Below are 42,311 nucleotides of genomic sequence, written 5' to 3'. Positions count from 1 at the left end.
GAAATACCTCGGCCAGCGCCCACACGAATTACTTGGTCAACTTTTTAAAGAGCGTTTGAGCTGTTGCTCAATCAAGGTGGCGTATTCTACATCGTTCCGCTACCTTGTCAACCGTTTATTTTTCGCTGTTTCCGCTTCCGAAAACCGCCGAAAAACTCACCGGCTTACTGCTAATTCGAGGTGCGCATTCTACACTGAACCGCCACCTTGTCAACCGCTTTTTCGAAGAATCTTTGAAACGTTTTCTTCAAGCCTTTCAAGCAGTTATCGCTTAAGTTCTGACCCGTTTCAGCGGGCTGCCCCTCAAGCGAGATGCGCATTCTACAGACCTCAGACCTGGTGTCAACGGCCAATCTGAAAAAAGTTCAAATTGGCAACCCGGCCACCTTATATCAGTCAACAATGACCACACGGGCTATCTTCTTTTTACCCGCCTGGATCACGCAGTCGTCGCCCTTAACCAGCTTACGGTCACCGTCAAATTGCGCACCGTCCAGATACACAGCACCGCGCCCCAGAACATCCCGCGCTGCGGCGCCGTTTTTTACAAGGCCGGCAAGACGAAGAACCGCAGCCATCGGTATCTCGGACTGCCCTTCCAGAGAAACCTCCACCGTAGGCACGTTTTCCGGAATCTCACCCAAGGCCACGCGGTTGCCTGCAGACTTATGGGCACTTTGCGCAGCTTCTTCATCATGGAACCGCGCAATCAGCTCTTCTGCCAGGATCTTCTTGTAGTCCTGCGGATTGGCCCCTGCCTTAACCGCAGCACGGTAGCCTTCAATATCATCCATCGGCCTGAAACTTAGGAGCTCGAAATAGCGCCAAAGAAGCTCGTCGGGCATTGATAATAGCTTCGTGTACATTTCACCGGGTGCGTCGCTGACACCGACATAGTTGCCCAGAGACTTCGACATCTTCTGAACGCCATCCAGCCCCTCCAGAATTGGCACGGTGAGAATAGCTTGCGGCTTTTGGCCATACTGTTTCTGTAGTATACGACCCATCAACAGATTGAACTTCTGGTCGGTTCCGCCCAACTCGATATCCGCCTCGAGCGCCACGGAGTCATAACCCTGAACCAGCGGATAGAGAAACTCATGAATAGCGATGGACTGTTCTGAGCGGAATCGCTTGGTAAAATCATCCCGCTCGAGCATTCGCGCGACAGTATATTGGCCTGCCAGCTTGATCATGTCCGCCGCCGTCATTTTCCCCATCCACTCTGAATTGAATACAACTCGAGTTTTTGCGGGATCAAGAATCTTGAACACCTGCTCTTTATAGGAGACGGCATTCTCACGAACCTGCTCTTCGGTGAGTGGCGGGCGCGTAGCACTCTTGCCGGTCGGGTCACCAATCATTCCAGTGAAATCTCCTATGAGGAAAATTACCTCATGACCGAGATCCTGAAACTGGCGCAGTTTATTAATAAGCACGGTATGGCCAAGGTGAAGATCCGGTGCCGTCGGGTCAAACCCGGCCTTTACACGGAGCGGGCGCCCTTCTTTGAGCTTTTCAATAAGTTCGCCTTCCGGAATCAGCTCGTCAATTCCGCGTTTGATAATAGCCAACGCTTCATCTAATGGTGCCATGAACCCTTTGTCCCCAATTTAGACTGCAAACGGACGCAGCCAGTTACACAGTTCTACAAAAGAAATCTGCGATTTACAGGCGCCCTTGGTAAAGTGTACGCGATCAGTTTTTGACCAACCCGCGCAGATACAGGGCGGAGATTATACCAGCGGTGGCCTGTTTTGTACGACCGCCGGTAGCAGCAACGGTAATGTTGAATACTGTCCTGTTTCATTTATATGCGGTAATCTGTTGGTCTATACTTGATCAGGCGCTTTAATTAGCCGACACAAATACTTGGAATACAGATTAAAATGGGTGAGCAGAGTGCTTAAAACTTTCCCCAAATTACATATCACACTCGCCGCCGCCGCAACGGTTGTTGTCACGGCGGCTGTGCTTATGAGCCCCAGCGCAGACGTTGAAGCCAAGCGCATGTCCTACTCTGTTGATCTTGAGCAGGGAACCGTCTCAGGTGCACCGGTGAAATCACATGCGCTGAGTGAACAAGACTCCAACCAGGCGGACGGACATTCGTCCCATACAGCGGCCTCCGCCAACGAGACAACCCTCGCCGAGGCCGAGCCGGTGACACCTGCAACGCCGGAAATTGATTGGCAGGAATTCAGCATCAAGTCCGGCGACACCTTGTCATCCCTGTTCAAAAAAGCGGGCTTCAATGATGGCGTCATGCTGTCTGTCATTCATGGCGAAGGCGAAGCTAACAAGCTCCAGCGGCTTTACGCAGGCGAAGATATTCGGTTCGGCTTGAATGAACAAAGAGATCTCGTTGCAGTTCAACTACAACGCAGCCTGCTCGAATCCCTGGAGATTGAAAAGACAGAGTCCGGGTACAAGGGGCAGACTGTCATTCGGGAACCCGAGATTCGGCCTGCGTTTGCGTCGGGCGTGATCGACGGCTCACTTTATCTGGCAGCGAGAGACGCTGGCCTCGACGACAGACTTACCATGGAGCTGGCCGGCATTTTCGGCTGGGACATAGACTTCGTCTACGATGTCCGTAAAGGCGACCGGTTCGAGGTCGTTTACGAAGAACTCTATATCGACGGAGAGAAATTCAATACCGGACGCATTCTGTCGGCAAAATTTGTAAATCAGGGCAAAGATAATATTGCCCTGCTCTACACAGACTCTAACGGTGAAAGCGACTACTACTCCCCGGAAGGTCAGAGCATGAGGAAGGCATTCTTGCGGGTACCGATTAATGCGCGCGTATCCTCGCCGTTCAATCTGCAACGCAGACACCCGGTGCTCGACGTAGTCCGCCCCCATCAAGGCACTGATTATGCGGCACCCCCGGGCACGCCCATCAAAGCTGCCGGAAATGGTCGCGTGAAGTTTGCCGGCTGGAAAGGTGGTTACGGTCGTACCGTTGTGCTCCAGCATGGTGACAACATTACAACGCTGTACGCACACATGATTCGTCTTGGCAAAGGGATCAAGAATGGTACTCGCGTCAAGCAGGGTGAGACCATTGGCTACGTCGGTTCTTCAGGCATGGTTACAGGCCCCCACCTGCATTACGAGTTTCGTGTGAACGGTGTTGCCAAGAACTCTCGCACCATAAAACTGCCCGACGCTCAGCCGATCCCGAGTTCCGAAGTGGCGCGCTTCAAGCAATTCACCGGCCAAAGAATCGCTCAGTTTAACGTGTTCCGCGAGAGCAGCCAGCACCTGGCACTCGCTTCGGATAACTGAGCATGCACTACTGGCTTGGCCTGATGTCAGGCACCAGCATGGACGCCGTTGACGCCGTGCTGGTGTCCTTCGAAGCTCAAAGCCTCAGCATACACGGAACCCACTCTCTACCTTACCCGGACGACCTCCGTCATCGCCTGGTCATGGCCACGAGAAATCAGGCTGATCCTGACGAGCTTGGTGAGCTGGACACCCTGACCGGGCAACATTTTGCACGTACGGCATCAGAGCTGATTGAACGCTCCGGCATTTCCTCTAAGGATGTTCAGGGCATAGGCAGTCACGGGCAAACGTTGCGCCACCAACCCTCCGGTTCGGCTCCTTTTTCCATGCAGATTGGTTCTGCTGCCTTTATAGCCGAAGCAACCGGTGTCACAACCGTGTCTGATTTCAGAAGCAGGGATATAGCCGCTGGCGGCCAGGGCGCGCCGCTTGTACCGGCCTTTCATAAATGGTTGTTTGAATCAGAAGAGCAAGACCGCTGCATTTTGAACCTGGGAGGTATAGCCAATATTACCTGGCTGCCGGCAGGTAATCGCAAGCCGATTATCGGCTTTGATACCGGGCCGGCCAACGCCCTGCTCGATGCCTGGTGCCTGGATCAGACCGGTCGCCACTTCGATGACCACGGACACCTGGCCAGTGAGGGGGCAACCAACACTGAACTTCTGGCCAGCATGCTGTCAGACGCCTATTTCACCAAACCGGCACCGAAAAGCACCGGAAAAGAACGTTTCAACATTGATTGGATTCGCACGCACCTTCAGCGGTTTCCTGACCTCGCCCCAGAAGACGTTCAAAGAACCCTCCTGCAACTGACCGTCACAACGGTTCTGCAACAGCTGCCCCAGGAGTCTGCCGACATGACTGTCTATGCCTGTGGTGGCGGAACGTTTAACCCGTTGCTGATGAACGAGTTAAGACTGGGACTAGGCTCAGTGACATTGACCACCACCGGGGCACTGGGACTGGACCCGCAGTGGGTTGAGCCGGTTGCTTTTGCCTGGCTGGCAAAGCAGACCCTTAAAGGCCTGCCTGGAAATGTGCCGGAAGTTACCGGCGCTACCGGGAGGAGAGTTTTGGGAGCGATTTACCCAGCCTGAAGTCAGATCGAGAACGAGCTGCCACAGCCGCAGGTTGAGCTGGCATTCGGATTCTGGACCACAAACTGAGACCCTTGCAAACCTTCCTGATACTCAATAGTGGCGCCCACAAGATACTGATAGCTCATTGAATCTACCAGTAACTTGATGCCGTCTCGCTCAACGACCGTGTCGTCCTCTTCCTGATTTTCGTCAAAAGAAAATCCGTACTGAAAGCCGGAACAGCCGCCGCCGGTCACGAAAACGCGCAGCTTGAGGCCCGGATTTTCCTCTTCCTCAATTAACTCGCGCACCTTGGCAACGGCACTGTCACTGAAAAACAGCGGTGTGGCCATTTGCTGCTGAACTACACTCAAGGTTTGCCTCCGGCATTATTGGATCGTCTTGAGATTATGTTATTCCCGAGTAAAACAGTCAACTATTCGGGCTTTCCCTCATCTCCGGCATCCTCCTCACTAGCAATGTTTGCTTCGTGAGAAAGCAGGCCGCCCGTCTCTTTCTGACGAATCAGGTTACCATTCACTGAGGCCCCAACAGCCATCTCGATCAGCTGATAGTATACGCTTCCGGTGATGCTCGCTTTCTCTGCCAGCTCAAGGTGGGCAGATGAGCGCACATCCCCGTTAACGCTACCGTTAATAATGATATGAGGTGCGATCACATCGCCGGTAATCTCACCCACTTCAGACAGTCGAACCACGGCATCACTGCCTTCTTCCGCAATCACTCGCCCCTTAATTTTGCCATCTACGTGCAAGCCACCGGAAAAGCGCACATCCCCTTCAATCGTGGTGCGCGCTGAGATCAGCGTATCGAAATGGCCGGACGCACGGCGCGGCTTCTGTTTTTTCTTACCCAGCATGTCAATTCTCCGTCAATTGTTGCCAACCGAAGGTACGCTCTGCCTGCGATGCCTTCTGCCCCTCTGCCTGGGCGACTACCTGAATCTCAAGGGGTTCAAACTTATCCGGCAAACTGAGACTGCCCTCGATATCCTGAAAATAGCGAAACCTGAATTTAATGCCGAGATCCTCAATGTCCTCTGACAGATCCCGCAGAGCGATGACCTCTTTTTCACCACCTAAAGTCCCAATCACGTTGACCGCAACAAGTCCTGCAATATATCGATTGTTGTTACCGACCTGCGTCAACACCATTTTAAAGCCGTAGGTGCCATCGCTCCGAGCGGGCACAAGCGTGAAACTGTCCACCTGCAGCCCTTTACTGGTCTCTGAGGGCGCCATGATGTTGCGGTAGAACGTCAGGTCCGCCTCCAGCTCGGAAATCCGCGTTTCGAGACCTACGATGGCATTTCTTGCTTCCCGGAGTGCCTGCTCATCAATCGCCCTGCCCCGATCGAGATTCACCAGATTCTGCCGGGCTTTGCGGTATTGTTCGCGCAGCTCATCTACCTCCTGCACCAACTGGTCATTGGAGGCCTCGGCTGACGAAAAACGGAAGCCACCCTGCGCCATCCCTGCCAGGTAACCCGCCACCGCCGCCACCACCGTGAAGGTGAGCAGAATCAGGGTCCGGCGCAGGCGATAGCCTGGCCTGTGCCGGATAACAACATACTCTTCAGAGGGCTTGCGCGCTTCGCTCACACATCCCCCCTCAGGGCAGTAAGGCCGGAGCGCGCAGCCCCAGGGTTTCGTCCAGTCCGAACATGATGTTCATGTTCTGAACCGCTTGACCGGCCGCGCCTTTCACCAGGTTATCGATCACCGAGGTGATGATCACAACATTGCTCTGTTCCTGACGGTGAAGTGCCATTCGGCAATAATTGGCACCACGAACACTTCGGGTTTCCGGGTGGCTGCCAAAGGGCATAACGTCAACGAACGGCTCGTCCCGATACCGGCTCTCATAGAGAGACTGCAGACGATCAAAGTCTTCGGGATCAGACAGTTCGGCATAGAGTGTCGCCTCGATACCCCGGATCATTGGCACCAGATGGGGCACGAACGTAATACCAACACCACCCGCGGCAGCCTGGCTCAAGCCCTGACGGATCTCGGGCAAGTGGCGGTGACCGGAGGCACCATACGCCTTAAAACTTTCACCGATTTCACCGTGCAGCATACCAATACTGCCCTGCCGGCCAGCACCGCTGGCGCCGGATTTGGCATCGGCAATCAACCGGGACACGTCTACCAGACTGTTTTCAAGCAGTGGCAAGAAGCCCAGCTGGACGGCGGTCGGATAACAACCCGGGTTGGCGACCAACTGTGCCTGTCGGATTTCCGCGCGGGCCACTTCCGGCAAGCCGTAAACGGCTTTCTCTGCCCATTCAGGGCTCTCGTGTGGCATGCCGTACCATTTCGCCCAGACATCCAGATCCTTGAGACGGAAATCGGCTGAAAGATCCACCACCCGCACGCCTGAGTTCATAAGCTCAGGCACCATGCGCGCCGCTACACCGTGGGGGGTCGCAAAGAAAACCAGATCGCACTGAGCCAGTATGGCCGGATCGGGTTCTGAAAAGGCGAGGTCGAAATGCCCGCGCAAATTGGGGTACATATCGGCAACCGGCATACCGGCTTCTGAACGGGAGGTGATGCACTTCACCTCGACTTCCGGGTGAACCGCCAGAATCCTGAGCAGCTCCACACCCGTGTACCCGGTACCACCAACGATGCCTATTTTAATCACTCTGTTCTCCAACGTGTTCTGGTCAGAATTCAGCGGTAGTCTAACATGATAAACCAAGGACTTATTGCAGCCAGCAGGCCCAAGGTTACAATGTTGACCGAAACTCTATGAATGTACCGTTCGACCAACCGGAACCCGGCGCATATGCGTAACATCAGGCAACAGATTACGGAAAACCTGATCCCCGTTTTCCGGCGCAAACTCTCCGGTGTCGATGCCCTGCCCCAGTTAGCCGTACTGGGATTACTGTCCGGAATTTTGACCGGCGCCGTTATTCTCCTGTTCCGGCTTGCGATTGAATGGCCGCTAGAACACTTTTTGCCCGGCGTCGGCTCTGAAGGTTTTGAGCATCTGGACATCATTACCCGTGGCCTGCTGCCTCTTGCCGGAGCTTTGGGGCTCGGCCTTCTTATGCACCGATTGGCCATCCATGATCGCAAAGTGGGCATCGTGCATATCATGGAACGTCTGAACTACCACCAGGGCTACATTTCATTCAAAAGCGCCGTGGTGCAGTTTGTCGCAGGCGTGACGACGGTTGTCAGTGGCCAGTCGGCGGGCCGTGAAGGCCCTGCAGTGCATCTGGGCGCGGCCTTTTCCAGCTTGCTTGGCCAGTGGATGAGGCTACCCAATAACAGCATTCGAACGCTGGTTGCCTGTGGCTGCGCTGCAGCCATTTCAGCTTCGTTTAATACGCCAATCTCGGGCGTGATTTTTGCGATGGAAGTGGTGATGATGGAATACACCATTGCCGGGTTTACACCCATCATTCTCGCAGCCGTCAGCGCCGCCATAGTTACACAACTGGTTTACGGCTCCGAGCCAGCGTTCAGTGTGCCGGCACTGACGATGAACTCCATGCTGGAAATTCCCTGGATATTGGCCATAGCCGTTATCATCGGCATTGCCGCCGCGGCATTTATTCACCTGGTCGACAGCATGGGGCGCTATCACCACCGCCCTGTCCTTCTTCGTATCAGTGTTGCCGGGCTGATCATGGTACCGTTTGCGATATTCATTCCCGAAACCATGGGCATCGGCTACGACACGGTCGACCAGACCATCCATGGTGAACTGGGTTTCTGGCTGCTCATCGGTGCGGCCAGTGCCAAGCTTCTGATCACCGGCATATCCATCGGCCTGGGCATGCCCAGCGGGGTAATAGGCCCAACCGTGTTTATGGGTGCAACCCTGGGCGGCGCCATGGGTCTGGTGGGCGCGTCCATGTTTCCCGACACGGCGTCATCCGTTGGTTTTTACGCAATGCTGGGCATGGGTGCGATGATGGGCGCGGTCTTGCAGGCACCGCTGGCAGCTTTGATGGCGCTGATGGAACTGACCCGCAACCCGAATATCATTCTGCCGGGCATGTTGATTATCACTACGGCGAGCCTGGTCACCAGCGAAGCGTTCGGCAAAAAATCGCTGTTTCTGACCATCCTTAAAAGCCAGGGGCTCAGCTATCAGAACTCACCCGTCATACAGGCGCTCAGGCGAGTTTCTGTTGGCGCCATCATGGATCGCAACATTCTTCGGATAGAACGTGAACTCACGATTGAGGAGGCCCGCAAGGCACTTGCTTCGGAGCCAAAGTGGTTGCTGGTTGACGGCAGCAACGGGCCAACTTCGCTTCTGCCCGCGGTCGACCTTGCCCGGTATCTCGAAGATACCGCAAAACAGCTGACCGAAGAGGGGGTTGAGCCACCAGAGACCCTTGACCTGATGCAGATTCCGGCGAATCGGCGTGACGTGGCACCGGTCCAGTATCAGGCAACACTGGAAGAAGCGTTGAACGAATTCGAGAGCACCCAGGCCGAAGCACTATACGTACAACGCCATGTGGCCCCAATGATCCAGCGGGTTTATGGTGTCGTTCTTCAATCAGACATAGAAAGTTACTACCAATACCGACGGAGCTGACGGATGCTGTGGGTCAAGGCCTTTCATATAATTTCACTGGTATGCTGGTTCGCCGGCATTTTCTACTTACCCAGGCTCTTCGTGTACCACGCCGCGTGTGAGGACAAGCCGGGGCAGGAGCGTTTCAAGATCATGGAACGCAAGCTGTACCGTGGCATCACCACCCCGTCGATGATTGCCACGGTGATATTTGGGGTGTGGCTACTCAGCTACAATGTTTCCGGCTATTTCAGCCAGGGTTGGCTGCACGCCAAACTGGTGCTGGTGGCACTGCTGATTGTCTATCATTTCTATTGTGGTCATCTGGTGAAGGTCTTCCGTGACGACCACAATACCCGCAGCCATGTGTTCTACCGCTGGTTCAACGAACTGCCCGTATTCATTCTGCTGGCCGTGGTTATTCTTGCCGTTGTGAAACCCTTCTGAGGAGGCGAATTATTAACAGCTACACCCGTCCCCGCGTTCTGGTGCTTTCCGGTTTAGACCCTTCTGGTGGCGCCGGCATTCAGGCCGACATTCAGGCCATAACGTCGCTCGGAGGCCATCCTCTACCGGTGCTGACCTGCCTGACGGTGCAAGATACCAACAACGTCTACGGCGCTGAAGCCGTTAACGCTGAGCTGATCCGCCAGCAACTCAGGTGCCTGGCCGGGGACATCCCGGTTCACGCGATCAAGACCGGAGCCATGGGCAATGCCGCCGTCGTGGATGTGTTGATGGAGTTCCTCGAAAGCCGACCAGACGTACCACTGATTGTCGACCCGGTGATCAAAGCCGCCGGCGGAGGTGACCTTGCGGATGACGAACTGGTCCGGGCCATGAAGGAAAAGCTGTTCCCCAGAGCAGAAATGATTACCCCTAACGGCGTTGAACTGGTTCAGCTGGGAAGTAGTGACAACGAAGACCAGGCCGCCGCCAACCTCCTGAAAGCTGGCTGCCGGTCGGTACTCGCTACAGGCGGACACGGCACGGGCATTCACATCATCAATACCTTGTACAATCACTCGCCAGAACCCATGCACTGGGAAGTGGAGCGGGTCGGCCGCAACGAATTCCACGGAACCGGCTGCACACTGGCCGCGGCCATTGCGGCCGGGATGGCTTGCGGCTTGTCGGCCAGGGCGGCCATCTCCCAGGCTCAGAATTACGTACACCGGACGCTGTTGAACGCCCTCACCATTGGCCAGGGACAGCGAATTCCGGACCGGGGCATACAGTGGGAGCGTTGAAGCACAATCTCCGGGCCGGGCTATACGCCATCACCGACAACCGCCTGACCCCGCCAGATCAACTGCTGCAGGCGGTCGAGGCCGCGCTGACCGGTGGCGCGGTACTGGTGCAGTATCGGGACAAGGGCTCCACATCCGCCGAGCGGCTGCGCCAGGCCACAGACCTGACCAGTGTGTGTCGTCACGCGGGCGTACCGTTGCTCATTAACGATGACCCGGAACTGGCCCACCGGGTCGGCGCCCATGGCGTGCATCTGGGCCAGGAGGATTGGGAGCTGAAAAAAGCCAGAGGCCTGCTGGGGCCTGAGGCGATTATTGGCATCACTTGCCACCACCGCCTGGACCTGGCTCGCGCAGCAACAATCAGTGGTGCTGACTACCTGGCCTTCGGCCGCTTTTACACCTCCGACACCAAACCGGGTGCCTCCCAAGCAGAGCCGGGCGTATTGACCGAAGCAAAAGTGTTTTCACTGCCCGTTACTGCAATCGGGGGCATTACAACAGACAACGCAGAGCCGCTGATCCGCGCAGGCGCAGACCTTCTTGCGGTGGTGGGCGGCCTGTTCGGGGGAACCCCGAAAGACATTGAAGCCAGGGCCAGAACCTTTTGCCAACTGTTCGCCCTGCACCACCCGTTACTCACACATTCCAATTAACAGGAGCTAACCATGACTCACTCTGAAGAGCTGTTTGAACAGGCCCAGAAATACATCCCCGGCGGCGTTAACTCTCCGGTGCGGGCATTCCGTGGCGTGGGCGGCACCCCGGTGTTTTTTAACCATGCCGAAGGCGCCTACCTTTACGACGAAGACGGCAAGCGCTACATCGATTACATCGGCTCCTGGGGCCCGATGATCCTCGGTCATTCGGACCCGCGCATCAAAGCGGCACTGCACGCCCAGGTCGACCTTGGTGTGGGTTACGGCGCTCCCACCGCCATCGAAACCGACATGGCCAGGAAAGTGTGCGAACTGGTACCGTCCATTGAGCTGGTGCGCATGGTCAACTCCGGCACCGAAGCCACCATGAGCGCCATTCGACTGGCCCGCGGCTACACCGGCCGCGACAAGATCGTGAAGTTTGAAGGCTGCTACCACGGCCACGTGGACTCGCTGCTGGTGAAAGCCGGCTCCGGCGCCCTGACCCTGGGCGTGCCCAACTCCCCGGGCATCCCGGCCAGTCTGGCCGAGCACACCATTACCCTCACCTACAACGACATCGACAGCGTGCGGGAGACCTTCAAAGACATCGGCGACCAGATCGCCGCGATCATTGTCGAGCCGGTGGCCGGCAACATGAACTGTATCCCGCCGGTTCCCGGCTTCCTGGAAGGTTTGCGGGAAGTGTGTGACGAGCACGGCACCGTACTGATTTTCGACGAAGTGATGACCGGTTTCCGGGTCTCCCTCGGCGGAGCCCAGGGTTACTACGGCATCACCCCGGACCTGACCGCACTGGGCAAGGTAATCGGTGGCGGCCTGCCAGTCGGCGCCTTCGGCGGCAAGCGGGAAATCATGGAGCACATCTCTCCGCTGGGCCCGGTTTACCAGGCAGGCACCCTCAGTGGTAACCCGCTGGCCATGACCGCCGGCCTGACCACCCTGAACGCCATTTCCGAGCCCGGCTTCCACGACAAACTGATCGAGAAGACCAACAAGGTGCGGGACGGCTTCAAAGCTGCAGCAGACGAAGCAGGCATTCAGCTGACCGTGCAGTCCGCCGGCGCCATGTTCGGTTTCTTCTTTACCAAGGAAGACTACGTTACCCGCTTTGACCAGGTCATGGAGTGTGACGTAGAGCGCTTCAAGAAGTTCTTCCAGGGCATGCTGGCCGAAGGTGTGTACCTGGCACCGTCTGCGTTCGAGGCAGGTTTTGTGTGTGCCGCGTTGTCTGAAGAAGACATCGAGTTCACCATCGCCGCTGCGCGCAAGGTGATGGCTACCCTGTAACGGGTAAGCAATCAGTCCCGGCCCGGGTCATCATCGGGCCGGGGCAACCTGTTGCTTTCAGAATACCCCTTCCAGCGAGACCGTCAGCGTATGCCGGTCGTAGTCATACCGGTCAATTCCACTGTCCTGGTTGCGATACAGCCACTGGTTGCGCACCAGCCACTGCCGGTTCAGCCAGTATTCCGCCATCAGCCCCAACTCCAGACGGGTGTCCTTCCGCCTGCGCTCCACCAACACATCCTGTTCCAGCCACTGGTGTGGTGAGTCATAGCGGCTGTGCCGCAGCGCGCTCTCTGCGCCTACCAGCAAATCCGGGTGTAACGGGTATATCGCCTCGATGCCGATTTCATGGTGGCGTGGCGAGACATTCACCACATAGCCTTCCTGGCTGAAATTGTCCCGGTTGTTGGACTCCCAGCGGTAGAAACCCTCAAGCAACCAGCCTGCAAGGGTCCGGTCCGCCCGGGCTTCAAACAGATACCACTGGCCAGCGTAGGCGCTATATCCGGGGCCGCCGTTTACCTGCTCTGCCGCCAGCTCAAAGGAACAACCGTGCAACAGGGCCGCCCCAGCACAGGCATCGGTACGGGCCAGTAACGCCAGCCCGGCCCGGGTTTCCAGTTCGTCGCTGTCGAGCCAGGCCCGGGAGCCGCCCGCCCGTATTCCCAGTTCCCAGACATCGACCACCTGCAAAGCGGTTATCCGAGCCTGCAGTACCGAGGTGTCATAGTCGCTGTCGTGGTGATAGTCCTGGCCATAGAACACGCCATCCCAAACCAGTCGCCAACGCTCCGTCGCCTGGTAGCCAAGGCTGCCAGCCGCCACCAGCTCGGCAAAGGCGCTGCCGCGATTACTGGGTGAATCCTCGGGCACCCCGGCCATGTTGCTGTCGTAGCCCAGACCCGCAGAGATATAGCCCTGTCGGGCCAACATGGACTGCTGCCGGGAAGCGTTGTTCTGAACTGACAGGTCCACAAGCTGGCGCTCCGCAAGCTGCCGCACTTTATCCGGTGCGTCATCGGCTGCCGCCTGGCCAAACCAGTCGTGGGCCTGTCCGGGCTGGCCCTCAGCCAGCGCCACCAATCCGAGGTTATATTGGGCCAGGGCCTGGCTGTCGCCATTCAGTAACGTCGAAAAATGATTACGGGCCGCGGCATAGTCGCCGGTTTTGTAGCAGACCACGCCCAGGTTGTAGCGGAGTGCGGGCGTGTCGGCACCCAGCGCCAGCGAGCGCTCAAAGTGCTCCCGGGCCAGCGGGTAATTGCCTTCGCGGAATTGTTCGATACCGGCGGTCATCGCGTGTCCGGCAGAGGTATCGTCACTGGCACAGGCAGCACCGGACAGTGCCAGCAGGCTCAGAACAAGCAGGAATCTGAACAACAGGAAACCCCGAGGCTAATGATTAGCAGATAAGCCCGGGCAAGGCCGGGCTGTCAGGGTTTCGAGGTTACCATAAGTGAGAAATTACGGACGTGACGATTGTGGCGGCATATCTGGCTTGCGCTCACGGGCATCCAGAGCCGGCTGTGGCAGCCGGTCAATTGCCGGTTCCGGCTTTTTTTCCCGAGCTTCCCTGGCCCGTTCAGATACTGACTGGCCAAAGTCACGGCCACGCTCGCGGGCATCTTTTGACACTTCACGCCCCGGAGCATCCGGACGAGCCTGTCCCTGGTCGCTTGCCTTGCGCTGCAACACCGGCAACTCCGGCAGGCGGATTTCGCGGGTAACCGAGTTGGTCAGGTCTTCGCTGTCTTCCACCATACGCATGGTGACATCCAGGTCATTCGCCGCCGCCAGGGGCGCCACAACCAGCAAACTGGTGGTCAGCAGCCAACCGCCAAACGTTATGTTTTTACGAATGCTCATGTTGCCGGCTCCTCCTGCTCATTGGGCACACTGTTGCCGGGATGCTGGGGTACAACCGCCCGGAACACCTTCTGTCGGCCGTTGGCATCCAGTTCTGCAATCAGCTCACCGGCACCGGGAAACAGGATTTTCAGGGGCAGGGCCAGCACGTTATCGCCCTGTTCAAGGCTGACCTGCCAGCTAACCCGGTGCTGGCCCGGCAATCCGGACAGTTCCACATGGGGCGGCAACGCCAGGGTAAGCGTGACATCATCCAGGGGTTCACCAGCCGTGAAGGCCAGCCGTACCGTTCTGTCTACAGGCTCCGGCATCGGGCCATCACTCAGCTCCGCCGGTGCCGGCTCACTGGCCAGTTGCGGCTCAGGGTCCGGCATTCCACGCCCCAGCATCAGCCCGAGCACCAGGGCGGCAGCTACCGCACCACCCCAGGCCAGGTGAACCTTGCGGCCCTGACCGGAACCGGATGCCGCAGCCAACACCCGGCTTTCGAAATCCGCCGAAGCGGCCGGTACCGCATAGCGACTGGTCAGCTCGTCCTTCAGGACCGCTTCGATCTCTGCCTGCCGGGCACAGGACTGGCAGTGTTCCAGGTGCGCGCGCACCTGCTGCGCCTCCCCGGAAGCCAGCTGATTCCTGACCAAGTCAGACAATTGTGATCGAATTTGCGAACAGGACATAGTCATCACCTCACAGTTCCTGACGCCCGGAACCGGGTTCCGGTTCCATGCATTCCTGAAGAAAGTTTCGCAGGTTGGCCCGGCACCGGTGCAAGCGGGATTTTACCGTTCCCACCGGCACACCCAGCACCTCGGCAACATCTTCCTGGCGCCAGCCATCCACATCGTGCAGCAGCAACAGCGTGCGCTGGTCCGGAGAAAGCTGAGCCAGCGCCTTGTCCAGCATCGGGCCCAGACGGGTCTGATTGAGCTCAAGCTCCGGCGACTGACTGTCTGACTCAAGAGTATCCAGCCACTCCGATTGACTATCGGCCGCCATCAGGTCGCTGACCGGCCGGTCAGCCTGGCGGTTTTTCTTGCGCACAGAATCGATGAACTGGCGGTACAACACCCGGTTCAGCCACGGGCGCAACTGCTCCACCGATTCCAGTTCATCCAGCTTCGGGTAAAGCTTGACCACAACATCCTGTACCAGATCCTCAGCATCCTGATGGCTACCCGTTAGCCGATAGGCAAAGGCATGCATCACCTTTAAGTGCGGTTGCACAAGGCGCTGGAAGCGTTTTTGAGCAGAGGGTCGAAATGGAAGGATGGCCAAGAACAAACTGCCTGATCGTGGGTTTCAGAAGCGGGCAGTCTATATCAGGCTCCCCCGCCGTGCACCTGCCAAACATTATGGCCAAAACATGTGCAAATGTTAATCAGAATCAGGGAACCCACTGCCTTTGCCCGGCGTGAAATGCGTACTGGCGATCTCAGCGCCGGACTGAAATCGGAAAGGATATTCTCTGGAGGATTTATGAAGCGTTCAACAAAAGTATTCGCAATCTCCGCCCTCGCAGGTGCTCTCGCGGCCTGCGGCGGTGACAGCGGCGGAAGCCTGTCAGGACAAACCGGAACGCTGTCTGTAGGGCTGACCGACGCGCCAGCCATGGATTTAAGCAGTGTGAATATTACTTTCAACGCCATTCGACTCAAACCTGCCGACGGCGAATGGCTGGAATACAACCTTGAAGAAACCGGCACAATTGACCTTCTGACACTCCAGGGCGGGGTCACCGAGCCACTGATCAGCAACGAAGAAGTACCGGCGGGTGAGTACAACGAAATCCGTCTGATCATCGATACCGAAAACTCCTGGGTAACCAAAGAGTCAGAAGGCGATGCCCGCTTCACCCTGGCGGTGCCCTCCGGTGAGCAAAGCGGCCTGAAGCTGAAAGGCGACTTTGTGGTCGCAGCAGACAGCAGCACCAGCTTCACCATCGACTTTGACGCCCGCAAGTCCATCGTCGATCCCAAGGGCAATGCCCTGGCAAATTTCATGCTCAAGCCGGTGCTGCGACTGGTGAACAATCTGGAGGTTGGCCAGCTGGAAGGCGTGGTCGACTACGCCCAGATCAACTCAGCCCGGCTGGACGATACCGAGGCAGCGGACTGCAGCCCGGATTATTCGGGTGCTGTGTACGTGTTTGAAGGAGCGGGAGCTGAACCGGTCGACCTGAATGTCAATCGTGACGGCATTAACCCGTTGATGGTGGTTCCGGTCACGGCCCAGGAAACGGGCACGCTCTATGAGTGGACAGCCGCATTCCTCACCGAAGGCCAGTACACCGTCAGTTACAGCTGCCAGCTGGACGACAATGAAACGGATGAGACCATTGAATTCGAAGGCACCCAGTTTGTTGAAGTGGTCTCCGGCGAAACAACCGTGGCTGACCCCATCCCTCTGCAACCCTGATCAGATTGCACGATCACGCAGAGGCCAGGGATGGCCTCTGCACATTCGTCAAAGTGCCCGGGCACGATCCTCCGCCTGATCAGCCCCAGCCACATTGCCCCGCGCCCTGCGGATATCCGCCAGTAACAACCATCCAGACCGCTGCATGCGGTAATCGTTACCAGCCAGCGACAGGCCCTTAAGAGTGAACTGTTCGGCTGCGCCCAGGTTATCACCCGCGACATAGGCTTCGGCCAGTTTGAAATATACCTCGGCTGAACGAGGCGCAATGCGCTGTGCCCGCTCCAGGCGGCTGATTGCGCCTGCCGAATCGCCTTCCCTGAGGCGCTGATCGGCATCGCGGATCAGCGCCACTGCGGCCGCGGGTAATTCATCCCCCGCTTCCCGGTAATTGGGTGAGCGGGCGGGTTTCTCCGGCTCACTCACCGCAGGCTGCTCACTCTTGCGCCATACCTGCGGCTCCGAGTCCGGCTCGGACGTTTTGGGCGGCTCCGGAGCCTTCGGCTGTTCACCTCCGCCCATAGGCACATAGATAGAACCGCCGCCCGGGCCTGCGGCACAACCGGCCAGGCTCAGCACTATCGCAAAGCTGACGGCTTGGGCTAGTGTTACTCTTTTCATCTGAACAATCCTTCAAACCAACTGCGTATCTGTCGGCCAAAATCGCCTTCGCACCCGGTGTGTATTTTAGGTTCACTGCCGGTAATAAATGGCATCAGCCTGGCGTTCTGACACTGCTCACCGGTCAGCGCCTGAGCCTCTGCGTCCACCCAGTGATACTGCACGCCATCCGGCATAACCGGCGAAAAACCGTGCTGGGGAATCTGCGCCATCATCGCAGACCACACCGGCAAGGCGCCAGAGGCACCGGTGAGCGCCGTCGGCCCGTTATCGTCCCGACCAACCCAGGCCACTGCGAGCAGGTCACCACTAAACCCGGCGAACCAGGAATCCCGGCCATCATCGGTGGTACCGGTTTTGCCGGCAAGCGACAGGCGCTCCGGCAGCGTGTAGTAGGCAGAACGGCCCGTGCCCTCTTGCATCGTTTCCTGCATGGCGTACTGAACCAGATGCACCGCCGCCGGGTCTGCAACCTGATCTACTTTCAGACTGTAGCGGGACAAAGGTTCATTGTTCGCATCAGTCACCTCACGAATGGTTCGCAGCGGCGTGTTAAAGCCGGACGTCGCCAGCCCCTGGTAGAGCTGGGCCACATCAACCGGCGCCAGAGACACCGACCCCAGCAGCATGGACGGATAATCGGAAATCGGCCCGGTTGCCCCGAAAGCTCTCAATCGGCTCTGAACCCTCGAAATACCAACGTCCAGACCAATCCGGACCGCCGGCAGGTTGTAAGACTTCGACAGTGCCAGATGCAGAGGCACCTCGCCCCGCTCTTCCTGGTCAAAGTTCTTGGGCTGCCACAACCGGCCATCATCAAATTCCAGCGTGAAGGCCTGATCTTTCACCGGCGTTATCAAGGTGTACTTTTCCGGCTGCTCCAGCGCGGCCAGATAGATGAAAGGTTTGATCAGAGAGCCCATCGGCCGGCGCGCATCCACGGCACGGTTGAAGCCCGCAAAGTCCGTGTCTTTGCCACCGACCAGGGCGAGCACTTCGCCCGTGTCTTTGGCGGTAACCACCAACGCCGCTTCCAGCATGTCGGCACCCGGCAACCTGGGCAAGGTTTTACTGACCGCCGTTTCAGAGGCATGTTGAACGGCCGGGTTCAGGGTTGTGAAAATCCGCAGACCTTCGCTTTGCAAATCCTCCTGCTGGTAATCCCGAGCCAGATGCCGCCGAACAAGATCAATGTAGGCCGGGTAACGATTATCCGTGAACGATGGCTTGGCGCTAACGCCCAACGGCTTGCTCCTTGCCACCCTGAGTTCCTGGTCAGCCAGCAGGCCGGCTTCGGCCATCTCATCCAGCACCAGATTCCGCCGAGCCATGGCTCTGTCTGGGTGACGCCTCGGATTGTAGTAGCTGGGGCCTTTTACCATACCGATCAGCAAGGCTAGCTGGTGCGTATCCAGATCCTTCAATGGTTCTCCGAAGAAAAACTGACTGGCCAGGCCAAACCCGTGAATACTGCGAGTGCCCGCCTGGCCCAGATACACTTCATTCATGTAGGTTTCGAGAATGTCGTCTTTTTCGTAATGCCACTCCAGCAATACCGACATCAAGGCCTCGTTACCTTTACGTATCAAGGTCTGATCCCTGGTCAGGAACAGGTTTTTAACCAGTTGCTGGGTCAAGGTGCTGCCACCCTGAACGATTCCGCCCGCCTTGATGTTGGCCACCATAGCCCGGGCAATGGACAGCGGCGCAAGGCCGAAATGGTCATAGAAATCGCGATCTTCCACCGCCATCAGCCCCTTGGGCAGCAACTCGGGCACTTCATCAAGTCGAATCAGGACCCGATCTTCCCGGTGAGCCGGATAAATACCACCGATTTGAGCTGGCTCCAGCCGGACGATCGAAGATTCAGGCCCCGATAACACCGAAAACGACTGCACCTTGTCGCCGCTGACCACCAGTGAGAGCCTGCGCCGGGGCTCTTCACCATCCGGGAACACAAAGCCACGGGTGCTGATCACAAACCGGCCACCCGAACGACGATAACTGCCGACCTTCACGCCGTCACCGGAACGATAGCCCGCTAATGCAAGCTCCCTTGCCAGGCCAGCCGCGCTGACACTGGCGCCGTCATACAGTTCCAGCGGTCGCGCATACACGCGGGATGGCACTTCAAAGCGCCGACCTTCAAAACGCGATGTCACGACGGCATCGAGGTACACCATCCAGCCTGCCAGAACCACCAGGCCCAGCAGAGCAACACGGAACAAAAAGCGCCACAGGCCCGAACGACGGCTCCTGGACTGTGGCTTTTGGGATTTTTTACGGGGAGTAGATGATTTGCTCATCGCCGGATTATAACGAAGCCGAGCAGGCGACCGGCAGGTCTGTTGTGTGTTATTTCTGTAATCTGCCCGCTATGATAGGCCAAACAAAATCAACGAGTTCAGGGAACCCAGGAGCACAACGTGAGCGACAACGCGCCGGATACACTGGTTAAAGCACTGCAGAACCCGGAATTGTACGATCATCCGGTGAAGGATTTCCGGGTTATCGAAACCCATATTTCCCAGGTACTGCTGACTGGCGACTACGCCTACAAGATCAAGAAGCCCATGGATTTCGGGTTTCTGAACTTCTCCACCCTGGAACGCAGAAAGCAGTTCTGTGAAGAAGAACTCAGACTCAACAGCCGCCTCGCATCCGAGCTGTACCTGGACGTGTTGCCGATCACCGGAAGCCCCGAACAACCGCGCATCGGCGGCGAGGGTGAGCCCTTTGAATACGCCATCCGCATGCGCCAGTTCGACCAGGATCAACTGTTCGACAAGCGCCAGGAACGGGGCGACCTGACGCCCGAACTGCTCAGCAGCGTCGCCCGCCAGGCGGCCCAGTTCCATGACAGCCTGCCGCCGGTTGCAGACGACAAACCACTGGGCACCCCCGAGGCGGTTTATGCCGCCATGCAGGAGAACTTTGATCAGATCCGTCCGCTACTGGATGACAAAGCCCTGCTTGACCAGCTGGACGCCCTCGAAGCCTGGACCCGCACCACTTTCGAGCGCCACCGGGACCTGATTGCCAACCGTCGCGCTGATGGCCTGGTACGGGAGTGCCATGGAGACCTGCACCTGGCCAACATCACCGTGTTCCACGATCAGGTGACCGTGTTTGACTGCATCGAATTCAACGAGCCGTTCCGTTTCATTGATGTCATCAATGACCTGGCCTTTCTGCTGATGGATCTTGAATCCCGAAAAGAATCCGTCATGGCCAATCTGGTGCTTAACACCTATCTGGAGCACCGGGGTGATTTTGAAGGTCTGGCGCTGTTGCCGCTCTACAAAGCCTACCGGGCGATGGTACGCGCCAAAATTGCACTGTTCACCATGGGCAATCCGAGCCTCAGCGAAAGTGAGCGCGAAGAACTGATGCAGCGCTACAGAGATTACGCTCAGTTGGCGGAAGATTACGGCTTGATCCCCAATCCCTACCTGCTGGCCACCACCGGGCTTTCTGCCTCTGGGAAGACCTGCGTCAGCGCCGCGATGGCAGGCGAACTGGACCTTATCCGCCTGCGCTCCGATGTCGAACGTAAACGATTGCATGGCCTGGGACCTCTGGATGACAGTAAATCCGGCCTGGGCACAGACCTTTACAGCCCGGAAGCCACCGAAAAAACCTATCAGCACCTGGCGCAACTGGCTGAAAAGCTTCTGTCTTCAGGATTGTCCGTCATCATCGATGCCGCCAGTCTGAAGCAAGCCGAGCGCTCTCAGTTTGCCGAGGTCGCCGAAAACCAGGCCGTCCCCTTCGCACTGCTCCACACCGAAGCGCCGGAAGACCTTCGACGGGCGTGGGTGCGCAATCGCCAGGGCGACGCATCGGAAGCCACCGAGGAGCTTCTGGACGCTCAGCAGCACTGGTTTGAACCGCTGACCACGGAAGAAAAGACCCACACCATTCACCTGCATACCGATCAGGAACATGTAGCGGAAGCGGTGGCGGACCGGATTCGCCAGCATTTTGGCGTCAGCCCCCGCCAAAGCAGCTAGACTCTCGGGTATAAATCTATTGTTTGGCCGTTGCGAGGTATCAGATGGACGACCACCAGGAACAAGACGTAAAGCACATTGAGCACCCGTTGTATGACCTGCTCCGTGACGAGAAGATTGAAATCTTTAACGCAGAAAAGGCAAAGCTGGCGGAAGTGCCCAGCTTTGCCCACGGCGATTTCAGGGGCCTGGATTTGAGGGGCATGGATGCCCAGGGGCTGGACTTCCGCCACGGCTATTTCCGGGGTGCCGACCTTCGCGGCATCGATTTCTCGAAATCCAGAATGGAAGGTGCCAGCGTTGGCGGAGCCAAGATATCCGGATGCTATTTTCCGCACCGGCTGGTCGCGGATGAAATCGTCATGTCGCTGAACCACGGCACGCGGATGCGCTACACCTTGTTGCCGAAATGACCTACGGACCAAAGCCCTGGCAAACCGTCTGCCCGGCACATGAGCTTGTGCCGGGCAGGTTTGTGGAGTTTCGCCTGAAAGAAAAAGCCAATGACCCCGAGGGCATGCCGCTGACCGGGTTTGTGTTTCTGGACAGAGGCCAGCCAAAGGCCTACCTGAATATCTGCCCGCACCTGGGCATTGAACTGAACTGGATGCCGGGCCGATTTATGGACGCCGACAACTTGTTCATCCAGTGCTCTACGCATGGCGCTCTGTTCAAGCCGGGCACCGGCGAATGCATTGCCGGGCCCTGCCAGGGTGACGCACTGACGATGCTCGAGGTGCGTCAGTCTGACGACACGATTGAAGTCAGGGTTCCAGATTGACCGGCACCGGCTCCGTCAGTTCAAGCTGGCCACTCGGATTGCCATCATCCCCGACCAGTGCCGCCCGGTAGGCAACCACCTCTACCCCGGCTTCAACGGCCTGCCTGAGTAACTGGCCGTACCGGGCGTCAATGTGATCGGCCGGGCGCACTTCTTCTATGCCGGTGTGGTTCACCGCAAAAAACAGAACCGCGCGGTCACCCTTGACCACTTGCGCGATCAACTCCCGCAAATGCTTTTGCCCCCGCTCCGTCACCGCGTCCGGAAAATAGCCCTGGCCACCTTCCGCGAGCGTGACGTTCTTTACCTCAACCCAGGTGTCCGGCTGCGCCGCATGCCCCGACAACAGCAGATCAATACGGCTTTTTTCCTCGCCATAACGGACCTCGCCCCGAATCGTGCTGTAACCTGCAAGCTCCTGCACCACACCCGCTTCAATCGCGGCCCGGGCCTGAGCATTCGGGCGGGCCGTGTTAACGCAGGCTATGGTGCCGGGGCTGGTCTCAACAAGCTCCCAGGTGTACTTGAGCTTGCGCTTGGGATTATCGCTCTGGCTTAACCAGACCCGGGCGTTTTCCGGCTGACAGCCGAGCATGGACCCGGTGTTCGGACAGTGCGCAGTCACCTCCTCGCCACCGGCCAGGCGAACGTCGGCCAGGAAGCGTTTGTAGCGCCGAATCAGACGGCCTTCTAGCAATGGATCAGCAAACTTCATATGCTCTCCGCAATAAGTCGGTGTCACAAGGCTGGCACGCCTGTGACTTATCTGCTATTTTCCGCAAATTCCCATTTCAGGACGCCAGGGTAAAACCGCTCAGCAACGCTGCTGACACGGTATAAACAAAGCGTTCTTGTAGAAGTACAAACAAGAGGCCAGGGCTCAATGGCAAAGACTGCACAAGCACAACGCGAAAGCTTTACCAACTTCACCCCTTACGAAATGAAAAAGGGTGAAGAATATATGAGCGCAGACATGCTGCAGCACTTCAAGGAACTGCTTCTGAAGTGGAAGCAGGAGCTGATGGAAGAAGTGGATCGCACCATGCACCACATGCAGGAAGATGCCGCAAATTACGCGGATCCAAGCGATCGCGCAACCCAGGAAGAAGAGTTCAGCCTTGAGCTGCGCACCCGGGATCGCGAGCGCAAACTGATCAAAAAGATCGATAAAACCATCGATCGTATCGACAAAGATGACTACGGTTTTTGTGATCAGTGCGGCGTAGAAATCGGCACCCGCCGACTGGAAGCCCGCCCGACTGCCACACTTTGCATCGACTGCAAGACACTGGCAGAAATTCGCGAGCGCCAGACTGGCATCTGACCCCTACCGATAGCCGGTGGCCCTTGCCGCCGGCTTGAAGAGTACCTATGGAGCACATCCGGTACCGCGGGCGTTTTGCGCCTTCCCCCACAGGCCCGTTGCATTTTGGCTCCCTTGTTACCGCCTTGGCCAGCTGGCTGGAGGCGCGCACATCGAGTGGCGACTGGCTGGTTCGCATAGAAGATCTTGACCCGTTAAGAGAACCCCCCGAGGCCACCGGCCAGATTCTTCGCTCGCTGGAAAGCCACGGCCTGCTCCCGGATGAGCCCGTGCGTTTTCAATCCCGGCGACACGGTGCCTACCAGGCCGCCATCGAACAACTTTTGCTGCAAAACAAAGCCTACCGGTGCGGCTGCTCCCGCAAACAGCTGCAAGCCAATCAGGGCCACCACCCGTTCCACTGCAGGACCAGCCCCCAGCCCCCGGGCAGCAGCCCCCACGCGATCCGTTTTGCCCTGGAGGATGAAAACAGCCACTGGCCTGATCTCCTTCTCGGTCCACAACAGCAGCAGGTACGCGCAGAGCTGGACGACCCTGTTATTCTGCGCAAGGAAGGTTTTTACGCCTACCAATTGGCTGTGGTGGTAGATGACATTGACCAGGGCATCACCCACGTTGTGCGCGGTTCCGATTTACTGGACATGACCGCGCAGCAACAACAAATTTTCCGGGCGCTCGGAGCCTGCGCCCCGCACTGGCTTCACATTCCGGTGATCACCAACGAGCAGGGCCAGAAGCTCAGCAAACAGACCCATGCACCCGCACTGGACGACACCCGGCCTTCCGGCAATCTCGTTCAGGCTCTGACGGCCCTTGGCCAGACACCGCCGCCCGGGCTGGAGGAAAGCCGGGTAGATGAAGTTCTGGAATGGGGCCGTACACATTGGCAAAGACACGCCATCCCACTGACATCCCGGCAGGCCCGTGGTATAACCCCCGGTACACAATTTCCTTCGGACCGCTAGCCTGATGTATATCTACCGTCTGGTTTTCCTGCTGGTGCTGGCCATCTACATTTTTTCTCCGAATATTCTGGATTGGTGGACATCACCGGACAACGCCTGGTATAGCCCGTTCGTGATCTGGGGCGGCCTGATCGCTATTGGTTTCTGGCTGGAATGGCGGCGAGACCCAAATGAGTTTTAGCGCCACCGGCCTGCTGCTGGCCAGCCTGCTGTACCTTATTCTTCTGTTCGGGATCGCCTGGACCACAGAACGGGGCACCCTGCTTCGCCGATGGGTTCGCCACCCACTGGTGTACACCCTGAGCCTGGGTGTTTATGCCGGAATCTGGGCAGTTTACGGCGCGGTTGGCATGGCCGCCGATTCGGGCTTTGGCTTTCTCGCCTACTATCTCGGCATCAGTGGTGCGTTTTTACTGGCGCCGGTGTTACTGAACCCCATACTCAGAATCGGCCGCGCCTATCAGTTGACCTCACTGGCGGACCTCTTCGCCTATCGCTATCGAAGCCAGTGGGCCGGCACCCTGGTCACATTGTGCTCGGCCGCCGCGATACTGGCCCTGCTGAGCATGCAGATCCAGGCCGTGGCCAAGTCTGCCAGCCTGCTGGCGCCGGATACTCCCCCGAAAGTCATCAGTGTCATGTTCAGCCTCATTGTCGTGCTGTTCGCCATGCTGTTCGGTGCCAGACGGCAACAGAACTCTGGCCACCATCAGGGCCTGGTGCTGGCGATTGCCTTCGATTCCCTTGTCAAAGTCGCGGCACTGCTGGTGCTTGGAGGCGTCATCTTGTTCGGCGTATTCGGTGGAACCGAGGGCCTGGAACTCTGGCTGGCCGAAGGGTCACACCCGGAAGCCACCATGACCATGGCGATTGATGACGGCAGTTGGCGTGCGCTGCTTTTAATGTCGTTTGCGGCGGCCCTGGTACTGCCCCACATGTACCACATGACTTTCAGTGAAAACCCGTCACCCAGAGCCCTGGCCAAAGCCAGTTGGGGCCTGCCGCTCTATTTACTGCTGCTGGGCCTGCCTGTTCCCCTGATTGTCTGGGGCGGCCAGGCGCTGAACGTCAGCGTACCGCCCGCGTTTTTCAGCATCGGTGTAGCTCAGGCCCTGGACAGCCCGGCACTGACTCTGCTCATGTACATTGCCGGCCTTTCGGCCGCCAGCGGCTTAATGATCGTAAGCACCCTCGCACTGGCGGGCATGGTGCTGAACCATGTCGTGCTTCCGCTTAAAACACCCAAAGATCAGGGTGACATCTATCGATGGCTGCAGTGGGTCAAACGATTACTGATTGCCGTCATCCTGTTTCTCGCATTGCTGTTCCATGAAACCATCGGCCAACATCTGGACCTCTCGATCCTTGGTGCGATTTCACTGACCGGGACGCTTCAGCTGTTGCCAGGAGCCCTGGGTGTTATCTATTGGCCGGAGGGCAACCGGCGCGGCCTGATAGCCGGACTGCTTACCGGACTATCGATCTGGTTACTGACCCTCGTTCTCCCTTTTTCCTATACGCTCGACTTGTTGTCGCTACTTGGGCTACCCATTACCGCAGGCTACGACAACTGGCATCTGCTGACCTTCATCAGCCTTACGGCAAACATTACGGTGTTCGCCCTGGTATCGATACTGAGCCCGGCGTCCGCAGAAGAAACCAATGCCGCCCAAGCCTGTTCGCTCGGGGCATTGTCGCGACCGCAGCGCCGCGAACTTCTTGCAGCCTCTTCCAATGACTTCATCCATCAGTTGGCCGACCCCCTGGGCAATAACGTATCCCGCCGGGAAGTGGATCGGGCTCTACAACAGCTCAAATTGCCCAACGTGGAATTCAGACCCTATCAGCTACGGCGTTTGCGAGATCAGATTGAAATCAACCTATCGGGCCTGCTGGGCCCATCGGTTGCCCGGGACATTGTAAAGCGACACCTGGGCTTCAAGCCCATGACCCACGGCGGCACCGGCCAGGACATCCGCTATGTAGAGCGGGCCCTTGGGGATTACCAGAACCAGCTCACAGGCCTTGCCGGCGAGCTGGACAATCTGCGCCGGCACTACCGGCAAACCCTGCAAAACCTGCCCATTCCAGCGTGCTCCGTCGGCGAAGACGGCGAGATCCTGATGTGGAACCATGCCATGGAAGCGCTGACCGGCATTTCGGCAGACGAGGTGGTGGGCGCAAAGCTGATGGCACTGCCTGAGCACTGGCACGCATTGCTGGACGATTTCAACCTGGGCGGCGACCTTCATCGCTACAAGCACCGGCTGGATCTGCGAGGCAAACCCCACTGGCTGAACCTGCACAAAGCTGCGTTGAACGGGCCGGACCACGCCGAAGGCGGCTCCATTATTCTGGTTGAAGATCAAACCGAAACCCGACTGCTTGAAGATGAGCTGATGCACAGCGAGCGCCTTGCGTCCGTCGGCCGACTGGCTGCCGGGGTGGCACACGAAATTGGCAACCCAGTGACCGGCATATCCTCTCTGGCCCAAAACCTGAAGCTGGAAACCGATGACCCGGGCATCCTCGAAACGGCCGATCAGATCCAGCAACAAACACGGCGAATCTCGGCCATTCTTCAGTCGCTGATGAATTTTGCCCGTACCGGCAACCATGCCCACGCCAACCGCTATGAGCCGGTCAGCATTCACCGGTGCGTGGAAGAGTCCATCAACCTGCTTTCGCTCAGTGACCGGAACATGGGCATCCAGTACCGGAATGAATGCCCACCCAACCTCCAGGTGCTGGGCGATGAGCAGCGGTTGGTGCAGGTATTTGTTAACCTCCTGGCCAATGCCCGCGATGCCTCACCGGATGGGGGGACCATCCGGGTCAGTGGAAACGACGATGGCTACTCCGCTATCATCGAGGTGATTGACGAAGGCTCAGGCATTCCTCCAGAGCAACTGGATCACATTTTCGAGCCGTTCTACACCACCAAGGCACCGAACAAAGGCACAGGACTTGGCCTCTCCCTGGTGTACAGCATCGTTGAAGAACACTATGGAAACATTCAGGTTGAAAGCCCCGCTGACAAGACACGTGATCGGGGAACCTGCATGAGACTACGCCTGCCAGCTTACGAGCCTGATACCGATACCGGCAGCAGCCCGAACGAAAGGTCGTGAACGCAATATGCCCCGCATTCTGATTGTTGAAGACGAAGACATTATTCGCTCCGCCGTGCGAAAACTGCTCCAGCACGCCGGTTATGAAGTCGCTGACGCGGTTTCCGTGGAGGAAGCCGAAGGGCTCGAGCCCGACGGTTTCGATCTGGTCATCACCGACCTCCGACTGCCTGGCGCTGCCGGCACCGAAATGATCAATCGGGCTCCCAACACCCCGGTTCTGATTATGACCAGCTATGCCAGCCTGCGCTCGGCGGTGGATTCCATGAAAATGGGCGCGGTGGACTACATCGCCAAACCCTTCGACCATGATGAAATGCTCGCCGCCGTTGAAAACATCCTCGCCCGGAAAGACAGCGACGCCGACCGGCAGAACGGTGATGAACCGTCCAGGGAAACTGGCTCAGTCGCATCGGACCCGTCTGCCATCATGTTTGGCCAGTGCGAACCGATGCAAAAGGTCTTTACACTCATTCGTAAAGTCGCCCCCACTGAAACCACCGTCTTGATTAACGGTGAATCCGGCACCGGTAAAGAACTTGCCGCCAGGGCATTGCATCTGCTCAGCCCCAGGGCCACCAAACCCCTGATCTCTGTAAACTGTGCTGCCATCCCGGAAAGCCTGATCGAGTCGGAGTTGTTTGGTCACGAAAAAGGGTCGTTTACAGGCGCGGTTTCCGCGCGCACCGGGCTAATTGAAGCCGCAGACGGCGGCAGCCTCTTTCTGGACGAAATCGGCGAGCTCCCTGCAGAAGCGCAGGCCCGTTTGCTCCGCGTGCTGCAGGAAAGTGAAATCCGAAAGGTGGGGGCTACCCAGAGCCGCAAGGTGGATGTTCGCATGATTGCCGCCACCCACCGAAACCTTAAGGCCATGACTCGCACGGGCGAATTCCGCGAAGACCTTTATTACCGGTTGAACGTTATGCAGATTCGCCTGCCCCCCCTTCGAGAGCGCCGGGCCGACATTTTAGGCCTGGCGAGCCGCTTTCTAAAGCGGCAGGCCAACAAGTTGGGCAGACCGGAACTCAGCCTGAGCCCGGAAGCCATGCAGGCCCTGGAACGCCACCGCTGGCCGGGCAACGTCCGGGAGCTCGAGAATGCCATCGAACGCGCGTCCATTCTGACTGACGGTGACATTATAACTCCCTCCGTTCTAGACCTGGACAGCGACTCTGGCGACGAATACATCCCCGAAACGCTGGTAGAGGGCGATAACGAGCAAACCCCCGCCCGGGATCCGGATTCAGCCAACGACTTGTCGCTGGAAGATTACTTCCAGCACTTTGTGCTCGAGAACCAGGACCGCATGAGCGAAACGGAGCTGGCCCAAAAACTTGGCATCAGCCGGAAATCTCTCTGGGAACGAAGACAGCGCCTGGGCATTCCCCGCAAGAAAACATCAGGAACCTGACCAAAAGATGAACCCGGAATCATTTGTTACCGCATGTTCCTCACGGTAACACTTTCCGGAACGGTAACGTGATACGGGTAACACTTTCGGCGAATACGGGGTAACACTTATTACTGACAAATCCGTAACTCACTGTTAACCAAAGACTTACCAAAACTGGCACAAGCTCTGCACTCTTATTAGCGCACGACAACAAAAACAAAAGTGACAACGCAGCGTCAAAACAAAAACAAAAACAAAAAGCTGCACGAGCGTCCACCAACAAAAACAAAAACTGGACGCAAGCGAACTGAGTGTTTTGGGTGCTATGTTTTTTAGTGGTCCCACAGCATGTGCGAGTTGTAGATGTGGAGAAGAATCGTCTTACAGGCGACGCTACACCTGCTTTGAAAGCCCGCACCATGTTTCTGACTACTCACTGTATTCAAAGCTTTCCGTTTGCGTTGCTTACAGCCCTTATCTTGGGGCGCACGGTGGGGATAAAAGAATCAGAACAATCCCGGCAACAACAAAAATAATGCAGATCGTCAACGCTTTCAGGGCGGGTTCGTGAAAACGAATCCGCCTTTTGATTTATGGCCCAAACAAAAGCCCCAGCTGGCACGAAACTCGCCCTCAATATCTGTATTTAGCCGCCTAATATCAGCCAAACATGTGCAATTCCTGCGCAAACCGTTAAAATCCCTCTTTTTGCGCTCTGCAAACACGGAATTCCATGCCTAAACGACTTGTAGAAAAACTCCGCTCTTTCATGCCCGGCAACGGGAAAAAGAAAGCCAGACACTACCAGCGGCAAGAGATCCCCAGGGATCAACACAACGTATCCCGCTCGATGATCAGCGAGCCGGCCAAGAAGGTTCTGCACCGACTGAACAAGTCTGGTTACGAAGCCTACCTGGTAGGTGGCGGCGTGCGCGATATTGTGTTGGGCGGCAAGCCCAAAGATTTCGACATTGCCACCAACGCCACCCCCGAAGAAGTACACGACCTGTTCCGCAACTCCAGGTTGATTGGCCGCCGTTTCCGCATCGTGCATGTTGTCTTTGGCCGGGAAGTCATCGAGGTAACGACCTTCCGGGGCAACGCCCTTACGTCAGACGATGTCCCGGCTGACGACGAGCACAAAACCAGTGAACACGGCTTACTGCTTCGGGATAACGTTTACGGCAACCTGGAAGAAGACGCCCTGCGGCGCGACTTCACCATTAACGCGCTGTACTACTGCATCCGCGATTTCACCATCATTGACTTCGCCAATGGCATGCAGGACCTCAAAAACCGGCAGATCCGCCTGATCGGAGACCCTGAAACCCGTTACCGTGAAGACCCGGTACGCATGCTCAGGGCAGTAAGATTTGCAGCCAAACTGGGCTTCGAGATAGAGCGGGAAACCGAAGCGCCCATCCGGGACCTGGCCCCGCTACTGGGCCATATCCCCTCCGCCCGGCTGTTCGATGAAGTGCTCAAGCTGTTCTCTGCAGGCTATGGCGAAGCCACGTATCAGCTACTTCAGGATTACGGTTTGCTGACACTGCTGTTCCCGGAAACCGTCAAAGCCATTGACGCCGGCGAGTCCGACGAGCTCATCCGCCAGGCCTTGCGCAACACCGATGCACGCATAGCCCAGGGCAAATCCGTAACGCCCTACTTCCTGTTTGCCGCCATGCTGTGGCCGGCACTCCAGGCAGAATGGCGCCACCGACAGGATAATGGCGATCCGGTTCAGCCCGCGTTACACGGCGCTATCGGCAAGGTGATTGGTCGACAGGTGCAGGCCACATCGATACCCAAACGCTTTTCCGGCCCGATGAAGGAAATCTGGGAACTGCAGATTCGCCTCCCAAGACGCCAAGGCAAAAGGGCCTTCGCGACACTCACCCACCCCCGGTTTCGAGCGGCTTATGACTTCCTGCTGGTCCGGGAAGCGGCCGGCGAAATAGAGCCAGGACTGGGCGCGTGGTGGACAGAGTTCCAGAAAGTCGATGAGCGTGGTCAGGAGAAAATGCTCTCCCAACTCGGGTCAGCGACCGCACCTGGCAAGCGCCGCCGCAAGCGCAGCCCGGTTAAAAGGCCACCCCAGCAGTGACTGTTGTGGCGTATGTCGGCCTGGGCAGCAACCTGCAAGACCCCACCGCCCAGCTAGCCCGGGCGGTTATGGAACTGGCCCGGCTACCGGAAACCACGCTGCAGGCCCAGTCGCCGTTCTATGCCAGCCGCCCTGTCGGCCCGCAAGACCAGCCAGATTTCGTGAACGGGGCAGTGGCGCTGAGCACTAAGCTGCCCGCCCTGCAATTGCTCGACCACCTGCAAGCGATTGAGCAGGCCCATGGCAGAGAGCGAAAACAACACTGGGGCCCTCGCACTCTGGACCTGGATTTACTGCTGTATGGCCAGGAAGCCATCACACACGAACGGCTGACCGTGCCCCATGCCGAGCTGCCCAACCGGGACTTTGTGCTTCAGCCGCTGCTGGACCTCGCACCGGAACTTGCCCTGCCTGACGGCCGGCGCATCGACCAGCTGCGCACACAATGTCCGGACAATCATCTCAGAAAGCTGCCGCCGCTAATGCAGCGCGACTGAATCGCAGGATGCAACTCCATGCTACTCTTGTGTCAGATATACCCCGGCATTAATCTAATAGCACTCTGAATGCCGGAAGACCCCGGCTCATTACTGGCCCATCCACCCAAAAGGCAAGGATCTTATGGCGGTTACCATCAATACCCTGCGGGAATACAAGCAAAAGGGCGAAGCCTTCTCAGCGCTTACCTCTTACGATTCCACCTTTGCCCAGGTGGTCAGCGAAGCGGGCGTGGATGTAATCCTCATTGGTGACTCGCTCGGAATGGTACTCCAGGGCCATGACAGCACACTTCCAGTAACCATGGAGCACATGGTTTACCACACCAGCTGTGTCGCAAAAGGCAACCAGGGCGCCCTGATCATGGCCGACATGCCCTTTATGTCCTATGGCACCGTGGCTGATGCACTGGATAATGCGGCAGAGCTGATGCGAGCAGGCGCTCACATGGTGAAGCTGGAAGGCACAGACTGGATGAAAGACACCATCGAAGCCCTGAGTGAGCGTGGCGTACCCGTGTGCGCGCACCTGGGACTGACGCCACAGTTTGTGAACAAATTTGGCGGTTACAAGGTACAAGGCCGCGACGAAAAAGCAGCCGAGGCAATGATCGAGCACGCCTGTGAACTGGAAGCAGCGGGCGCAGATGTCATTCTTCTTGAGTGCGTACCCTCGCCCCTTGCTGCCCGCATCACCCAGGCAGTCAAAGCACCCGTCATTGGCATCGGCGCCGGGTCTGACACCGATGGCCAGGTATTGGTGCTGCACGACATGCTGGGCGTAACACCCGGCCGCAAACCACGTTTTGTGAAGAACTTCCTGGCAGAGACCAGCTCCATCCCGGAAGCCATCGCTGCCTATGCCAAAGCGGTCAAAGAGCGCTCATTCCCCGCCGAGGAGCATACGTTCAAGGCATGAGAACCGTACATTCGCTTAAAGAACTTCGCAGCATCCTGAGGGCCTACCGCCAACAGGGTAAAACCATTGCGCTGGTGCCCACTATGGGCAATCTGCATGAGGGCCATATATCGTTGGTGCGCAAGGCCACTGAGTCCGCTGACATTGTGGTGACCAGCATTTTCGTGAACCCCATGCAGTTCGGTGCCGGTGAAGACCTGGATACCTACCCCCGCACCCTGGCAGAAGATCAGGACCTGCTGGCGCCTGCGGGCAACACCCTGGTATTCGCACCCTCGGTATCGGAAATCTACCCCGAAGGCCTGGCCAACCAAACCAAAGTGGTCGTTCCGGAGGTCAGTGATGGCCACTGTGGTGCCAGCCGGCCCGGTCACTTTGAAGGTGTCGCAACGGTGGTCACCATGCTGTTCAACATGGTGCAGCCGGACATCGCCTTTTTTGGCGAAAAAGATTTTCAACAGCTCGCAGTGATTCGCAAAATGACCCGCGACCTGATGATGCCGATCGAAATCGTTGGGGCTCCCACCGTGCGGGAGGAAGACGGCCTCGCCAAAAGTTCCCGCAACGGATACCTGTCGGGTGAAGAGCGGCGCATTGCCCCCGTAGTGCATCAGGTGCTTACCAGTGTCGCCACTCAGGTAGAAAAAGGCCGCTCCGATTTCCTGTCGCTTGAACAGGAAGCAAAAGAGGCCCTGACCAGCGCCGGCCTTCGCCCTGACTACTTCAATATTGTGAACAGCCTGACCCTGAAGCCTGCAGCGGAAACCGACAAAGAATTTACTCTGCTGGTAGCGGCTTTCCTGGGCACTACCCGGTTGATCGACAACGTCTCGGTAACGCGCTAAACGACAATGCTACTCGGGCCCGAGAAGCCATATTGAAAAGAAGGGACACACTGATGCCAGACAATCCGGCACCACTGACGCACAAGCCTGAATGGCAAGCGTTGACCCGGCACAGGGATGAACTGGCCGGCCTGGCCATGCGTGACCTGTTCCGCGAGGACCCCCAGCGCGCTCAGCGTTATCTGATCAAAGGCGCTGGGCTGACTCTGGATTTTTCACGCAACCGGCTGACTGACGAAACCCTGAACGCGCTCGCCAATCTCGCCCGGGTTTGCGGCCTGGAGCAGCGCACGGCCGACCTGTTCAACGGAAACACCGTCAACATCACCGAAAACCGGCCCGCCCTGCACACCGCATTACGCCAACCGGCAGGCTCAAGGGTACTGGTCAACGGCACAGACATCATTCCGGAAGTGCATGCCACACTGGCACGAATGGATACACTCGTCAGCGAAATCCAGTGCGGCACAAGGGTCGGGCACACCGGCAAGCCCTTCACGGACGTAGTCAGCATCGGCATCGGCGGCTCCTTCCTCGGCCCCAAGCTGGCTGTAGCGGCATTGAAACCCTACTGGCAGGGCAACCTGCGCTGTCATTTCGTGGCCAATATCGATGGCACCGACATCACCGAAACGCTGGCGCAACTGAACCCGGAAACCACGCTCTTTCTCGTTCAGTCAAAGTCCTTCCGAACTCAGGAAACCCTTGAAAACAGCCTGGTCGCAAGGCAGTGGTTCCTTACGCACGGTGGTCGTGAAAGCGCCGTGGCCGACCACTTTCTGGCAGTCACCGCCAACGTAGCGGCTGCCCAGGAATTTGGCATGGCTCCGGAAAACATTTTTCCGATGTGGGACTGGGTTGGCGGGCGCTATTCTTTGTGGTCTGCCATCGGCCTGCCTATTGCGTTGATGCTGGGCGCCGACAACTTCCGAGCCTTGCTGGCCGGCGCCCATGCCATGGACTGCCATTTCCGGGATACCCCGGCCGAGCAGAACCTGCCGGTGGTGATGGCCATGCTCAGCATCTGGAACAACAATTTCTGGGGTGCCGAAAGTCACGCGGTTCTGCCTTACGACGAGTACCTGAAGCACCTGCCCGAGCACCTGCAGCAACTGGACATGGAAAGCAATGGCAAGCAGGTGACCCAACAGGGGGTGCCAGTCGACTACCAGACTGGCGCCGTGCTCTGGGGAGGCGTTGGCGCCAATGGCCAACACGCCTATCACCAGTTACTGCACCAGGGCACCCGTTTGATTCCAGCGGATTTCATCATCCCCCTCAAATCCCACAATCCAGTGGAAAACCACCATGCAGCCCTGTTTGCTAACTGCCTGAGCCAGGCAAGGGCCATGATGACCGGCAAAACTGAAGCAGAAGCCGTCCGGGAACTGGTCAACAGCGGCATGGACAGGCCCAACGCCGAGGCGCTGGCACCGCACAAGGCCATCCCCGGCAACAAGCCCAGCAACATACTGCTGATGGAAAAGCTGACACCGGAAGCTCTGGGCGCACTGATTGCGCTGTATGAGCATCGCACTTTTGTGCAAAGCGTTATCTGGGATGTGGACTGTTTTGACCAGTGGGGAGTGGAGCTGGGCAAGCAAATGGGCAATGAAATCCTACCCCGCCTGCTGGGCGACGAGAACAGTGGCACCTCAGACGACAGCGCAACGGACCAACTGATCAACTTGTTCCGGTCAGCGCATCACGCTTGAAATCTGGCGACCATTCCAGACGAAATCCACCGGCCAGAGCTTCTGGTCGGTGGCGTAATCCTGCCAAAGCTTTTGGTAACGTTCACAGACGACCGGGTGACATTCCTGCGGCGCAATGTCTGCCAGCGGCCTCAGGACAAACGCATTTTTGAGAACATCCTCACGGGGCAGCGCCACACCGGCAACCAATCCAACGGCATCTCCGTAGGTCAGAATGTCCAGATCCAGGGTACGCGGGCTAAACCTGGGCGCCTCCGGTTCTCTGCCACAATCAAGTTCTAACTGCTTCAACTGCCGGGATAGCGCCGCCAAGGGGAGCTCCGTGCTGAAACCGACGACCAAATTCAGAAAGTTCGAGCCGGCAAATCCGACCGGTTCGCTCTCGTACACGGGAGAAATATCCAGCTCACCAAACCAGCCTTGCAACGCATCCAGGGCCATACCCACGTGCCGGTATCGTTCAACATTGCTGCCAATGCTGAGGTACACCCTGGTCATGTACGCCGGCCCCGCTCAATACGCACTCCCACGGAGTTTGCCGCGGGAACCGCACCCGGCTTTCTGAGCGTCAGCCGAAGCCAGCCCACGCCGAATTCCTGCTGCAGCATACGGGCAACTTCCTCGGCCGCCGTTTCCAGAAGCTGTGGTTCCAGCTCCTGAAGGCACCGGCCAACCCGATCGCTCACCGCAGCGTAATCCAACGCATCGGCCACGTTATCACTGGCGGCCGGCACCCGGTTATCCCAGGCCATTTCCAGATCCACCAGGAGACGCTGAGTCACCTCTCGCTCCCAGTCAAACACGCCGATGACGGCTTCCACCGCCAGGCCTTCGATGAGCACAACATCTGTCAAACCAGACTCCCTAGCCTTCCACTCTTGGCTGATTGAATAATGCACAGGCAAGCGATACTGTGGCAGATTGCCTGTTCGCCTGATTTCGGGGCGGGCATTTTCTCACAGAACGCCCAACGGCGTCTTCGCTGCTGTGAACCACTATGGACCTGACCAACCATCCGATTCTGACAGTGCTGCTGTGCTTTGGGGCGTATCTTGCCGGGTCAGTGTTGTTTGCGATTCCAGTGTGCCGGGCCTGGCACCTGCCAGACCCCCGAGCTTTAGGGTCGGGCAACCCCGGCGCCACCAACGTGTATCGGGCCGGGGGCTGGAAGCCGGCACTGACCACTTTGGTACTGGATGCCTTCAAGGGCTGGTTGCCGGTATGGCTCGCTCACCTGGCGGGCATGTCCATCCTGGTTCAGGCGATGGTTGCCCTGTGCGCCGTCACCGGCCACATGATTCCTGTATTTTTTCGATTCAAGGGCGGGAAAGGGGTAGCAACTGCTCTGGGCGCCGGGCTGGCACTGGCGCCGCTGACCACACTGATCATGGCCTGCGTGTGGGCGGTCATTATGTGGCGCTGGAGAATTTCTGCGCTGGCATCGCTGGTCGCTATCGGTTGCGGCCCCATCATCAGTGCCATTCTCGAACCGAACACCTTACCCCTGTTTGGTCTGCTGACGTTATTGATTGTCGTACGCCACCGAAACAATCTGATCCGCCTGGCGCAGGGCCGCGAAACCGGTCTCTGATAACGTCAGTCAACCAGACCGTTGGCACGAGGCTCACTCACCGCCGGCAAGGTGTTCATCGGCCAGCGAGGTACCGACACAATGCGCTCCCCATCCTTCTGCCCCATTTTTAACCGCTGCGCGCCTGCGTAGGCAATCATCGCACCATTATCGGTGCAGAATTCCGGGCGGGCGTAGAAAACCGAGCCACTAAGCTTGGCGGCCATATTCTCCAACCCTGCCCGCAAGCGCTTGTTGGCGCTGACACCACCGGCAATGACCAGGCGCTTACAGCCGGTCTGTTCGAGTGCACGGCGACACTTGATTGTCAGGGTATCCACCACCGCCGTCTCAAAAGCCAGGGCAATATCTGCCCTGACCTGATCGTTGAAGGTACCGCTGTCTTTGGCGTCATTCACGGTGTTCAGGGTATAGGTTTTCAGGCCGCTGAAGCTGAAATCCAACCCCGGACGGTCGGTCATTGGGCGGGGGAACCGATAAATCCCCTCCCGGCCTTTTTCCGCCAGCGCGGCCACCCTCGGCCCCCCCGGATAATCCAGACCCAGCATCTTGGCGGTCTTATCGAAGGCTTCACCGGCAGCGTCATCCACGGACTCGCCCAGCATTTCATATTCGCCAATGCCATCCACCCGCACCAACTGGGTATGGCCACCGGACACCAGCAAAGCAACGAACGGAAAAGCCGGTGGATTCTCTTCCAGCATGGGCGCCAGCAAGTGCCCTTCCATGTGGTGAACCCCCAGCACGGGAATCCCCAGCGCGAACCCGAGGGCATGAGCCACAGAGCCACCCACCATCAAGGCCCCGATCAGCCCGGGGCCTGCTGTATAGGCAATGCCTTCGATGTCTGCACGCACTTTGCCGGCATCTGCCAACACCTGATCACACAGCGGCAACAGCTTGCGCACGTGATCGCGCGACGCCAGTTCAGGCACCACGCCACCGTAATCCGCATGCATCTCAATCTGGCTGAACAGAGCGTGAGCCAGCAACCCCTGGCGCTCGTCGAACAAGGCGACACCGGTTTCATCGCAGGAGGTTTCAATACCAAGAATCAGCATAGTCAGGCCGCTTAAACAGAGGGTGTAAAATGAACCGGCGCCATTTTAGCAGAAACCCGAAAGCCTCCGGCAGTTTCGTTGAACAATGATTGACCTTAACCCGCTCAGCCGTTATCATTGCCGCCCTAAATTATGCACTGGTCGAGTTATAGCCAATCTGACCAGGGATCGAGCCGCAAGGATTCATTCCGGCGGAACAATTTGAAACCGAATCTATCAGGTAGGTGATTGTCGAATGCCAGCTGTTAAACTGAAAGAGAACGAACCGTTTGACGTAGCACTGCGTCGCTTCAAGCGTTCCTGCGAAAAAGCCGGTGTACTGTCTGAAGTACGTCGTCGCGAACACTACGAGAAGCCAACTTCCGTACGTAAGCGCAAAGCAGCTGCTGCCGTAAAGCGTCATCTCAAGAAGCTTCAGCGGGAACAGCGCAAGTTCGAGCGTCTGTACTGAGTTCAGACCGCATCGACAGCAAGACTGATTGCCGGAACGGCGTTTCGCCTTATCCGGCAAACTGAAAATGCCGCCGAGGCCTGGCTTCGGCGGCATTTTTGGCTATGGTGAATAACGTTTGTATCCGGCACCCCGGATGAAGTGGAGCCACCATGAGCGGACTGATCCCTCAACGATTTGTTGAAGACCTGCTGGATCGTATTGATCTGGGGGAATTGATCGGATCCCGCATTACTCTCAAAAAAGCCGGCGGCAATTACAAGGCCTGCTGTCCGTTCCACGACGAGAAAACACCCTCGTTCAACGTTCGGCCAGACAAAGGCTTCTATCACTGCTTCGGCTGCGGCGCTCATGGCGACGCCATCAGCTTTATTCGTGAATTTGAGGGGCTGGGCTTCACCGAAGCAGTAGAAGAACTGGCCAGGCGCGCCGGCATGGAAGTGCCCTACGACATGGCCGCCAAACAGGAAATGCAACAGGCCCGAACGCTGACTGATGCGCTGGAGTTTGCCAGCAAGTTTTACCACTCAGCACTGGCCAGTCAACAAGGCGCCTACGCACGGGATTATCTGAAGCAGCGCGGCCTGGACGACGCCATCATTCAGCGTTACCAGATTGGTTTTGCACCAGGCACCGGTACAGCCCTGTACGATGCAGCCCCCAAAGACCTGAAAGGGCCGCTACTGGAAACCAAAACGGTTTCCGACAAATACGGCAGGCCCAGAGATCTGTTCCGCAACCGGGTCATGTTCCCGATACGGAATACCCGGGGCAAAACCATTGCATTCGGTGGTCGCACCCTGGGTGACGACAAGGCCAAGTACATCAACTCGCCGGAATCGGACGTATTCCATAAAAGCCGCGAGATTTATGGCCTGCACGAAGCCCGGCTCGCCGTCCGCCAGCTCGACAAACTGCTGGTGGTAGAAGGCTACATGGACGTGATTGCCCTGGCCCAGCACGGCATTGATTTCGCCGTCGCTACCCTGGGTACAGCGACCAATCAGGACAGCCTGACCGCGCTGCTCAAGCAGGTTCGGCACATTGTGTTTTGCTTTGACGGCGACCAGGCTGGTTTACGCGCCGCCGATCGGGCCATGGAAAACGCACTTGAGCTCATGGCAGACGGCCTGCATTTGCAGTTTCTGATCATGCCCCAGGGCGAGGACCCGGATACATTGGTCCGCAAAGAAGGCGCCGACGCCTTCCGAACAAGAATTGAAGGCGCAGCACCACTCTCGCGCTTCCTGTTCGACCGCCAGAGTGAAGGCCTGGACCTGCAGCTACCGGAGCACCGCGGCGAACTCCGAGCCAGAGCCGAGCCGCTGCTGAACAAAATGCCCCGCAGCACGCTACGGGATGCCATGTGGCAAGAGATGCTGCGTTTGTGCGGTGGCCGAAACCAATGGCAGAGCCGACAACAGAACAGCCCGAACTACAAAGCTAAAGGCTGGCGTGGCGAACGCCAAAACCGCCCAACAGAAGAGCGGATTGACGTAAAACTGAGCAAAGACAGCACGCTATGTCTCGCTTTGCTGGAGTTACCGGAGTTGGCCACAGAAGTGAAAGCACTGGCCGATAGCACACGGCAACTGGCGCAAGCCGGGCGCTTGTCCGGCTGGCTGCTGGAGCAAAACATCCAGACCCGCAAAGCATTGGTGACGGGGCTGGCAACAGACAAACAGGCCCGCGACAGGTTCTACAACCTGTTTGACGGACTGGAGCACATACCGGCACGGGAAAGCACACTGGCTGCGGCCAGAGAGCTATTAAGCCCGAACGAAGAGGCCGCGCGCCAGCAAAGACTGGCAACTCTGCTCCGGAACCTGGCAAAGCTCACCCCGGAAGAACGGGACGAGCTACGAACCCTCAGCGCCGGTACGTTAAATCCGCACGCTGAGGACTGAGCACTTGAAACTTAGGCCACTGATCACCATCTAACCATTCGGTGGCAGACCAGATAAGCGACAGCTATAATGGCTGTTTAACTTTTTTCCTCTTTAAAAGCGAGTTCACAGGGTGTCTATGTCAGGCAGTTCGCAGAAATCACGTTTGAAAGACCTCATCGCGCGAGGCAAGGAACAAGGTTACCTGACTTACGCCGAGGTAAACGATCACCTGCCGGAAGATATCGCAGATCCGGATCAGGTTGAAGATATTATCCGGATGATCAACGACATGGGTATCCAGGTGTGCGAAGAAACACCGGATGCTGATACCCTGCTGATGACCGAAGGTGACTCCACCGCCGACGAAGCTGCGGCTGCCGAAGCAGCTGCTGCCCTCGCTGCTGTCGAATCCGACGCCGGGCGCACCACCGACCCGGTTCGCATGTACATGCGCGAAATGGGTACCGTTGAGCTACTGACTCGCGAAGGCGAGATCGTCATTGCCAAGCGGATCGAAGAAGGCATCCGTGACGTTATGGCCGCTGTCGCCCATTTCCCGGGCACCGCGGGCACCGTGATTCAGGCTTACGACCGTATCATCGAAAACGAAGGCCGGATCAGCGACATCGTGACCGGCTTCCTCGACCCGGACGACGCCGAGCCGTTCATGGGCGAAGACACCAGCGAAGATACGTCCTCCGATGATAGCGACAACAGCGTCGACGACAATGATGACGATACCGACGAAGAAGAAAAAGAGAGTGGACCGGATCCGGAAGAGACCCGCCTGCGCTTCGAGCTGTTAAAAGAAAAGCTGGACGCTGCCAACAACGCCCTGGCCAAACACGGTCGTGGCCACAAGAAAACCCAGGAAGCCCTGAACGAGCTGGGCCAGGTATTTGCTCCGTTCAAGCTCGGCAACAAAGCCTTTGATGAGCTGGTCAACGTCGTTCGTTCCACCAACGATCTGGTTCGCGAAAATGAAAGGGCCATCATGCAGATCTGCATCCGCGACTGCAAAATGCCCCGCAAGGATTTCATCAAGGAGTTTCCAGGCAACGAAGTAAACCTGGACTGGGCACCGAAGATTGCCAAGAGCAAAAAGCCCTACGGCCCTGCGATCAATGAGCGCCTGGACGAGATCGTCCGCCTGCAAAAGCGCATTCACAACGTACAGGCCGAAGTGGATCTGGACGTGGTTGATATCAAAGAGATCAACCGTCGCGTATCGATCGGGGAAGCCAAAGCCCGCCGCGCCAAAAAAGAGATGGTCGAGGCCAACCTGCGACTGGTTATTTCCATCGCCAAGAAGTACACCAACCGCGGCTTGCAGTTCCTGGACCTGATTCAGGAAGGCAACATCGGCCTGATGAAAGCGGTCGACAAGTTTGAATACCGTCGCGGCTACAAGTTCTCTACCTACGCCACCTGGTGGATTCGTCAGGCCATCACCCGCTCCATTGCGGACCAGGCCCGGACCATCCGGATTCCGGTACACATGATCGAAACGATCAACAAGCTCAACCGTATTTCCCGACAGATGCTGCAGGAAATGGGCCGCGAGCCGACCCCGGAAGAGCTTGGCGAGCGCATGGAAATGCCGGAAGACAAGATCCGCAAGGTGCTGAAGATCGCCAAAGAGCCGATCTCCATGGAAACCCCTATCGGTGACGATGAAGACAGCCATCTGGGCGATTTCATCGAAGACATCCAAGCCCTGTCGCCGGTGGATTCCGCCACGGCCGAAGGCCTGCGCGAAGCGACCCGCTCCGTGCTGGCCGGCCTGACCGCTCGTGAATCCAAGGTACTGCGCATGCGCTTCGGTATCGAAATGAACACCGACCACACCCTGGAAGAAGTCGGCAAGCAGTTCGATGTCACCCGGGAGCGTATCCGTCAGATCGAAGCCAAGGCTCTGCGCAAACTGCGCCACCCTTCCCGCTCCGATCACCTGCGCGGCTTTATTGACGATCAGGGCAACGGATAAACCAGAAAACACAGTAGCGGGCGCCAACCCTCATGGGTATAATGGCGCCCGCTTTGTTTTCCGGGCCTATAGCTCAGTTGGTTAGAGCAGAGGACTCATAATCCTTTGGTCCCTGGTTCGAGTCCAGGTGGGCCCACCATTAGTATCTTAACCCCCCCTCGCAACGCACCTCTTCGCATTGTCCAGCTGTCTCGCGTCCTCCCTTCCTGTTTATGTCGACATTTCTTACACTCCTGCAACAAGGCATTTTCAAAGAGCCTTGAAATCAGCCACATACTGATTTGGCGCAGTTCCTGCTTAGTTCTCCTGTAGAGCACTAACCCAGGGAGGGCGAGCCTCATGAAATCCATATCAACGCTTTTATTACTTGCCGCATTTTCCACATGGGCCTCACAGGCCGCGGCTGCACCCATATCCTGCGGCATCTACGACACCGATGATGCCACAGCCAACGGCGCAACCGCCGATAACTGCGACTACGTGTCCGGCGGAGTGGCGTCCACCGGTGACCTGATCAACCACGTCGATTCTGTTTGGGGCGCAGGTGGCAGCTTTGACTACATCGGGAAATATGAAGACGGTTCGGGTACCGAGGC

41 protein-coding genes and 1 tRNA gene (1 of these 42 only partly in view) are annotated in these 42,311 nt (G+C 57.6%); 27 read left to right on the top strand and 15 right to left on the bottom strand.

Annotated features, from left to right (window positions below; translation table 11 throughout):
• Positions 1-392: 392 nt before the first annotated feature.
• Entirely contained in the window at positions 393-1,595 is a 1,203-nt protein-coding gene (tyrS, locus tag QPL95_RS07575; protein WP_303290378.1) for a tyrosine--tRNA ligase, read from the bottom strand.
• 307 nt (positions 1,596-1,902) lie between these two features.
• Here tyrS and QPL95_RS07570 point away from each other — a divergent pair, with 307 nt between their 5' ends.
• Both QPL95_RS07570 and QPL95_RS07565 read left to right on the top strand, forming a co-directional pair.
• Positions 1,903-3,294, top strand: coding sequence for an OapA family protein (locus tag QPL95_RS07570; protein ID WP_303290377.1), 1,392 nt, complete (start codon positions 1,903-1,905; stop codon positions 3,292-3,294).
• Positions 3,295-3,296: 2 nt separating this feature from the next.
• Positions 3,297-4,397, top strand: a complete 1,101-nt coding sequence (locus QPL95_RS07565; RefSeq protein WP_303290376.1) for an anhydro-N-acetylmuramic acid kinase — start codon at positions 3,297-3,299, stop codon at positions 4,395-4,397.
• A 2-nt stretch (positions 4,398-4,399) separates the two neighbouring features.
• On the opposite strand, the gene erpA is transcribed toward QPL95_RS07565, so the two are convergent.
• The 4 genes from erpA to argC all read right to left on the bottom strand — a co-directional run bounded on the left by erpA (position 4,400) and on the right by argC (position 7,049).
• A complete protein-coding gene (erpA, locus tag QPL95_RS07560) occupies positions 4,400-4,732 on the bottom strand; it encodes an iron-sulfur cluster insertion protein ErpA (RefSeq protein WP_303290400.1) in 333 nt (110 codons plus the stop codon).
• A gap of 83 nt (positions 4,733-4,815) precedes the next feature.
• Complete coding sequence (locus QPL95_RS07555) at positions 4,816-5,259, bottom strand: polymer-forming cytoskeletal protein (protein WP_303290375.1); 444 nt, start codon at positions 5,257-5,259, stop codon at positions 4,816-4,818.
• A gap of 1 nt (position 5,260) precedes the next feature.
• Entirely contained in the window at positions 5,261-6,001 is a 741-nt protein-coding gene (locus tag QPL95_RS07550; RefSeq protein ID WP_303290374.1) for a DUF6776 family protein, read from the bottom strand.
• 10 nt (positions 6,002-6,011) lie between these two features.
• Complete coding sequence (gene argC / locus QPL95_RS07545; protein WP_303290373.1) at positions 6,012-7,049, bottom strand: N-acetyl-gamma-glutamyl-phosphate reductase; 1,038 nt, start codon at positions 7,047-7,049, stop codon at positions 6,012-6,014.
• 144 nt (positions 7,050-7,193) lie between these two features.
• Here argC and QPL95_RS07540 point away from each other — a divergent pair, with 144 nt between their 5' ends.
• From QPL95_RS07540 to hemL, 5 genes are read left to right on the top strand one after another with little or no spacing between them, the layout of a single operon-like run.
• Positions 7,194-8,969 (top strand): chloride channel protein, encoded by a 1,776-nt coding sequence (locus tag QPL95_RS07540; RefSeq protein WP_303290372.1) that lies wholly within the window; start codon positions 7,194-7,196, stop codon positions 8,967-8,969.
• A 3-nt stretch (positions 8,970-8,972) separates the two neighbouring features.
• Positions 8,973-9,395 (top strand): protoporphyrinogen oxidase HemJ, encoded by a 423-nt coding sequence (hemJ, locus tag QPL95_RS07535; RefSeq protein WP_303290371.1) that lies wholly within the window; start codon positions 8,973-8,975, stop codon positions 9,393-9,395.
• Positions 9,396-9,436: 41 nt separating this feature from the next.
• Positions 9,437-10,198, top strand: a complete 762-nt coding sequence (locus QPL95_RS07530; protein ID WP_303290370.1) for a hydroxymethylpyrimidine/phosphomethylpyrimidine kinase — start codon at positions 9,437-9,439, stop codon at positions 10,196-10,198.
• Positions 10,186-10,854 (top strand): thiamine phosphate synthase, encoded by a 669-nt coding sequence (gene thiE / locus QPL95_RS07525; RefSeq protein ID WP_303290369.1) that lies wholly within the window; start codon positions 10,186-10,188, stop codon positions 10,852-10,854. Before QPL95_RS07530 ends, thiE begins: the two co-directional genes overlap by 13 nt.
• Positions 10,855-10,866: 12 nt before the next feature.
• The gene (gene hemL, locus QPL95_RS07520) at positions 10,867-12,147 is read left to right on the top strand and encodes a glutamate-1-semialdehyde 2,1-aminomutase (protein ID WP_303290368.1); all 1,281 of its coding nucleotides are present in this window, start codon (positions 10,867-10,869) and stop codon (positions 12,145-12,147) included.
• A 57-nt stretch (positions 12,148-12,204) separates the two neighbouring features.
• On the opposite strand, the gene QPL95_RS07515 is transcribed toward hemL, so the two are convergent.
• The 4 genes from QPL95_RS07515 to QPL95_RS07500 all read right to left on the bottom strand — a co-directional run bounded on the left by QPL95_RS07515 (position 12,205) and on the right by QPL95_RS07500 (position 15,237).
• Positions 12,205-13,527: a tetratricopeptide repeat protein gene (locus tag QPL95_RS07515; protein ID WP_303290367.1), complete on the bottom strand. Its 1,323-nt coding sequence runs from the start codon at positions 13,525-13,527 to the stop codon at positions 12,205-12,207.
• A gap of 84 nt (positions 13,528-13,611) precedes the next feature.
• Complete coding sequence (locus tag QPL95_RS07510) at positions 13,612-14,013, bottom strand: hypothetical protein (RefSeq protein WP_303290366.1); 402 nt, start codon at positions 14,011-14,013, stop codon at positions 13,612-13,614.
• Positions 14,010-14,690, bottom strand: a complete 681-nt coding sequence (locus QPL95_RS07505; RefSeq protein ID WP_303290365.1) for an anti-sigma factor — start codon at positions 14,688-14,690, stop codon at positions 14,010-14,012. The genes QPL95_RS07510 and QPL95_RS07505 overlap by 4 nt, the downstream gene beginning before the upstream one ends.
• A 10-nt stretch (positions 14,691-14,700) precedes the next feature.
• Positions 14,701-15,237: an RNA polymerase sigma factor gene (locus QPL95_RS07500; RefSeq protein WP_303290364.1), complete on the bottom strand. Its 537-nt coding sequence runs from the start codon at positions 15,235-15,237 to the stop codon at positions 14,701-14,703.
• Between the two features lie 252 nt (positions 15,238-15,489).
• Here QPL95_RS07500 and QPL95_RS07495 point away from each other — a divergent pair, with 252 nt between their 5' ends.
• Positions 15,490-16,428, top strand: coding sequence for a DUF4382 domain-containing protein (locus tag QPL95_RS07495; protein ID WP_303290363.1), 939 nt, complete (start codon positions 15,490-15,492; stop codon positions 16,426-16,428).
• 48 nt (positions 16,429-16,476) lie between these two features.
• Here QPL95_RS07495 and QPL95_RS07490 read toward each other — a convergent pair whose 3' ends face one another.
• A complete protein-coding gene (locus QPL95_RS07490) occupies positions 16,477-17,049 on the bottom strand; it encodes a tetratricopeptide repeat protein (RefSeq protein WP_303290362.1) in 573 nt (190 codons plus the stop codon).
• Positions 17,046-19,355 carry a penicillin-binding protein 1B gene (mrcB, locus tag QPL95_RS07485; protein ID WP_368389730.1) on the bottom strand — a complete coding sequence of 770 codons (2,310 nt, stop codon included), beginning with the start codon at positions 19,353-19,355 and terminating at the stop codon, positions 17,046-17,048. The genes QPL95_RS07490 and mrcB overlap by 4 nt, the downstream gene beginning before the upstream one ends.
• Positions 19,356-19,475: 120 nt before the next feature.
• On the opposite strand from mrcB, the gene QPL95_RS07480 reads away from it, so the two are divergent.
• From QPL95_RS07480 to QPL95_RS07470, 3 genes are read left to right on the top strand one after another with little or no spacing between them, the layout of a single operon-like run.
• The gene (locus tag QPL95_RS07480; RefSeq protein ID WP_303290360.1) at positions 19,476-21,062 is read left to right on the top strand and encodes a bifunctional aminoglycoside phosphotransferase/ATP-binding protein; all 1,587 of its coding nucleotides are present in this window, start codon (positions 19,476-19,478) and stop codon (positions 21,060-21,062) included.
• 44 nt (positions 21,063-21,106) lie between these two features.
• A complete protein-coding gene (locus QPL95_RS07475) occupies positions 21,107-21,475 on the top strand; it encodes a pentapeptide repeat-containing protein (protein WP_303290359.1) in 369 nt (122 codons plus the stop codon).
• Positions 21,472-21,843 (top strand): Rieske 2Fe-2S domain-containing protein, encoded by a 372-nt coding sequence (locus QPL95_RS07470; RefSeq protein ID WP_303290358.1) that lies wholly within the window; start codon positions 21,472-21,474, stop codon positions 21,841-21,843. Before QPL95_RS07475 ends, QPL95_RS07470 begins: the two co-directional genes overlap by 4 nt.
• On the opposite strand, the gene sfsA is transcribed toward QPL95_RS07470, so the two are convergent.
• Positions 21,827-22,558, bottom strand: a complete 732-nt coding sequence (gene sfsA / locus QPL95_RS07465; protein WP_303290357.1) for a DNA/RNA nuclease SfsA — start codon at positions 22,556-22,558, stop codon at positions 21,827-21,829. The genes QPL95_RS07470 and sfsA overlap by 17 nt on opposite strands.
• Positions 22,559-22,726: 168 nt before the next feature.
• Between sfsA and dksA the strand changes: the two genes are divergently transcribed.
• The 10 genes from dksA to pgi all read left to right on the top strand — a co-directional run bounded on the left by dksA (position 22,727) and on the right by pgi (position 34,736).
• On the top strand, positions 22,727-23,167 hold the full coding sequence (gene dksA, locus QPL95_RS07460; RefSeq protein ID WP_303290356.1) for an RNA polymerase-binding protein DksA: 441 nt from the start codon (positions 22,727-22,729) through the stop codon (positions 23,165-23,167).
• A gap of 47 nt (positions 23,168-23,214) precedes the next feature.
• A complete protein-coding gene (gene gluQRS / locus QPL95_RS07455) occupies positions 23,215-24,132 on the top strand; it encodes a tRNA glutamyl-Q(34) synthetase GluQRS (protein WP_303290355.1) in 918 nt (305 codons plus the stop codon).
• Between the two features lie 4 nt (positions 24,133-24,136).
• A complete protein-coding gene (locus QPL95_RS07450) occupies positions 24,137-24,313 on the top strand; it encodes a hypothetical protein (protein WP_303290354.1) in 177 nt (58 codons plus the stop codon).
• A complete protein-coding gene (locus QPL95_RS07445; RefSeq protein WP_303290353.1) occupies positions 24,303-27,263 on the top strand; it encodes a sensor histidine kinase in 2,961 nt (986 codons plus the stop codon). The genes QPL95_RS07450 and QPL95_RS07445 overlap by 11 nt, the downstream gene beginning before the upstream one ends.
• A 7-nt stretch (positions 27,264-27,270) precedes the next feature.
• Complete coding sequence (locus tag QPL95_RS07440; protein WP_303290352.1) at positions 27,271-28,674, top strand: sigma-54 dependent transcriptional regulator; 1,404 nt, start codon at positions 27,271-27,273, stop codon at positions 28,672-28,674.
• A gap of 715 nt (positions 28,675-29,389) precedes the next feature.
• Positions 29,390-30,760 (top strand): polynucleotide adenylyltransferase PcnB, encoded by a 1,371-nt coding sequence (gene pcnB / locus QPL95_RS07435; protein ID WP_303290351.1) that lies wholly within the window; start codon positions 29,390-29,392, stop codon positions 30,758-30,760.
• Positions 30,757-31,257 (top strand): 2-amino-4-hydroxy-6-hydroxymethyldihydropteridine diphosphokinase, encoded by a 501-nt coding sequence (folK, locus tag QPL95_RS07430; RefSeq protein WP_303290350.1) that lies wholly within the window; start codon positions 30,757-30,759, stop codon positions 31,255-31,257. Before pcnB ends, folK (QPL95_RS07430) begins: the two co-directional genes overlap by 4 nt.
• Positions 31,258-31,381: 124 nt before the next feature.
• Positions 31,382-32,176, top strand: coding sequence for a 3-methyl-2-oxobutanoate hydroxymethyltransferase (panB, locus tag QPL95_RS07425; protein ID WP_303290349.1), 795 nt, complete (start codon positions 31,382-31,384; stop codon positions 32,174-32,176).
• Positions 32,173-33,021, top strand: a complete 849-nt coding sequence (gene panC / locus QPL95_RS07420; protein ID WP_303290348.1) for a pantoate--beta-alanine ligase — start codon at positions 32,173-32,175, stop codon at positions 33,019-33,021. Before panB ends, panC begins: the two co-directional genes overlap by 4 nt.
• A 53-nt stretch (positions 33,022-33,074) precedes the next feature.
• Positions 33,075-34,736 (top strand): glucose-6-phosphate isomerase, encoded by a 1,662-nt coding sequence (gene pgi / locus QPL95_RS07415; RefSeq protein ID WP_303290347.1) that lies wholly within the window; start codon positions 33,075-33,077, stop codon positions 34,734-34,736.
• On the opposite strand, the gene folK (QPL95_RS07410) is transcribed toward pgi, so the two are convergent.
• Both folK (QPL95_RS07410) and folB read right to left on the bottom strand, forming a co-directional pair.
• Entirely contained in the window at positions 34,719-35,234 is a 516-nt protein-coding gene (folK, locus tag QPL95_RS07410) for a 2-amino-4-hydroxy-6-hydroxymethyldihydropteridine diphosphokinase (RefSeq protein WP_303290346.1), read from the bottom strand. The genes pgi and folK (QPL95_RS07410) overlap by 18 nt on opposite strands.
• Positions 35,231-35,590 (bottom strand): dihydroneopterin aldolase, encoded by a 360-nt coding sequence (folB, locus tag QPL95_RS07405; protein WP_303290345.1) that lies wholly within the window; start codon positions 35,588-35,590, stop codon positions 35,231-35,233. Before folB ends, folK (QPL95_RS07410) begins: the two co-directional genes overlap by 4 nt.
• 143 nt (positions 35,591-35,733) lie before the next feature.
• On the opposite strand from folB, the gene plsY reads away from it, so the two are divergent.
• Positions 35,734-36,327 carry a glycerol-3-phosphate 1-O-acyltransferase PlsY gene (gene plsY, locus QPL95_RS07400; RefSeq protein WP_303290344.1) on the top strand — a complete coding sequence of 198 codons (594 nt, stop codon included), beginning with the start codon at positions 35,734-35,736 and terminating at the stop codon, positions 36,325-36,327.
• 5 nt (positions 36,328-36,332) lie between these two features.
• Here the strand turns inward: plsY and tsaD are convergent, their stop codons facing one another.
• Positions 36,333-37,388, bottom strand: a complete 1,056-nt coding sequence (tsaD, locus tag QPL95_RS07395) for a tRNA (adenosine(37)-N6)-threonylcarbamoyltransferase complex transferase subunit TsaD (RefSeq protein ID WP_303290343.1) — start codon at positions 37,386-37,388, stop codon at positions 36,333-36,335.
• 235 nt (positions 37,389-37,623) lie between these two features.
• Between tsaD and rpsU the strand changes: the two genes are divergently transcribed.
• The 5 genes from rpsU to QPL95_RS07370 all read left to right on the top strand — a co-directional run.
• On the top strand, positions 37,624-37,839 hold the full coding sequence (rpsU, locus tag QPL95_RS07390; protein WP_007350211.1) for a 30S ribosomal protein S21: 216 nt from the start codon (positions 37,624-37,626) through the stop codon (positions 37,837-37,839).
• A gap of 152 nt (positions 37,840-37,991) precedes the next feature.
• Positions 37,992-39,746, top strand: a complete 1,755-nt coding sequence (gene dnaG / locus QPL95_RS07385; protein ID WP_303290342.1) for a DNA primase — start codon at positions 37,992-37,994, stop codon at positions 39,744-39,746.
• A 118-nt stretch (positions 39,747-39,864) separates the two neighbouring features.
• Entirely contained in the window at positions 39,865-41,715 is a 1,851-nt protein-coding gene (gene rpoD / locus QPL95_RS07380) for an RNA polymerase sigma factor RpoD (protein ID WP_303290341.1), read from the top strand.
• 62 nt (positions 41,716-41,777) lie between these two features.
• A tRNA-Ile gene (locus tag QPL95_RS07375) sits at positions 41,778-41,854 on the top strand.
• A gap of 200 nt (positions 41,855-42,054) precedes the next feature.
• Positions 42,055-42,311, top strand: partial view of a PEP-CTERM sorting domain-containing protein gene (locus tag QPL95_RS07370; protein WP_303290340.1) — the 5' end (the start) only. It continues 349 nt past the right edge of the window; only the first 257 of its 606 coding nucleotides appear in the window; it begins with the start codon at positions 42,055-42,057; the stop codon falls past the right edge of the window.

The sequence above is a fragment of the Marinobacter sp. SS5-14b genome (assembly GCF_030541005.1).
Taxonomy (GTDB): Bacteria; Pseudomonadota; Gammaproteobacteria; order Pseudomonadales; family Oleiphilaceae; genus Marinobacter.
This window is presented reverse-complemented; position numbering and strand designations above follow the sequence as displayed.

What these genes read in the sequence shown, in the direction of transcription:
- plsY (WP_303290344.1), top strand. Translation starts at nt 35,734, where the DNA reads ATGGACCTGACCAACCATCCGATTCTGACAGTGCTGCTGTGCTTTGGG.
- dnaG (WP_303290342.1), top strand. Translation starts at nt 37,992, where the DNA reads ATGAGCGGACTGATCCCTCAACGATTTGTTGAAGACCTGCTGGATCGT.
- QPL95_RS07490 (WP_303290362.1), bottom strand. Translation starts at nt 17,049, where the DNA reads ATGAAAAGAGTAACACTAGCCCAAGCCGTCAGCTTTGCGATAGTGCTG.
- panB (WP_303290349.1), top strand. Translation starts at nt 31,382, where the DNA reads ATGGCGGTTACCATCAATACCCTGCGGGAATACAAGCAAAAGGGCGAA.
- hemJ (WP_303290371.1), top strand. Translation starts at nt 8,973, where the DNA reads ATGCTGTGGGTCAAGGCCTTTCATATAATTTCACTGGTATGCTGGTTC.
- QPL95_RS07450 (WP_303290354.1), top strand. Translation starts at nt 24,137, where the DNA reads ATGTATATCTACCGTCTGGTTTTCCTGCTGGTGCTGGCCATCTACATT.
- rpoD (WP_303290341.1), top strand. Translation starts at nt 39,865, where the DNA reads ATGTCAGGCAGTTCGCAGAAATCACGTTTGAAAGACCTCATCGCGCGA.
- QPL95_RS07555 (WP_303290375.1), bottom strand. Translation starts at nt 5,259, where the DNA reads ATGCTGGGTAAGAAAAAACAGAAGCCGCGCCGTGCGTCCGGCCATTTC.
- QPL95_RS07540 (WP_303290372.1), top strand. Translation starts at nt 7,194, where the DNA reads ATGCGTAACATCAGGCAACAGATTACGGAAAACCTGATCCCCGTTTTC.
- QPL95_RS07505 (WP_303290365.1), bottom strand. Translation starts at nt 14,690, where the DNA reads ATGTCCTGTTCGCAAATTCGATCACAATTGTCTGACTTGGTCAGGAAT.
- QPL95_RS07565 (WP_303290376.1), top strand. Translation starts at nt 3,297, where the DNA reads ATGCACTACTGGCTTGGCCTGATGTCAGGCACCAGCATGGACGCCGTT.
- hemL (WP_303290368.1), top strand. Translation starts at nt 10,867, where the DNA reads ATGACTCACTCTGAAGAGCTGTTTGAACAGGCCCAGAAATACATCCCC.
- QPL95_RS07510 (WP_303290366.1), bottom strand. Translation starts at nt 14,013, where the DNA reads ATGAGCATTCGTAAAAACATAACGTTTGGCGGTTGGCTGCTGACCACC.
- sfsA (WP_303290357.1), bottom strand. Translation starts at nt 22,558, where the DNA reads ATGAAGTTTGCTGATCCATTGCTAGAAGGCCGTCTGATTCGGCGCTAC.
- QPL95_RS07475 (WP_303290359.1), top strand. Translation starts at nt 21,107, where the DNA reads ATGGACGACCACCAGGAACAAGACGTAAAGCACATTGAGCACCCGTTG.
- mrcB (WP_368389730.1), bottom strand. Translation starts at nt 19,355, where the DNA reads ATGAGCAAATCATCTACTCCCCGTAAAAAATCCCAAAAGCCACAGTCC.
- dksA (WP_303290356.1), top strand. Translation starts at nt 22,727, where the DNA reads ATGGCAAAGACTGCACAAGCACAACGCGAAAGCTTTACCAACTTCACC.
- tsaD (WP_303290343.1), bottom strand. Translation starts at nt 37,388, where the DNA reads ATGCTGATTCTTGGTATTGAAACCTCCTGCGATGAAACCGGTGTCGCC.
- gluQRS (WP_303290355.1), top strand. Translation starts at nt 23,215, where the DNA reads ATGGAGCACATCCGGTACCGCGGGCGTTTTGCGCCTTCCCCCACAGGC.
- QPL95_RS07470 (WP_303290358.1), top strand. Translation starts at nt 21,472, where the DNA reads ATGACCTACGGACCAAAGCCCTGGCAAACCGTCTGCCCGGCACATGAG.
- QPL95_RS07440 (WP_303290352.1), top strand. Translation starts at nt 27,271, where the DNA reads ATGCCCCGCATTCTGATTGTTGAAGACGAAGACATTATTCGCTCCGCC.
- erpA (WP_303290400.1), bottom strand. Translation starts at nt 4,732, where the DNA reads ATGGCCACACCGCTGTTTTTCAGTGACAGTGCCGTTGCCAAGGTGCGC.
- pcnB (WP_303290351.1), top strand. Translation starts at nt 29,390, where the DNA reads ATGCCTAAACGACTTGTAGAAAAACTCCGCTCTTTCATGCCCGGCAAC.
- QPL95_RS07495 (WP_303290363.1), top strand. Translation starts at nt 15,490, where the DNA reads ATGAAGCGTTCAACAAAAGTATTCGCAATCTCCGCCCTCGCAGGTGCT.
- panC (WP_303290348.1), top strand. Translation starts at nt 32,173, where the DNA reads ATGAGAACCGTACATTCGCTTAAAGAACTTCGCAGCATCCTGAGGGCC.
- QPL95_RS07445 (WP_303290353.1), top strand. Translation starts at nt 24,303, where the DNA reads ATGAGTTTTAGCGCCACCGGCCTGCTGCTGGCCAGCCTGCTGTACCTT.
- tyrS (WP_303290378.1), bottom strand. Translation starts at nt 1,595, where the DNA reads ATGGCACCATTAGATGAAGCGTTGGCTATTATCAAACGCGGAATTGAC.
- rpsU (WP_007350211.1), top strand. Translation starts at nt 37,624, where the DNA reads ATGCCAGCTGTTAAACTGAAAGAGAACGAACCGTTTGACGTAGCACTG.
- folK (WP_303290346.1), bottom strand. Translation starts at nt 35,234, where the DNA reads ATGACCAGGGTGTACCTCAGCATTGGCAGCAATGTTGAACGATACCGG.
- pgi (WP_303290347.1), top strand. Translation starts at nt 33,075, where the DNA reads ATGCCAGACAATCCGGCACCACTGACGCACAAGCCTGAATGGCAAGCG.